Here is a 47,609-nt window from a genome sequence, read left to right on the forward strand (position 1 = left end):
GTAGAGGGCCAGATAGAGCAGGGTGCTGAGCCCGCCGACCACACAGAAGCCGACGAGCTGACGTGCCAGCCCGCCCGGCACTCCGGACAGCTCGCCCGGGACCCGTTTCCGTTCCCGTTACTTGCCGACGTTGTTGTTGCAGCCCATGGACGAGCCCATCGTGGTGGTCTGCGCGCCCGGGTCGCCCTCGCCGCCGCCCAGGTTGCCGGCCAGGCCGTTCGCGACCCCGACCTCGCCGAGGACATCGACATTCGTGTCGTGCGACCGGCAGGAGCTGCCCTGCTTGATGTCGATCCTGCCGCCGCTGTCCTTGCCGCCGTCGGCGTAGGCGGTTCCGGCACCGAGGATGCCGACGGTGCCGAGGGCGGCGGCCACGACAGCAGCCTTGCGAAGCATGCGCATTTCTTCTCCGGTGGATTGAACGAATACGATCTGTTATGTACCAACTTCGTACAGTTATGGAGGCTAATAGCAAATAACCCGAAGTTGCGCAGCGACGCGCCGGGTCGCGTGCGGGCCGAACGGGGCCCCGGCGGGCCCGTGTCCGGCGCCTGCCTTCCGCCCTCGTGCGATCAGGTGAGCGCTTGGCGTGGATGTCGGAGCCCGCCCCGCGCGGGTGGAATGGTGCGCTGTGCACACAGCACGCCAACGACACGAAACGAAGCAGGAGCCGCTATGCGCCGTGCACTCGCCACCCTTGTGGGAGCCCTCGCTCTCGCCGGGGCCCTCTCCGTCCCCGCCCATGCCGACGGCCCCGTCGTGGGTGTCCCCGGCATCCTCGGCGAACCCGTGCGGGCCGCCTCCAACATCGGCGGGCTGCAGTTCGGCGGTCTGCCGCTGGGGCTGCTGGGGCCGCGCTGACCGGGGTCGGCCCGGTGGCCGTGCGGGGCGCGAAGCTCTTCGTCGCGCCCCGCACGGCCTTACCGGCCGCGAGCTGACCTGATGTGACACGGCGGTCATCGTCCGCGGGCGCGTACGACCGGAACTGTCATACTGGCGGCGGGAGTTGGGTGCCGACCGCCGCCGCCCCGGCGGCCGCCGCCGAGAAAAACATCTCCATAAAATCGAATTGGCGTCACTCGTCAGCCGAGTGAGCGTATGCACCAAGCTGAATGAGTGATCGAAATGCCGGATTCGTAGCCTTCCTCCTCCGGTCTCGTTGAGTGTTGTGCGGTCCGCGGCTGTGACCGCACTGTCAAGGAGGAGTCACGTGATCAAGAAGGTCATCGCCGCTTCGGCTGCTACCGGCGGCCTGCTGCTCGCCGGCGCGGGCACGACCGTCGCCGACTCGGGCGCCCACGGAACCGCCAAGGGTTCTCCCGGAATCCTGTCCGGCAACCTGCTTCAACTGCCCATCCACATCCCGGCCAACATCTGCGGCAACACGCTGGACATCGCCGGTCTGCTCAACCCCGCCTTCGGGAACCGCTGCGCCAACATCGACGGGCCGCTGAAGCACCACCACCACTCGTCGAAGAAGCAGCACATGCAGCAGGAGGGCAACCTCGACAAGCCGGCGCACCGCCACCACCGCTCGACGGTGTCCCAGGTCGCCGCGCCCACGACCGGGCGGCACCACGAGCACCAGCACCAGCAGCAGCACCAGCAGGCGACGTCCGTGCGCCCGCAGCTGGCGAAGACCGGTTCGGAGCGGGTCAGCCTGGCGGTTCCGGCCAGCGCCAGTGCCGGGCTGCTCCTCGGCGGCATCCTGCTCTACCGCCGGGGCCGTCGCGCCGCCGCCCGCGGCTGAACGTAGGCGGTGACAGCCGTCCGAGGCCGTCACTCCGTCATGCGTGAGTCTGGGGTCCGGTAGCCACCGGACCCCATATTCACGCGCTGAATTCCCCGCCCGGCAGCCCGATATCCCGACCGTGGCAAATGGGTGACCCCGCAGCAGTTCCCGTGACCGGGTCCGGGAAATTCCCGTTGCCCTTGGGAGAGCGGTCCAGCAGGGGGTGCGCAGGGTGTGAAGGCCCGGGGTTACCACTGTTAGTGCACGCAGAAAAGTAATAAGTAGTCAGATTTCCATGTACAGGCAATGAAGGGCCGAGGGTTCCATGCGCAAGCTCAAGAAGGCCGCGCTCGTCGTCGCGGCGGCCGGCGGTCTGACCTCGATCGGTGCCGGCATCAGCCTCGCCGACGCTCCGCTGGCATACAACGGTGCCGCGCCGCCCCCGGTCCCGCAGTCCGACACCCCCCAGGCCGCCACGTGGTCCGCCTCGCAGGCCACTTCGCACGCCTCCGGCTCGCACGGCGGGCAGCAGCAGGCCCCCCAGGCCGCCGAGCCGCAGCGTCCTGCGGAGGTCTCCCCGCAGGTCAACCCGCAGCTCAACCCGCAGCTCTCCCCGGTGGTCTCGCAGGTTCTGCCGCAGTCCGGCCCGCGGGAGCAGAACAACCTCTTCCGTCCGTACCAGGAGTGCAGCCCGCAGACGCTGCTCGACGCCGACCTGCCGATCGGTGTGCTCGCCGCGCCCCAGACGTCCGGCATCACCTGCACCCAGGCCAACACCCAGGCCAACGCCTTCGCCAGCGCACACTAAGGCCGTTGGGGCCGCCGCGCGCGATGCCGACCGCGGGTCCTTCGGGGGCGATCCCCCCGAAGGACCCGCTTTCGTTTGCGGTGCGGCCGAACAGGTGGTTCGCCACCGGTGCCGACGCCCGTTCCGGCAGGTCGCGAGGCCGAACTGCCCAGGAGGCGGGGGTACTTCCGAACTTTCAGTCGTACAATCCGGCGCGTCGATGCTCATATGCGGATATTTCCTATTAGCCTTCCGTAACTGTAAGAAGTCAATCTCTTACGGATCGCATCCGCTCAATCACCGGAGAAGAAATGCGCAAGCTTCAGAAGGCTGCCGTCGTGGTCGCCGCCCTCGGTAGCATCGGCCTCCTCAGCGCCGGCACCGCCTACGCCGACGGCGGCAAGGGCGGCAACAAGTTCGACATCAAGCAGGGCAGCTCCTGCCGCTCGCACGACCTGAACGTCGATGTCCTCGGCGAGGTCGGCATCCTCAACGGCCTGCTGGGCAACGCGCTCAACGGCGAGGGCCCCGCGGGTGCGCAGGAGACCAAGCTCGGCTCGTCCATGGGTTGCAACAACAGCGCTTTCTGATCACCGGGGAGTCGCGTCACGTAAGCAAGCGACGTGGGTCCCGGCGTCCGAGTCATCTACTCGGACGCCGGGACCCATTCGGCGTTTCGGGGCCCTTCTCGAAACGTGTACATGGAGCCCTCCATGAACTCCTTCTGACTATTCGCGCGCTGGCAAACGGGTGACGGCGCAGCCGTTCCCGTGACCGCGTCCGGGCAAATGCCGTTGCCCCTGGGAGAGAACAGCAAAGGGGCCTGCGGGCCGCCGCCGGAAATCGCTCCTGCCTGCGTACCGGGGTGGTCGGCGGTGACCACGTCGGAAGTGTTGTTTGACGCGCATCGGAGGAGAGCGATGGGAGCCGCCGTCGGTTTCGAGGAGCGTGGAAGGGCAGCGCACCGAGTGCCGTCGCGGGCCTGCGGGAGTTTCCCACCGCGGTCCGACAGGGGGTGCGCAGCGCGTGAAACCCCAGGATTGCCGCTGTTAGCGCACAAGCAATAAGTAGTCAGATTTCCATGTACAGGTAATGAAGGGCCGAGGGTTCCATGCGCAAGCTTCAGCAGGTCATGCTCGTCGTCGCAGCGGCCGGCGGTCTGTCTGCCATCGGCGCCGGCGTCAGCTACGCCGACGGTTCCTCCGGGTACGCGGGCGCCGCCCCGCCCCCTTACCCGCAGGCTGCTCCGGCTCCCGCTCCCGCTCCACAGCCGGCCGCCGCTCCGGCGTACGCCCCTCCGGCTCCCGCCCCCGCCCCGCAGCCGGCCTACGCTCCGCCGGCTCCCGCCCCCGCTCCGCAGCCGGCGTACGCTCCGCCGGCGCCCGCTCCGGCCCCGCAGCCGGCGTACGCGCCTCCGGCACCTGCCCCGGCCCCCGCCCCGCAGCCGGCCGCGCCCCCCGCTCCGGCCCCCGCCCCGCCGGCTCCCGCTCCCCAGCAGGCCGCCCCGGCCCCCGCCCCGCAGCCGGCCGCGCCCGCTGCGCCGCCGGCTCCCGCCCCCGCTCCGGAGCCGCCCGCCCCCCAGGCCGCCCCGCAGCACGAAGGCCACCACGCCACCGCATGGGCCTCGTCGCATGGTTCGTCGCAGGCTTCCGTCACGCACGCCGCGCCGCAGCAGCACGCCGCTCCGCAGGCGTCCGCCCCGGCTCCGGCCGCGCAGTCGACCCCGCAGATCGTCCCGCAGGTGGTCCCCCAGGCCGCTCCGCAGGTCACCCCGCAGGTCGCCCCGAAGGTCGACGTTCCGCAGGTCGTTCACCCGCAGTCCGTCCCGCACGCCGCCCCGCAGGTCAACCCCCAGGTCAACCCGCAGGTGAACCCGCTGATCAACCCGCTGATCTCCCCGGACGTCCCGCAGGTCTCCCCCTTCGGGCTCGGGCGGCTCGCGGCGTCTCCGCTGGGACAGGTCGACCTGCCCCGTATGTCCTGACCGCCTGACGGAGCCGGCGCGAGCCGCTCCGAAGCAGGCGTCCCGATCGGACTGTTCGCCGTCCCCGCGGCCCAGGGTGCCACCCGCGCCCCGCCGCGGGGCGCTCCGCCCGTTCCGGCCGGTCCATGCCGTCCGCGCGGTGCGGGGCATTCATGTGGGGCTCCCGTACCCGTAAGAACCGATCTGACGCAGACTCAGATCGCATCCGCTCAATCTCCGGAGAAGAAATGCGCAAGCTTCAGAAGGTTGCCGTCCTGAGCGCCGTCCTCGGCAGCGTCGGCGCCCTCAGCGCCGGTACCGCCTACGCCCACGGCGAGGCGGGTGCCCACGACGTCGACGTCAAGCAGGGTGCCTCGTGCAGGTCGCACGACATGAACATCGACGTCCTCGGCTCGGTCGGAGCGCTCAACGGCACGCTGGGCAACGCGCTCAACGGCGAGGGCAGCCCGGGTGCGCAGCCCACCAGCCTGGGCGCGAAGATGCGCTGCGTCAACGGCTCCTGAGCACCCGGTAGTCGCCCAGGGACCGGAAGGGGCCCCGGCGTCCGAGCCGCAAGGCCGGTGCCGGGGCCCCTTTGCGGCCTTCTGCCGCGCCCGTTGCGCACAGAGCGGACGGCCCCACCGGGATCAACCCGGTGGGGCCGTCCACCGTTCGCGAGGGTGTTCCGCGATCCGCCGAAGGACCGCCGCACAGCTTCCGGGGCTCAGGCCTCGATGTGCTCGCCGGGGGCGGGCGCCGTGTTGGAGCAGGTCACATTGGGTCCGACCCGTGAGTTCCCGGTGTTCAGCAGGCCTTGCGCGGGCCACGTCAGGGGCTGGGCCGTCAGGCAGTCCTGCGACTGCTTGAGGCTGTATCTGCCGTCCGCGCTGGTGTAGCCGGTGTTCTTCTGGACGCAGGAGAGGTTGCCCGTGATGTCACGGACGCAGTTGCCCAAGGGCCCTTCGGCGTAAGCCTGGTGGGCTCCGGCGAAGGTGAGGGCGAGGCCGCCCAGGAGCGCCGAGACAGCTGCGATCTTCTTCCTACTGAACATGTGCTGCGTTCCTTTGTGATTGTGCCCGGGCGCCAGACACCGCGAACGGCCCGCGCCCGGGCCGTGAAGGAGAGGGAGAAAGGGCCCCGGCGCCGGGCCGGTGGCTCGGACGCCGGGACCCGATTCCGTTACTTGCCGCCCTGCCCGCCGATGCTGTCGTTGCAGCCCATGGACGAGCCGATCGGGGTGGACTGGGCACCCGCCGGGCCCTCGCCGTTGAGCGCGTTGCCCAGTACGCCGTTGAGGATGCCGACCTCGCCGAGGACGTCGACGTTCAGGTCGTGCGAGCGGCAGGAGTTGCCCTGCTTGATGTTCCAGGCGTCGCCGCCGCCCTTGCCGCCGTGCCCGCCGTCGGCGAAGGCAGGGCCGGCGCCGAGGATGCCGATGCTGCCGAGAGCCGCGGCAACGACCGCAGCCTTGTGAAACTTGCGCATTTCTTCTCCGGAAAATTGAACGGATGCGATCAGTCGTTGATCGACTGCGTACAGTTACGGAAAGTTAATACGAAATGTCCCACAGTTGCGCAGCGACGCGCCGGGTGTTATGTGCGCCCGGGGCAGGGGTGGCTCGGTGGCTGCTCCGCGCCCGGGGTGGGGTGGGGGAGTTCGGTGGACGGGGGCGGTGCGGGCGTCTCGCGCGGAAATCACCCGTTCGGCCGCACCGACACGCGAGCCGTGCGGCCGCGCCGTATGGCCGAGGCGCGAAAACGGGCTCCCCGAGGAGTACCCCCGAAGAGCCCGTGACGGCTTCGCGTAGCGCTGCCCCCGGCGTGCTTAGCCGTGGAAGGCGTGGTTGTGCTGGTCGCAGGTGGTGCCGAAGGTCTGCGGGACGGCGAGGACGCCGATCGGGATGTTGTTGTCGAGCACGGTCTGCGGACTGCACTCCTGGTACGGGCGGAAGATGTCGTTCACCCGCGGCCCGTTGCTGCCGTGTGCGTGGGCGGTGCCGGCGGCGGCACCGAGGGCGGAGAGGCCGCCGGCTGCTGCTGCGGCGACGACCACGACCTGCTGAAGCTTGCGCATGGAACCTACGGCCCTTCGTTACCTGTGCATAGAGGCCTGATTGCCTACTGTGACCGTGCGCACACTAGCAGTAGTCGTCTCGGGCGTTCCACTCCACTCGGGCGTCATGTGTCGAATCATGACAAGCCTGTTGTAATCGCGCGGCGGGCAAGGGGCAGGCCCAGGCGGTGACTTCCGGCGCCGGCCGGTGGGCGGCGCGGCGGTCGTCACGGCCATGGGCCTGTTCCGCAAAGGGCGTTCGGGTCAGCCGGTGGCCAGCGGACGCTTGCCGCGAAGGTCCTCGGAGTCGTACGTACCGGGGGCGTCGGACAGCTTCAGGGCGAAGGCGGTGAAGACCTTCCTGCCGTCCACGGTCTTGGGGTCGAGGAGCGTGACGGTGGCCTTCAACGGCCGCTCGAGGCAGGTGTCCAGGCACCAGGTGCCGGTCACCTTGCCGGTGCCGACGGCCTTCTTGGCGCCCCACTGCTTCCAGGTGACCTTGCCGATCGAGGTGAACTCGGAGAGCACCAGGTTCGCGGGGCTGCGCTCGGCGCGGCCCCGGTCCGCGTTCTCCTCCCCGTAGTGGTTGATGACGTAGGGCGTGCCGACGGTGCGGGCGACGCTCGTGGCGGGCGATCCGCTGTGGGCGGGGGTCGCCGCCTGTGCCGCCTGGGCCCCGGCGAAGATGCCGAGGACGGCAACTCCGGCCAGGGCGGCCCCCATGGCCGTCTTCGTGCGCCGGTTCGACAGCAGGGTGCTGGTCATGGCTCTCATTCCGTTCGAGGTGGATCTGTCGGCGCGTCAGAAACTACGAGCGGTGCTTCTCGGTGATCTGTCGGGCGTGTAACAGCGTTCCATCGACTGCTGTTACGTGATCTACATATGGGGCCGGGAGGACGGCCGGCCGCCCGCGCTGCCGCACGGGTTCCCCGCCGTGTTCCCGGCGGGCGAAGCCGAGTCGTGGCGCCGCCCCGGTCGCCTCACTTGAGGCCGCTGAGCATCACGCCCCGGATGTAGTGCCGCTGCAGCAGCAGGAAGAGCAGCAGCACCGGCAGGATGCTCAGCACCAGCCCGGCCATCATGACGGGCACCATCCGGTCGGGGTCGAGATGGCTCTGCAGCATCTGGATCCCCACCGGCAGCGTCATCAGCCGCGGGTTGGCGGTGGAGATCAGCAGGGCCCAGATGTACTCGTTCCAGGCCCCTACGAACGTGAGCAGCACGAGGGTGACGGCCACCGGCTTGGTCTGCGGCAGGACGATGCGCCACCAGACGGTGAATTCGCCGGCGCCGTCGATGCGGGCCGCCTCCAGCAGTTCGTCCGGGATGGCGACCATGAACTGCCGCATCAGGAAGATGCCGAAGCCCGAGACGAGGAACGGCATGACCAGTGCGGCGAGGCTGACGGTGAGTCCGGCGCCGCCGCGGCCGAGCAGATCGTTGCCGCCGGCGCCCGGCCAGTGCACCAGGATCAGAAAGTGCGGGATGAAGAAGAGGAAGGGCGGAAACATCATCGTCGACAGGACCAGGCGGAAGATCAGATCACGGCCGGGGAAGCGCAGTTTGGCCAGCGCGTAACCGGCGAGCGCGGAGGTCAGAAGGGTGGAACCGGTGATCAGCGCGGTCGCGACGACGCTGTTGCGGAAGAGCAGCGGGAGATCCAACTGCACGATCGCGGAACGGTAGTTGCCGAGGTCGAAGGCCTCGGGGAGGAAACGGTAGGGCAGCTTTCCGTATTCGCCGGGCCCTTTGAACGACGTCAGCAGCATGTCGAGGAACGGCACCACGGTGAGGACCGCCCCGGCGGTCACCACGGCGTACGAGACCCAGGGGCGGCGGCGACGGCGGGGGTGCCGGCCGGCGGAGGTTCCGGATCCGTTCATCAGCCCTCGCCCTTCCGGCGGAACAGCCACAGCTGCAGCACCGCCACCACGGAGATGACCAGAAACAGCACGAAAGCGGCCGCGGCGGCGATTCCCCAGTCGCCGTACTTGAACGCCTGCAGATACATCTCCAGGGCCGCGACATTGGTCGCATCGCCCGGTCCGCCCTCGCCCGTCATCACATTGATCAGCGCGAACGACTGCAGCCCGGTGATGAACTGGGTGAGGCACACGAAGAGCAGGGACGGCCGCAGCAGCGGCAGGGTGATCCGCCGGAAGACGGTGCGCGGGCCGGCGCCGTCCAGCTCCGCGGCCTCGTAATAGACCTCCGGGATCGCTTTCAGACCCGCGGTGAGAATGAGGATCGCGGAGCCGACGGACGCCCAGGCCTGCACCACGACGATGGACGGCAGCGCCGTGCCGGGGTTCTGGAGAAAGCCGACGGAGTCCAGGCCGAGGCCGTTGAGCAGGCCGTTGACCAGCCCGCCCGGTTCGTACATGTACTTCCATACGTTGCCGACGGCGACCACCGTCGTCACGATCGGCAGGAAGTAGAGGGTGCGCCAGAAGCCCTGGAAGCGCAGCTGGTTGATGCAGTGGGCGAGGGTCAGCGCAGCGCAGAGCGCGATCGCCACGGTGCCGAGGGCGTACAGCAGCGTATTGGTGAGGACGGGCGTCAGAAAGGTCGATCCCCGGGCGAAGAGGTCGGTGAAGTTGGCCAGGCCGACCGGGTCGATCCCGTCCAGGTCGAAGCCGGCCCAGCGGGAGTGCGCGAGCAGCACGGCGAACAGCAGCGGCAGCGCGAGGAACACCGCGAAGAACAGCAGGGTCGGCGTCAGGAACAGAAAGGCGAGGACGGTCTGCCGACGGCGGGCCGCCCGGACGGGACCGCCGGCGGGGGAGAGCCGGTCCGAGGCCATGGCGCATCACCTCTCGATGGGGCTCAGTAGGGCCGGGAGAGTGCCCGGTCGATCTGCCGGGTGAGGGTGCGCAGCGCGGCATCGACCGAGGCGCGGCCCGTCCAGATCTCCTCGATGTTCTTGCGCAGCAGCGCGGTGGCCTGCTGGGCGCGCGGGACGTTCGGCTGCGGGACGGCGTGGCGCAGCGCGTCCAGGAAGGGGACGAGGTTCGGGTCGCCGCGATGACGGCCGCCGGGGCCGCCGCCGGAGCCGGCACCCAGCAGCGCCCGCATGTCGTCCGCGCGGCCGGTCATCGAACCGACCGCGACCTGGAGCGCGCTCATCCTGGACACCGCGACCGCCGGACCGGAGCGCCCGGCCGGCCGCGCGCCGGGCACCGGTACGGCGTTGAGCCAGTGCAGAAACTCCCAGGCCTCCCGCGGATGCCTGCTCTTCGTGTTCACGCCCAGCAGGAAGCCGGTCGCCAGGGTGCCGCGATCGCCCGGGGCGCGACCCGGCACCGGGGCCACCCCGACGTCGCGGTAGTCCGCGCCCATCGCCGTCCGCAGACTCGACGTCCACCAGCCCGCGTTGACCGTCATCGCCACCTGCCCGGACGGAAAGGCCCTGAAGACCGGGATGCCGGAGTCGGCGGCGCCGCGGTCGATCAGCCGGCGCTCCAGGCCGAGTACCTCCCGCCCGGCCGCCGAGCCGAGCGCGGTCCGCCGGCCGTCGGGCGTCAGGAACGCACCGCCGCCCGCGGCCAGCAGGGCGAGCGTCTGTCCCACGACGGTCGAATCGTCGGCCCGCGACAGCCCGAAGCCCTGCACCAGGGTGTTGCCGTGCCGGTCCCGCCGGGCGGTGCGGTACGCGGTGTCCTCCAGTTCCCGCCAGGTGCGCGGCGGCCCGGCGACACCGGCCGCCCGCAGCAGCCGCCGGTTGTAGTAGAGGGCGTAGGTCTGCACCTCCGTGGGATAGCCGTAGACCGTGCCGTCCACGGACGACGCGGCCACGGCCGCCGGGGAGAACTCCCGGCGGATCAGCCGCGCGGCCCGGGGCGGCGCCGGCCGCAGCACACCGGCCCGCACCAGCTGGCCGGTCCACAGGCCGGACGGGTGGAGGATGTCGGCGCCCTGGCCCGCGGCCTGCCGCACCATGTACGTCGTCAGCAGATCGGCGAACCTGACCGCGATGGCGCGTACCCGCACCTGCCGGTGGGTGGCGTTCCAGGCGTCGACCGCCGATTGCAGCGCCGATCTGAGGGGTTCGCTCCCGTAGTGCGTCAGGACGGTCAGCGTGACGGGGGCGCCCGAGCGGCCGGCCCCGTCGTCGTCCCCGTACGCCTCGCCGGCGGGTTCCGTGCACCCCGCGGCGGCCAGCAGGGCGGCCCCGGCGCCCGCGGCGCCCGCCGTGAACGTACGCCGCCTCACTGCGCCTCCCACCCCAGCACCTCGAACGTCCGGGTCGTGGCGAAACCGCTCGCCCGGTACAGCCGCCCCGCCGGGCTCGTTTCGCCCGTCCACAGGAACCACGCCCCGTGGACGCCGAGCGCCCGCATCCGCTCCAGCGTCCGGTGCAGCAGGACCTTGCCCAGCCCGGCGCCGCGCAGCTCCTCGCGTACGCCGAAGGGGCCGAACCGCTCGGGCGTGCCGTCGTACCCGCCGTGCATCGCCCAGCCCGCCAGCCGCCCGTCCGGTGCACGGGCGATGACGATGCGCTCCAGAGGGGCGCCGCCGGTCAGACACCGCCGGATCGCCCGTGCCCAGTCGGGGCTGAACTCCTCGGCGGCCAGGTGGACCAGGTCCACCAGATCGTCGTCGGACGGTGTGCCGAAGCGAAACCCCCGCGCGGCCAGGTCCTGCTCATGCCGCCGGACCGCATCCGGCATGCGGTAGCCGACCAGGCTGCGGTCCATCGCGGCGGCCTCGTAGCGGAGCCGGAAGCCGAGCCGGTCCAGCAGCCGGCCGGCCTCCGGGTACGCGGCCCGGTCCAGGCCGGGCAGCACATAGTTGGGCGTGTACGGGGCGAAGCCGACCCGGGTGCGGCCGTGGCCGCGCAGCCAGTCGAGGGCGTCGGTGAGCAGCCGGCGGCCGAGGCCCGCGCGGCGGTGCGGCGGCTCGACGAAGAAGAACAGCAGCCAGCCGTCCGCCGGCTCCAGATCGGTCCCGCTCAGCGGGGTGCGGCGGCGCACCGCGTAGGCGGCGCCCACGATCCGGCCGCCGGACTCGGCCACCCGCAGACCCTCGGGGTCGAAATTGGGGTCGAGCAGGATCAGCGTGCGGAAACGGTCGGCGCTGATCGGATCGTCCGGGGCGCTGCGGGACCAGGCCGCCAGCAGCGAGGGACCGTCCCCGGGGCGGAAGGCGCGGAGGACGGGGCGCGGACTGGGGGTGGCGGGCATCGGGACACTACTTACCGCACATCGGGCACCTTGGCGACGGTGCACGCCCGGATGGACCCCTCACGTGGCGGGCGCGCCGGGCGGCAGGCATGTTGATCAGACAGCCCGGCCGGCCCGTGGACGGGTGAGCGGGAGGCTGCCGGATGCTTCGGAGACCGTTGCGGATCCCCGCCGTCGGCATCGCCTATCTGGTGACGGCGGCGGTGTCCTCGTCCGCGATGGCGTCCGGGCCGGAGGAGTACGCGGACGTCGCGGTGACGCGGGCCGCGCGGGCCGGGCCCGGTACCGCTGCGGCGCAGGTGATCGCCCACCGCGGCGCCTCCCGTTACGCACCGGAGAACACGCTGGCCGCCGTGGACGCCGCGCACCGCCGCGGGTTCATATGGGTCGAGAACGATGTGCAGCGCACCAAGGACGGCCGGCTCATCGTCCTGCACGACACCACGCTGCGGCGGACGACCGACGCCGCGAAGGTGTTTCCGGGGCGGGCGCCGTGGCGGGTGGGGGACTTCACCGCCGCCGAGATCGCGCGGCTGGACGCCGGGAGCTGGTTCGGCAAGCGGTTCGCGGGGGAGCGGGTGCCGACGCTGGGCGACTTCCTACGCCGTCTGGACCACAACGGGCAGCACCTTTTGCTGGAGATCAAGGCCCCGCAGAAGTACCCCGGAATCGAGGCGCAGATCGTCCGGGAACTACGGGCGCGGGGCTGGCTGGATCGTGGCCATGTGCGCAGTCGGCTGGTGGTGCAGAGTTTCTCCGTGGCGAGCGTGAAGAGGGTGCATGAACTTGTGCCACAGGTGCGTACGGGAATTCTGGGGGCACCAGATGTGGACAAACTGGAGCGCTATGCGCGCTTTGCCGACCAGATCAACCCCCGTATGTCCGCGCTCAGTTCGCGCTGGCTCGCGGCGGTCCACCGGCTGCGCGGCCCGCACGGACGCCCGTTGGAGGTCTATGCGTGGGACGTGGCGAAGAACACGAACGCGCGATCGGTCCGGGCGCGGGGAATCGAAGGCATCATTGAATAGAGTTCGGGTGTTGGGAAACAGGGGGATTGCCCGGATGGGGCGGGGCCGGACGGTAACGGAGCGTGTGTTGCGACCCCGTGCTGCGTGAAGGAACTGTGGAGGGGCAACGCGCGGCCTGTGCCCGCGGCAGGCGGGGATTTACGGGATTCCCGCCGCGCAGCTAAGGTGCCTGAGATGTTCGACGCCGCCAACCTCCCCGTAAATGAACTAAGACGCAGGATTTGGCTTTTGGGTTCCGAAGTGCGCCCCGGTGCGGGCCAGCGTCCAGCCCCTCCCGTGGATTTCTGCCGGGAGGCTCCTTGAACAACGAATATCCGGGGTACGGCGAACGGCGGGTGCCGCTTCCCCCGCCGCGGCAGACGCCGTACGACGCGCCGGTCCGGGCGGCAGCCCCGGCGCCGGCGGGGACCGGCGGCGCGACGGCGACGACGCTGGCACCGACGACGCCCGCCCCCTCGCACGCCAGGCCCAGAAGCCACGCCAAGGGCCGGGGCAGGGGCCGGGCCAAGAAGCACACCACGGCCGGCGCCAAACCGCGCGACGCGTTCTTCGACAACGCCAAGTACCTGGCCATCGTGCTGGTGGCGATGGGGCACTCCTGGGAGCCGTTGCGCGACGGCAGCCGTACCGCGGCGGCGCTCTACATCACCGTCTATGCCTTCCATATGCCGGCGTTCATCATCATCTCCGGCTATTTCTCGCGCAGTTTCGATATGCGCAAGGACCGGCTGCAGCGGCTGATCACCGGAGTCGCGGTTCCGTACATCCTCTTCGAAGTCGCTTACACGCTCTTCAAGAGGTGGGCGGACGACGATCCGCATTACCCGATCAGCCTGACGGACCCCTGGTATCTGACGTGGTTCCTGGCCGCGCTCTTCATCTGGCGGCTGACCACCCCGCTGTGGAAGATCGTGCGCTGGCCGGTTCCGCTCGCGCTGGCCATCGCCGTACTCGCGTCCGTCTCACCGGACATCGGTGACGATCTGGACCTTCAGCGGACGCTGCAGTTCCTCCCCTTCTTCGTGATCGGGCTGGCGCTGCGGCCGGAGCACTTCAAGCTCGTACGCCGCAAGAAGGCGCGGATCGCGGCCGTACCGGTCTTCGCCGGCGCCCTGGTCTTCGCGTACTGGGCGGCGCCGCGGATGAACGCCGCGTGGTTCTACCACCGTGACGCCGCGCAGGAACTCGCCGCCCCCTGGTGGAGCGGCGCGGTGATGACGCTGGCGATGTTCGGCTGTTCGCTGGTGCTGGTGGCCTGCTTCTTCGCCTGGATCCCGGGCCGCACGATGTGGTGCACGGCGCTGGGCGCGGGCACCCTCTACGGCTACCTGCTGCACGGGTTCCTCGCCAAGGGCTCGCGCTTTTGGAACTGGTACGACCACCCGTGGGTGCACACGCCGTGGGGTGCGGTGCTGCTCACGCTGTTCGCGGGCGCAGTCGTCACGCTGCTGTGCACCCCGCCCGTGCAGCGGGTCTTCCGCTTCGCGATGGAGCCCAAGATGACCTGGGCGTTCAAGAAGGATCCGGTGGGGATGGCGCGCGGCCGGAACTGAGCGGCGACAGCGCGGATACGGGCACCGGGGCGCCGGTCCCGCCGGGAGACCGGCGGGACCGGCGCCCTTGGTCTGTCCGGGCTTCCGGCGCCGGGGCCCGTGGCCGCAACGGACGCGGCGACGACGGGACCACGGCTCGCCGCCGGGGCTCGCCACCGCGGCTCAGCTCCGCCATCGCGGCTCAGCTCCGCCGCCGCGGCCCAACTCCCGCTACCGGCGCCTCCGCTCCGGCTAGCGCACCACCGTTCCCGCTAGCGCACGACCGCGATGCCCTCGATCTCGACCAGCGCGGTCTCGTCCCACAGGCGGGTGGCGCCGATCACGGCCATCGCCGGGAAGTCGCTGCCAACCAGACGCTTCCACACCCGGCCGAGCTCCCTGGCGTGCTGCCGGTAGTCGGCGACATCGACCGCGAAGACAGTGAGCTTGGCGAGGTCGGACGGGCCGGCCCCGGCGGCCGCCGCGACGTCCAGCAGATTCGCCAGCGCGCGCTCGAACTGCTCGACGATGCCGTCCCCGACGATCCGGCCCGATCCGTCGAGGGCGGTCTGCCCGGCGAGGAAGACCAGCGTGCCCGGGGCGGCGCGCACGGCATGGCTGAACCCGGTCGGCGGCGCGAGGTGGGAGGGGTTGATGCGCTCCAGCTCGCCGTTTCTCGCCATGTCAGCGCTCATCCGCGTCTGCTCCCCTCGGTTGCCGGCTCATCGCGCGCACCTCCGCTGCCCACTCGTAGCGCACACCTGGGGAGGGAAGCGCGTCCGGCTCCTCCTGGGGAAGCCGCTCAACGCTGTTTCCTTCCCGCCTCGCTGTTTCTTTCCCGCCTCGCATCGCCTCTCCGCGGCCCTCGGCCCCTGCCCCCGGCAGCTCCCCCGGCCATCGGGCCCTGCCCGGGGAGTTTAGGCCCGCCCGGCCCCGCCCGGCCCCGTCCGGCCCCGCCCGGCCCCGTCCGGTGGATCACGAGGGAGTCATCGCGCTCCGGGCCGCGGCGGCGGGACCGGAGTGTTCGCCGCCAGCGGGTCCCGGCCGTCGAGCGTGCCTTGGGCTCCGTACGGGCGGCAGCGCAGGAAGGCCGCTTCGTGGTGGAACGGCTTGGCCTGATGCTCCCTGACCGCCTCTTTGTGCTCGGGCCGGGCGGAGCCGTAGGCGTAGCGGCGCATGGCCGACAGGCTCTGCCATACCGAGAACGTGCCGACGAAGCGAGGGGGCCGGGCCAGGGCGACGGAGGCCATCAGCGAGGGATCGGCCGCGGCCCGCCCGGCGGCCCGGGAGTTGGCGCGCAGGAACGGCAGCGCGCGGCGCAGCCTCAGCTGCCCGAGGGTGAGCACGGCGACCGGCCCGTCCTCCTCGTCCATCGCGGCGCCGGGCTCGGCCTCGACCGGCATCGGACGCCATGAGCCGGATATCCGCACCGGCTGCAGCCGCACATGCCAGCCGCCCGCCAGCCGCCGCGCGAGCGGGCTCTCGGCGAGGAAGCGGTCGAGCGCGGTGTCGTCCTCCCACGACGCGAGCAGCGCGGCCCGGCCGGGGCGCAGCTTGGGCGGACCGGCGGCGATGTCGCCGGTGAGCAGGGTCCGGGCATGGCGGAGGCCGGGGATCTCCCCCGACCGTGGGCGCTCGCGCAGGACGCCGCGTGCGGAGCGGACGCCCAGGTCGGCGAAGTGGACGGAAACGATCACGACGGCCCCCGTATCCCAGCCCATGGGCATGGGGCTGCTGGGTTACTGATGCGTATACCAAGCGGTACACGACCTAGTATCCTTCATCACACCGACAATTGCGAGCCGAATTCACCAGCCGGAACACGCCAGTTCGCGAGGGACCGCATGAGCGAGATCGACCGGAGCCGCGCCGCGCGCGCCGAGACCAGAACACGTATCGAGGACACCGCTGCCCGGCTGTTCGCCGAGCGCGGCTTCGCGGGCACGACCATCGGGGAGATCGCCGCCGGAGCCGGTCTGAGCAAGCCGATGCTCTACCGCCACTTCGACTCCAAGCAGGAGCTGCACCTCGCCCTCCTGGAGCGGCACCGCGACGAGCTGGCCGCCGCCCCGGTCCATGAACTCCTCCACGGCGAGGGCGATGTGGAGACCCGGATGACGGCGATGTACGACGCCTGGTTCGGGTATGTGCAGAGCCACCCGTACACCTGGCGCATGATGTTCCGCGACACCACCGGGGACGCCGAGGTGCAGGCCTTCCACCAGGAGCTCCAGCGCCGGCAGCGCGAGACGGACATCGCGCTGCTCCGCGAGTTCGCCCCGGGCATCCCGGAGGCCGAACTGGAGCCGCTCGGCGAGGCGATCCGCAGCTCGCTCTACGGCCTCGCCCTGTGGTGGCTGGAGCGTCCCGACCGCCCCCGGGAACCGCTGGTCGCGGCGATGGTACGGATCACCCGTGGCCTGATCGCCACGTCCCAGAGCCCGGGCGGCTCGCACCCCGGCCGGTGAACCACCGGGTCATGGCTCACTTCGCCGCCGCGTAGCACTCCACCACCGCGGTGGTGAACGGAAAGCGGACCGGCGTGCGGCCGAAGGCGATCCGCCCCGCCGTCGCGGCCGCCGCGGTGATCGCCTCGGACACCGCCGCCGCCTCCCGCTCGGGACAGTGCACGATCACCTCGTCGTGCTGGAAGAAGACCAGCTCGGCGCGGAGCCCGCCCTCCCACAGCGAGCGGCGCAGCGCGGCCAGCATCAGCAGCGCCCAGTCCGCGGCGCTGCCCTGGACGACGAAGTTGCGGGTGAACCGCCCGCGGGCGCGAGCCGCCGCGGAGCCGCCGCCGTACCCCGCCGGCTGCTCGTCCTCCTGGGGCAGGCCTGCCTCGTCGGGCGGCGCCATGGACGCCGGCGGGCAGGTGCGGCCCATCCACGTGCGCACCAGGCGGCCCTCCTCACCCGCACGGGCCGCGTCGTCCACATACGCCACCGCTGCCGGATAGCGGCGGCGCAGATCGGCCATGTGCTTGAGGGCGTCGCCCGACGTCTGGCCGTAAATGGCTCCCAGCAGGCCCAGCTTGGCCTGTTCGCGGTCGCCGCCGAACGCGCGGGCCGCCAGATCCGCGTAGAGGTCCCGGCCGCTGCCGGCCACCTCCATCAGGCCGCGGTCGCGGGAGACAGCGGCCAGCACCCGAGGCTCCATCTGGTCGGCGTCGGCGACCACCAGGCGCCAGCCCGGGTCGGCGAGCACCGCCCGCCGGATCACCCTGGGGATCTGCAGCGCGCCACCGCCGTTGGCGGTCCAGCGCCCGGAGACCGTGCCCCCGGGCAGGTACTCGGGGTGGAAGCGGCCATCGTGGACCCACTGCTGGAGCCACGACCACCCGTGAGCGGTGTACAGGCGGTAGAGCTTCTTGTACTCCAGCAGCGGCGCCACCGCCGGATGGTCGATCTGCTGGAGCTCCCACTTGCGGGTCGAGGTCAGGGAGATCCCGGCGCCGGCGAAGGCCTTGACGATCTCCTGCGGCAGATCGGGGCGCACCCGTGTGCTCTTCCCGAAGGCCCGGGAGACCTCGTCCGCCAGCTCCGCCATCCGCCGGGTCTCCAGCCCGCCCGGATAGCGCTCGCCCAGCAGCTCGTCGAGCAGCTCGCGGTGCACATCCGCCCGCCAGGGCAGCCCGGCCCGGCCCATCTCCGCGGCGACCAGCATGCCCGCGGACTCGGAGGCCAGCAGCAGCCGCATCCGCTCCGGATGCCCGGTCTTCTCCGTACGCGCCACCTGGCCGGCGTAGACCTCCAGCAGCGCCGCCAGCTCGTCCGTGCCGGGCGGCAGCGGCACCGGGCCCGGCTCGAAGAGCGAGGGCTGGGTCTCGGCCGTGCGCACGGGAGCGTCCTGCGGGACGGGCAGGCCGCGCAGCCGCGCCCAGGCGGCGGCCAGCGAACGCGGCTGGCCCGACTGGCCCTCCTCATGGCCGATCAGCAGCGCCTCGGCGGCCTCCACGTCATAGCACCGCTCGACCCGCACCCCCGAGGCCAGCAGCCGCCGGTAGATCTCCGCGGTGGACCGCCACACCCACCGCTCGACCTCGGGCCGCGAGCGCACGGCCTCGGCGAGCGAGCTCTCCCGCACCACCGGCCCGGCGGCCCGGCCGTCTGGGGCGAGCGGGCAGAGACGAGCACCCCCGTCGCCCGTCTCCGCCACCGCCCATCTCATGCCAGCGAGTCTTGCACCCCCCTCTGACAATCGCCCTGACCAGCGGATACGGCACGATCCCCGGCCCTCGCGCGCTATTCGCCCCGCACCACGAGCCCGCGTTCGCGCCCCGTGCAGCGGGCGAGGTGGGCGGCCTCCGCCTCCAGACCGGCCCGCGGTACCTCGCCGTGCTCCGCGAACAGCGTGACCGCCACGGCGTCCTCGGTGAGCTCCCACACCCCGGCCACCCGGCCCTCGTGGACCACCACCGGGGAGATCCAGCCGCCGGTCCGGCTCACCGCCTTGCGCCGGCCGGGCGCGATCAGACGGGTGTCGGCGGTTCCGGGGCCGAGGACGTACTGATCGAAGCCGGGCAGCAGCCGGACCTCGCGCGACGGCTTCGTCCGGGCCAGCGCCCCGGCGTCCTCGCTCAGCACGAAGGCCCCGCCCGCGCCGTCGACCGTCACCTCCGTCAGCCGGTCGCCCAGCGCCTCGAACCAGCCGCGGAGCACGGCCTTGGGGGTCGCGCCGCGCAGCAGCCAGGCGTCGAAGGCCGCGGGCGTGGCGGGGCCGTGCGCCCGCAGATACGCGGAGATCACCGTGGGCGCGGCCGCCTCCGGGTCCGGCAGTCCGCCCCACCCGGGCACCCATGACCGCGGCGAGGTGAAGGTCACGTTCTGCCCCCGGGGCGGCCCCTGGCACAGCCGCCCCGTCCAGGCCAGCGGCTTGAGGACCGTGCTCCACCCGGAGGCCAGCTGTTCGCCCAGCCAGTCCAGGCCGGCCCGTATGAGCACCTCCCCGGTCAGCTCCTGCCGGGTGAGCAGCCGCCCGTCGAGGATCTCGTCGACCGCCTCGCCCAGCGCCGCCATCTGCCGCGCGCTCACGCCGAACGCCCGTGTCCAGGAAGGCTTTTCCCAGGTCCGCGCGGCACCCAGCAGCGCCAGATACGCCGCCGCCGACCCTGCGGGCAGCAGATGCAGGGTGCCGCGCATCGCCCAGGTCCGCAGCAGAGAACGGGCGGCGAGCGCCTGCGGCATGGCATCGGCGCGCGGGCTCTTCTGCCGTACGGCGAGCGCCAGTTCGGCGGCGGAGGGGACCTGTGCCTGCACGCCGGCCAGCCGCGCGACCAGCTCCTCGACCGGGGCGGCCGTCCGCGGCGTCAGGCTCTGCTGCCGCATCCGCCAGGCAAGCACCTGCTCATGTGTCACCTTCATGCAGCCATTGCACACCACACCACTGACAACCGGCCGTGCGCGGCGGCCGGTTGGGCAGCTGCGGATCCCGTCCGGCCGCCCGAAAGGCAAACCGGGAAGATGCCCCGCGCGTATGCAGTGATATGTGTTTATGGTTTCGCGGCATCCGGGTGAATCGGCGAAACCGCACCCTCAGAAGCGAGTTGATCCAGTGCGCTCCCATTCGGGCACCCCGCTTCGAGAAGGGTAAAAAGTGATCAAGAAGGTCCTGGCCACGACTGCCGTCGCCGCGTCCGTCGTCGGAATTTCGGCGACGGCGGCTCCCCAGGCAATGGCGGTCGGCAAGCACGGCGGTGGTACCGCGACGGTCAACGGCAACGGCGCCAAGTCCGCTTTCGGCAACTCCACCACCCGGGGCAGGATGAGCCCGCAGCTGGAGCTCGTGCAGGGGTCGCTGAACAGCCTCTGTGCGGCGCTGGTCGGCGAGAAGGTCAATGTCGGTTCGGTGTTCGGGGCTTTCCCGACCACGGTCCAGGACATCAATGTCCTGTCCAACCCGCAGACGCAGCAGTGCGTGCGGAACTCGACGCAGGCCAAGGGTGACGAGGCGGTGTCGCACATCCTGAACGACATCCCGATCCTGTCCGGCAACGGAGCGCGCCGCCACAAGCACTGAGGCCGAAGACCGCCGGGCCCGGACCGCCTGCTCTCCCTTCTGAGCGGTCCGGGAACGGCGGTGAGCGGGTGGCGAACCGGTGGGAACGGAATTTCCCGGTCCTCCTCCCGGTGGGAATTGCTATTCGGCGGCTACCTCGTCTGTTCGAAATCCGGTGTTTTTTCCGCGTCGTATGCGCGGCGGCAATCTCCCGAAACGATATTGCATCCTTCGGGCGATTCCTCCGAAACTCCCCGGTGAGAGTTTCGTCCACGAGGAGAAATTGTTACCAATGTCAGCAGCGGCGTTACGGGCGAGCAGAGCAGCGCCCGTGCGACACGATGGTCGTGTTCGATACGGAACCGCTGCAGAAAGGGCTGAAAGTGAAGTACGGAAAGGTTGCGGCAGCCACTGCCGGCATGCTCATGGCAGTGGGTGCGGCTGCGCCGGCGTTCGCTGACGCGGGTGCGGTGGGCAAGGCCAAGCACTCTCCCGGCGTCATCTCCGGAAACGTCGTACAGATTCCGATCAACATCCCGATCAACCTGTGCGGTAACACCGCTCAATTCATCGGGGCGCTGAACCCGGCGTTCGGCAACAAGTGCGCCAACCTCAGCCACCACAAGTAATAGGTGCGCTGACCTCAGCCGCTGGCCCGAAGGAATTCGAGCCGCGTCCGTGATCCGGTCCCGGTGTGCGATTCACTGCACACCGGGACCGGATCATTTTCCGGCCCATCCGGACAAACGCCTGGGCCTCACCTTTCGGGTGGAGTTGCCGTGAAGCCAGAACTTCGGAGTTTCTCCGCGCGGCAGTACTCGTTAGTGAAGCGGAAAGCGGTGATCCGAGCGGCGAAATGTTGCTCACGCGGCGCTGGTGCCGTGGTCCCGTCAAGCACCGCCCGAGAAGGGACAGTTGAAAGTGAAGTACGCGAAGTCTGCGGTGGTTGTCGCCGGTTCCGTCGTTGCGCTGGGCGCCGCCGCGCCCGCCATTGCCGCCCAGCACGGAGCTCCGGCCGGCATTCAGCCCGGACCGAAGATGAGCCTCAACGGCGGGCTGAACGACGCGCTGCGGAGCAAGGAGCTCAGCGGCCACCAGGCGCGGCCGCTGATCAAGAAGATCAAGGCCACCGGTGAGAAGGTCAAGTCGGCCAACGCGAACAAGCTGCTCGGCGGTGTTGCGGCGGCGGCGAAGGGTGCCCCGCTGCTCGGCGGCCTTCCGATCAGGTAACCCGCCGTTTCTGTGGGCCGCTCCAGGCGCATTCGGCACGGAAGCCGAATGCGCGCCGGGCGGCCCCGACCGCGTGTATTTCCGTCCGGCGGCCCGCCGCATCCGGGTACTGCCCGCTCGGTGCATCCGGTCCACCGCCGGACCGATCGGAAAAGCGGATCACGGCGCCAGGGCGTTCGAGTGAATGAGCACAACCAAATTCGCTCTTGTGAGTTGGGCAGATTGTCTGGCTCAAGGGCATCTCGAAACACAAAGGATCAACAATGATCAAGAAGGCTCTGGCGACCGCGGCCGCGGCTGCGTCCATTGTCGGTGTTGCCGCAGCTTCCGCCTCCCCGGCGATGGCCACGGGCAAGCACCACCACGGTGGTAAGCACCATGGCGGTAAGCACCACGGGACCACTTCCGTCAACGGAAACGGGACGACGCAGTTCTACGGGAACTCGACCACCAAGGGCTACATGAGCCCGCAGATCGGTCTGATCCAGGGCTCGCTGAACAAGCCCTGCGTCGCTCTGCCGTACAAGGCGAACTTCGGCTCGCTGTTCGGGGCCTTCCCGGTCACGGTCCAGGACATCAACGTGCTGGCCAACCCGCAGTCCCAGCAGTGCGCCGAGAACTCCACCCAGGCCAAGGGCGACGAGGCGCTGTCGCACATCCTCAACGACATCCCGCTCTTCTCCGGCAACGGTGGCGGCAAGAAGCACCACTGACCGGCCGATGAATACCGGGCCGCCCGGCCCTCCTTCCTCCGGGCGGCCCGGATTTTTCTGCTCCGCGACGCCGGGGCATTGTCATGCCGGCCGGAGATCGAGTGCGATCTGTTCGGGTGATGTAGGAGAACCCCGGGCTGCAGGCCGGGTTGTTCCGATAGGGCTCCTGTGCCGGGAGTTCCGTCTCCTGAAGGGGTTGCGTGATGAAGAAGATTCTTGCCGGCGTGGCTGTTGCGGCATCACTGATCGGTATTTCCGCTGCGGCCGCTCCGCAAGCAATGGCGAGCGATGGGCACAAGGGCACCAGGACGGTCAACGGGAACGGGGGGAAGTCGGTCTACGGCAACTCCACCACTCGCGGAAAGCTCAGCACCCAGCTCGGGCTCGTGCAGGGTTCCCTGAACGACCTCTGCTTCGCCCTGATCGGCGAGAAGGTCAATGTCGGTTCGGTGTTCGGGGCTTTCCCGGTCACGGTCCAGGACATCAATGTCCTGTCCAACCCGCAGACGCAGCAGTGCGTGCGGAACTCGACGCAGGCCAAGGGCGATGAGGCGGTGTCGCACATCCTGAACGACATCCCGATCGCGTCCGGCAACGGAGCCCACAAGCGCAGGCACTGAAGCCCGGCGGCCCCGGCCGTACCACCGCTTGCGTCTCCGGGCGGCCGGCGCCGCGTATGCGCTGCCGGCCGCCCGGCCGTGTGAGCACCACGGTGGCCCGCGGCGGCGGCCCGTACGCAATGACTGCAGACGAGGAATGAGAGATGCGACAGAGCCTGAAGGTGTGCGTGCTCGTTGCGGCGGCGTCGGGTGCGCTCGGCGCGAGCGGCGCCGCCGCGTACGTCGACGCCGGCGCCACGGGACTGACCGCGCACTCCGCCGGGGTGCTGTCCGGGAACAGCATCTATGCGAGTGTGCACAACCCGGCCCATGCGTGTGGCGACACGCTGGACGGGGCGGGGGCGCTCCGCCCGGCCAGGGGCGCCTGGTGCGGCAAGGACGACGCCCCCGCGCCGGCCGCCCAGCGGCCTCCGATGGCACCACGGCACCCGGTGGCCCACCGAAGGGTCGCGGAGCCCGCCCGGCACCGGGCCCCGGAACCCGCCCGGCACCGTGCCCCGGCGCCGGCCAGGCCCGCCCCCGAGCGCGCCCCGCAGGATCACCGGGTGGGTGCGGTGGCCAGGGCCGGGGCGTCCGCGGGCTCCGCGCTGCTGGCGTCCGCCGGCGCGGAAGAGCTGGTCACTATGGCCGGTCTCGGTGGAGGGCTGCTGCTGGGCGGGGCGCTGCTGCTGCGCAGGGGCCGTTCACGGCGCAGGTGAACGGGGTAGGGGTATCGCGCGCGCCAGGCCGTCCGCCCCCGTGCTCGCGGCGGCTCGGCGGCCGGCCGAGCGGATCCGGCGGGCCGCTCGGCCTGGGCCACCCGGTCGAGCCGGCCGTCGGCATCGCCGGACGGTTCGACCGCGGGCCGTCGTACCGCTGGCGACGGGCGGCGCTGCGGCTGGATGCCGCCCTGCGGGCCGTACGACGGATCGTGCGGATCAACGCGTGAAGGCCTGGTCCGGCACGGGAAGGATCGTTCTTTCGCTCATTGGGTGGGAACCGCCTCCCGGAGGGTTTGAAGCGTGCGGAAGCGGGAGCGCGGCGGGGTCGTGCCGGTCGTCGCGGCCTCTGGCAAAATTACGATGAAAGCCGCAAAAGTGATGAGTCGATGAGGTGGGGTCATGCTCATTGCGCTGGCGCAGACGGATTGTGTGCTGGGTGAGGTGGCGGAGAACCTCGTGATCGCCCGCGAGCAGGTCGAGCAGGCCGCGGCCCAGGGCGCCGACCTCGTCGTCTTTCCCGAACTGAGCCTGCACGGCTACCACTTGGGCGCGCTCAGGCGCGACGAGTCCATCGAGGCGAGCGATCCGCGACTGCTGGAGCTGAGCACGCTGGGCCCCGATGTGCTGGTCGGGTTCCATGAGCACACCAGCCTGCGCGCGTACAACACTGCCGCGCACTACACGGCCGGGGAGCTGCTGCACGCCCACCGCAAGCTGTACCTCCCCAACTACCTGGCCTGGGAGGAGCGCAAGCACGTCAGCCCGGGGCAGTCGCTGCGCTCGTACGAGCTGAAGCGGTCCAGGACCGGGGGCCGGGGCGCGACGCTGGTGTGCAACGACGCCTGGCAGCCGGTGCTGCCCTGGCTGGCGGTGCAGGACGGCGCGGAGGTGCTGTTCGTGCCGACCAACAGCGCGGCGAGCCTGGATCCGGAGGCGATGGACACCGGCCTGTACTGGGACACCCTGCTGTCGTATACGGCGCGGATGCTGCAGTGCTGGGTGGTCTTCGTCAACCGGGTCGGCAATGAGCACGGCGCGACGTTCTGGGGCGGTTCGCGGGTGGTGGATCCGCGGGGAGCGGTGGTGGCGCAGGCGCCGAAGTGGGAGGCCTCGCTGGTCACCGTCGAGATCGATCTCGCCGAGGCACGGCGGCAGCGGCGTGCGGTGCCGCTGGTCGCCGAGGCCCGGCTGGGGCTGATCGACCGCGAGGTGCGGCGGTTGATCGACGAGGGCGGCGACAGCTGACCGGCGGGCGGCCCCGGCGTCAGCGGCCGGCCGACTCCGGGCGGGGCGCCTCGGCGGGCCGGTCGTCCTTGAGGGCCTTGGCCTCGGACTTGAGGATGCGCATCGAGCGGCCGAGGCCGCGCGCCATGTCGGGCAGCTTCTTCGAGCCGAAGAGCAGGACGAGGACGGCGATGATCAGTATCAGGTGCCAGGGCTCGAAGGCGTTGCGGAGCATGGGCGCGCTCGCTCTCGTAGGGGGCCGGCGGACGTTCTGTCCAGTATTACCCCAACGGTCCGGCCGCCCGGCCCAGGGGTCGCCGCCGGCCACGGACCGCCGTCCAGGGATAGGTAGGAGTTTCCCTACGTTTGATGCATAGGGAAACTCCTACCTATGTTGGAGGGGTGAACGTCACTCCCGTACGCCACGACGGCCCGGCAGCCCCGTCCGCCCCCGGAGCGGGCCCGGACCGGGTCTTCGCCGCGCTCGCCAACGGCACCCGGCGCGAGGTGCTGCGGCTGCTGCGCGAGGACGGGCCGCAGCCCGTCCGGGCGCTGGCCGGGCACTTCGCGATGCGCCGTGCCAGTCTGTCCGAGCATCTGCGGGTGCTGCGGGAGGCCGGGCTGGTGAGCGAGGAGCGGGCCGGCCGGCAGCGGATCTACCGGCTGGAGGCCGCGGCGCTCGGCGAGGTGCGGGAGTGGCTGGACCCCTATGAGCGGTTCCGGTGCGCCCAGCCCGCGGGCCAGGGGGAACGCCCCGACCGGACCTCCGCCTGACCCCTGGAACCCGAAGGGTGCGGCGCACGTCTCTTCCTCGTCCTTGAGGGCTTCGGCTCCGGCGGCCCGTACCAGAGGGCGCGGCGCATCATGGGCGGCGGGCGACGGGCGATTGTCCGGCGGCGATGGGGGAAGGCGCTCGACGAGCTGTGACCGCCTCGGCACCGGGTGTCGTGCACGTGCATCTGCGCATGCATTCGCATGTGAACGCAGCTATGATCCCGGGCAGTTGACACCGTTTATCACCGGGAGATCCCTGTGCCCCACGCATACAACGGCATGGCCGCAACGGATCTTTGCGATGTGTCATGGCAGAAGAGCCAGCACAGCAACTCCCAGGGCTCCTGCGTGGAGTTCGCCAAGCTGCCCGGGGGTGAGATCGCGGTGCGCAACTCCCGGTTCCCGGACGGACCCGCGCTCATCTACACCCCGGCCGAGGTCCGGGCGATGCTGCTCGGTGTCAAGGACGGCGAGTTCGACCACCTCGTACGGGACTGAGCCGGCGCCGGGGCGCGGGCCGCCGCATACGGCGACCGGGCGCCCCGTCGGTGACGGTGCGCCCGGTGTGCGGATCGGCCGTGGAGTGCCGGCGTCCCCTACGGAAGCCGGAAGAGCGCCCATACGATCTTGCCGTGGCTCAGACCGGTCAGCGGGTGCCAGCCCCAGCCGTCGCTGAAGGACTCGACGAGGTAGAGCCCGCGCCCCGATTCGGCGGCGGAGTCGGCCTCACCGGCGACCGGTGAACCCTCGCTCGGGTCCCGTACCGCGCATATCAGCCGCTGCGACCAGCGCATCAGATGGAGCCGGGCGGCGGGCGTGGCGTCCCCGTGCTCCGGGGCGGCGAGGACCGCATGGCGCAGCGCGTTGGTGACGAGTTCGGAGACGACCAGGCCGACCGAGTCGAAGAGTCCGTCGAGCTCCCAGCCCTGCAGGGTGTCGCGGGTGAACTGCCGCGCGTGGCGCACCGATTCGTAGCGCGGCGGGAGCGGGCAGGACGCGGATCCGGAGACGGCCAGGGGGTCGACGGGAGGAAAGCCCTGCCATAACGGCTCGAGCATGGTCAAAACCTTGGTCCCCATGCGAGGCACTCCTGGCGTTCGCGGACGTCATGACCCTGGCCGGTCAGCCGGATCTGGCGGATCTTTCACGAGCGTGCATGCGTGCGACGCCTATGGTTCCCAATGTGCGAGACAGATGCAAGGGCAGATGCACGTGCACGCGCCGCGATTGCGGCAGCGCGCACCGGTTTGCTCGGAATTCTTACCGTCGGTTCTTGTGGAGGGCCTGCGCGGGCTGCACATATCAGTAACCAGATGAGCACTCAACGAAGCCTGGACATGGCAGACTGCGGCCCACTGTTGGACGGGTGGGGGTCACAGGAGGGTCTGAGAGGTGTCCGCAAGTGAGTCGAGCGGGTCGGTGGTGCGGCGGATCCTGCTCGGGTCGCAGCTCCGTCGCCTGCGTGAATCCCGTGGGATAACCCGCGAGGCGGCCGGCTACTCGATCCGTGCGTCCGAATCGAAGATCAGCCGCATGGAGTTGGGCAGGGTGAGCTTCAAGGCACGCGACGTAGAGGACCTGCTCACGCTGTACGGAGTCGGTGACGCGCAGGAGCGCGAGGCGCTGCTGTCCCTTGCGCGCGAGGCCAATGTCGCGGGCTGGTGGCACAGTTACACCGATGTGCTTCCCGGATGGTTCCAGACGTATGTGGGCCTGGAAGGGGCCACTTCCCTGATCCGGGTCTACGAAGTCCAGTTCGTGCACGGGCTGTTGCAGACCGAGAGCTATGCGCAGGCCGTCGTCAGGCGCGGTATGCCCGATGCCGGGCCCGCCGAGATAGAGCGCCGGGTCGCGCTGCGCATGGAGCGCCAGAAGCTGCTCGTCGCCGAGCGGCAGGCGCAGTTCCACTGTGTGCTGGACGAGGCGGCGCTGCGCCGCCCGTACGGCGATCGCGAGGTCATGCGCGAGCAGTTGAAGCATCTGATCGAGGTGTCCGAGCGGCCCAATGTCCGCCTTCAGGTGATGCCCTTCAGCCTGGGCGGGCACTCGGGGGAGAGCGGCGCCTTCACCATGCTGGGGTTCCAGGAGGCGGGGCTGCCGGACATCGTCTATCTGGAGCAGCTGACAAGCGCCCTGTATGTGGACAAGCCCGAGGAAGTGGCGCAGTACGGGCGGGTGATGGACCGCCTGCAGGCCGAGGGGCCCGGTCCGGAGGAGACCAGAGATCTCTTGCGTGGTCTACTCCAACTCATGTGACACGTCAGTAGGATGGCGCACCATCAGGAGTCAGCACCCCCCAACTAGGCGCCTCGTGTGCCCTGTTCTCCAGATCGGGATGGCATGTCCTACTTCGACGAGTTGGCGTATCAGTTCATCGGCGGTGAGTGGCGCTCCGGGAGCGGCTCGTGGGACATCGTCGATTTCAATCCCTATAACGGCGAGAAGCTGGCCTCCATACCGGTCGCCACGATCGAGGAGATCGACCAGGCCTACCGCGCCGCCGAGCGCGCGCAGCGGGAGTGGGGGGCGGTCAATCCGTACACCCGCCGGCTGGTCTTCGAGCGCGTGCTGCGGATCATCGACGACCGTGAGGCGGAGCTGGCCGAGGCGATCACCGCCGAGGTCGGCGGCACGGTCGCGAAGGCGGGCTTCGAGCTGCATCTGGCCAGGGAGTTCCTGCGCGAGGCGATCCAGCTGGCGCTGCGTGCCGAGGGCCGGATCCTGCCCTCGCCCATCGACGGCAAGGAGAACCGCCTCTACCGGCTGCCGGTCGGTGTCGTCGGTGTCATCAGCCCGTTCAACTTCCCGTTCCTGCTGTCGATCAAGTCGGTCGCGCCGGCCATCGCGCTGGGCAACGCCGTCGTCCTCAAACCGCATCAGAACACCCCGGTCTGCGGCGGCGGGCTGGTCGCCCGGATCTTCGAGGAGGCCGGGCTGCCGGCCGGGGTGCTCAATGTCGTCGTCACCGACATCGCCGAGATCGGTGACGCGCTGATCGACCACCCGGTGCCCAAGAGCATCTCCTTCACCGGCTCGGAGAAGGTCGGCCGGCATGTCGCCACGGTCGCCGCCGCGCACTTCAAGCACTCGGTGCTGGAACTGGGCGGCAACAGCGCGCTGGTCGTCCTCGACGACGCCGATGTCGACTACGCGGTCGACGCCGCCGTCTACAGCCGCTTCGTGCACCAGGGGCAGGTCTGCATGGCCGCCAACCGTGTGCTGGTGGACCGCGCCGTGGAGCGGGAGTTCACCGAGAAGTTCGTCGCCAAGGTCGCTTCGCTCAAGGTGGGCGACCCCACCGATCCGCGGACCCACATCGGCCCGCTGATCAACGAGGGCCAGGCCGAGGCGGTCGCCGCGCTGGTGGACCGCGCCGTCGCCGAGGGCGCCTCACCGCTCCTGCGGGGCGAGACCCGCGGCACCCTCGTCGCACCGACCGTGCTGGCCGGGCTGCCGGAGGACTCCCCGCTGCTCACGCAGGAGATCTTCGGTCCGGTCGCGCTGCTGGTCCCCTTCGACGGCGACGAGGAGGCCGTACGGATCACCAACGCGACGCCGTACGGGCTCAGCGGGGCCGTGCACACCGGCGACATCGAGCGCGGCGTGCGCTTCGCCAAGCGCATCGACACCGGGATGTTCCACGTCAACGACGCCACCGTGCACGACGAGCCGATCGTGCCCTTCGGCGGCGAGAAGAGCTCCGGGGTGGGGCGGCTGAACGGCGATGCGATGGTCGAGGCCTTCACCACCACCAAGTGGATCTCCATCCAGCACGGGCGCTCGCAGTTCCCGTTCTGACCCGGTGCCTGTTCTGGGCGCGGATGCGACCCGCCGCCCATCGAGGACAGAAGCTGACCTAGATGGGCCGTAGCTTGAGGGACGTCGAAAGGGCGGCGGCGAAGCGCCGGACGCCCGGGGATGTCACGAAAGGCGGACCCCATGCCCACTCACGTTCCTGCCGAGGCACACGGTGACGAGACCGGCGCGCTGCTGTCCTTCCTGGAGGCCCAGCGCGGCGGGCTGCGACGGGCGGTCCTCGGGCTGACCGACGAGCAGGCGGCGAAGCGGCCGAGCGCCAGTGAGCTGTCGCTGGCGGGACTGGTCAAGCATGTCGCGGAGACCGAGCAGGGCTGGGTCGAGACGGCGCAGGAGCTGCCGCACTCCATCGAGCGGACCGAGGCCACCTGGCACCTGAGCTTCCAGCTGGAGGACGGCGAGACGCTGGCGGGCGTGCTGGAGTTCTGGGACGGCGTCGCGCGGCGGACCGAGGAGTTCATCCGCTCCGTACCGAGCCTGAACGACACCTTCCCGCTGCCCGAGGCGCCGTGGTTCCCGCCGCAGGCCCGGCAGTCGATGCGCTGGCTGCTGCTGCATCTGATCGAGGAGACCGCCCGGCACGCCGGCCACGCCGACGTCATCCGGGAGTCCCTGGACGGGAAGACGGCGTTCGGGCTGGTGGACGAGGAGCGAGCGGCACGGGAGGGGTAGCGCCGGTCCCCTGGCGCGGGGTGGTCGCGGCGCGGCCTAGGCTGACGTCAGGGGGCCGCGAGGGATTGGGGAGACGATGTCGGCGATCCGGCTGTTGGTACTGGGCGCCGTGCGGCAGCACGGGCGGGCGCACGGCTATCAGGTGCGCAACGACCTGGAGTACTGGGGCGCCCATGAGTGGTCCAACGCCAAGCCCGGCTCGATCTACCACGCGCTCAAGCAGATGGCCAAACAAGGGCTGCTCCGCGCCCATGACATCGCGCCCAGCACCGCCGGCGGTCCGCCGCGCACCGAGTACGAGCTGACCGCGGCGGGCGAGACGGAGTACTTCGCGCTGCTGCGCGCGGCGCTCTCCCAGCACGACCAGAAGGCCGACGTGCTCAGCGCGGGCGTCGGCTTCCTGCTCGACCTGCCGCGCGACGAGGCGGTGGCGCTGCTCAAGGAGCGGGTGCGCGGACTGGAGGAATGGCGCAGCACCGTCACCGAGTACTACACGCCCGAGGAGGGGCCCGGACAGCTCGGCCACATCGGCGAGATCATGAATCTGTGGGTGCACTCCGCGGACAGCGGCGCCGAGTGGACGCGCGGGCTGATCACGCGCATCGAGGGCGGGGCGTATGTCTTCGCGGGCGAGGGGGAGCCGTTCGTGGGGGTGCTCGGCCAGGGCCAGGAGAACCCGTACGCGACCGATGACGTCCACCCGGAGGACCAGCGGTAGCCGGACGCGCTCAGTGGTGGAAGGCGGTCGCCACCCGTTCGGGACGGTCCAGCGGGCGCTGCTGCGCGCGGAGCTCGGGCAGGAGCTGTTCCAGGTCCGCCAGGAACAGGTCGGCGAGGTCGTGGGAGAAGCCGTTGCGGCACACGATCCGCAGGACGGAGAGGTCCTCGCGGTGCGGGGGGAAGGTGTAGGCGGGGACCAGCCAGCCGCGTTCCTTCATCCGCCGGGACACGTCGAAGACGTCGAACGCCTTGACGTCGTCGGCGGTGGTGAACGCGAAGACCGGCAGCTCGTCGCCGTGGGTGAGCAGGGCGAAGTCGCCCAGTGAGCCGATCCGTGCGGCCATCGAGCGGGCCACGTCCCGGGTCGCCTGCTGTACGGCGCGGTAGCCGGCCCGGCCGAGCCGCAGAAAGGTGTAGTACTGGGCGGCGACCTGGGCGCCGGGGCGGGAGAAGTTGAGCGCGAAGGTCGGCATGTCGCCGCCCAGGTAGTTGACGCGGAAGACCAGTTCCTCGGGCAGCGCCCGGGCATCGCGCCACAGCGCCCAGCCGACACCGGGGTAGACCAGGCCGTACTTGTGGCCCGAGGTGTTGATGGAGGCGACCCGGGGCAGCCGGAAGTCCCAGCTCAGCTCCGGGTCGAGGAACGGCGCGATCATGGCGCCGGACGCGCCGTCCACATGGACCGGGATGTCCCAGCCGTTCTTCTCCTGGACCTCGTCGAGCGCCGCGCAGATCTCGGCGACCGGCTCGTACGACCCGTCGAAGGTCGAGCCGAGGACCGCGACCACGCCGATGGTGTTCTCGTCGCACAGCTCGGCGGCACAGGCGGCGTCGAGGTGGAAGCGGTCGCCCTCCAGCGGGACCTGGCGCGCCTCGACCTCCCAGAAGTTGCAGAACTTCTCCCAGCAGACCTGGACGTTGGCGCCCATGACGAGGTTGGGCCGGGCCCGGCCCGGATAGCGGTCCGCATTGCGCTGCGTCCAGCGCCGCTTGAGGGCCATCCCGGCGAGCATGCAGGCCTCGCTCGACCCGGTGGTGGAGCAGCCGACGGCACTCGACGGGTCGGGCGCGTGCCACAGGTCGGCGAGCATCGCCACGCACCGCTTCTCCAGTTCGGCGGTGCGCGGGTACTCGTCCTTGTCGATCATGTTCTTGTCCCGGCACTCCGCCATCAGGACGCCGGCCTGCGGCTCCATCCAGGTCGTGACGAACGTCGCCAGGTTGAGGCGGGAGTTGCCGTCCAGCATCAGTTCGTCGTGCACGAACTGATAGGCGGTGTGCGGGGAGACCGGGCCGTCGGGCAGGGTGTGCCGGGGCGGCGAGGTCTCCATCCCGGCGACCGGGTCGGCCTCGCCGTAGAAGGGGTTGACCGGGTGCCCGGTGTGTTCGCGGTCGGCTGCCGATGCGCCTTTGTGCAGAGTCATCTGTCGCCACTACCCGTCAACTCGTCGGCGAGAGGCCGTGTTCGAGGCCGTGTGGGAGGCCGTGCTTGATGGCTTTGGTGAACTTCACCACGCGCTCCGCCTGGATGCGGGCCGCGGTGCGTGCGACGTCGTCGGGCGGGGTGTCCGGGCCGCCGACGTGGGAGGTGCCGTAGGGGTTGCCGTCGGTGTACTTCGCCGGGTCGGTGTAGCCCGGGGCGATGAGGATGCCGCCGAAGTGGTGGACGGTCTGGTAGAGCGCGAGCAGGGTGGACTCCTGGCCGCCGTGCCGGGTGGCGCTCGCGGTGAAGCCGCTGTAGACCTTGTCGGCCAGCCGGCCCTGGTGCCAGAGGCCGCCCAGGGTGTCGAGGTACTGCTTGAGCTGGGAGGACACATTGCCGAAGCGGGTCGGGGTCCCCAGGATCACCGCGTCCGCCCAGAGCACGTCCTCATGGGTGGCCTCCAGGATGTCCGCGGTGGCCGCGGCGTTCGCCGCCCAGGCAGGGTTGGCGTCGATCGCCGCCTGCGGGGCGAGCTCGGCCGTCCGGCGCAGTCGTACGTCGGCCCCGGCGTGCTCGGCGTGGTCCGCGATCCACCGGGCGAGCTCGGCGATGGTGCCGGTGGAGGAGTAGTAGATGACGGCGACGTGGACGTCGTGCACGGGCATGGACGGACGCACCTCCCTCCTGGAGCCCTCAGAACCCGACGATACGGACACCGCGGGCTCATGGCGTGTGGAGTACGCCCGAGGGAGCTAGGTGCGCTGTTCGGGCAGCCGGCCGGTGGCCGGGAATTCTCGGGGAGTGCGCCGAGCGGACAACAACGCAATTAACTTACGCCGGTCACGGACGGCCCATTCCGCCGAAGGGTGTGCGGCCGGCGGGTCAACTAACTCATAACTTTATGACGTGTGGCGTGTTAGCTTCGAACAACCTGTCGACGGGGCCCGCAAGGCAGGGCTGCACTTCTGGTGCGCACATTCGCCGTGACCGTCGGCAAAGCGGGGGGAGCGCTCATGGCGAGTCACGTGAAAAACGCGAGCCCGAGAGGCGGGGCCACAAACGGCAGCGAGTCGGTCGCGAGTGTCGCCAGAGCGCACACCGGGCTGCTGCTCACCGGTGTGCTGCTCGGTCTGCTGGGGGTGGGCGCCTCGCTCACCCAGCCCTGGGCCATCGGCAAACTGATCGAGGCGGCGGGCGGCGGCGCCCCGATGACCGGCCCCATCGCGACGCTCGTCGGCCTCTTCTGCGCGGGTGCGCTCTTCTCCTCGCTCCAGGCCTATGTCATCGGGCGGGCCGGGGAGAATATCGTCTACGACGTCCGCCATATCCTGACCGGACGCCTTCTGCGCGCCGACCTCACCGCGTTCGGGAAACAGTCCCAGGGCGATATCTTCACCCGCACGGTCACCGATACCTCACTGGTGAAGATTGCCCTCTCGCAGAGCCTCGCCCAGCTGATCATCAGTGGCGCCACGGTAATTGGCGGCGTCGTGCTGATGTTCATCATCGATCTGTGGCTGATGGTCATCACCATGAGCTGCCTGGGCGCCGCCAGCATCATCTCCATTGCGCTCGCCCGCAAGCTGCGCAAGGTCGCTCTGCAGAACCGGGACGACACCGGCGCATTCGCCAGTGACATACAGCGCGTGCTCTCCGCGCTGCCCACGGTGAAGGCCTCCCGCGCCGAGCCGCGTGAGGCCGCCCGCATCGGCAAGCTGGCCGACACGGCGCGGCGTTCCGGCATACGGGTCAACGCCTACAACGCACTGCTGATGCCCTCCATGAACGTCGGCACGCAGGGCGCCCTGGCCGTCGTCGTGGGCGTCGGCATGTCCTGGGTGGCCCGCGGCGAGATGGACATGGCCAGCCTGACCACGTTCATCATGTATCTGTTCCAGCTGGTGTCGCCGCTGGTGATGTTCTTCATGGGGGTGGGCCAGTTCGTCCAGGGCCGGGCCGCCATCCAGAGGGTGGACGAGCTCGCCCGCCTGCCCCAGGAGGGCAACGAACCGGCCGGCGCGGCGGGCCCCGCGCACGTCGGCCCGCTGGCCCTGCACCGGCCGGCGGTCGAATTCCACGACGTGCGCTTCTCCTACCGGCGGGGGAAGCAGGAGGAGAAGACGCAGGTTCTCAACGGCGTCTCGTTCAGTGTGCCGGCGCGCGGGCTGACGGCGGTGGTCGGGCCTTCGGGCGCGGGCAAGACCACCATGTTCCAGCTGATCGAACGCTTCTACGCGGTCGACGGCGGCCGCGTACAGCTCAGCGGGCAGAACATCGAGGCGCTGCCCCTCGACACGGTCCGCGGGCTGGTCGGCTATGTCCAGCAGGACAGCGCGGCCATGCGCGGCACCATCCGGGAGAACCTGACCTACGCCAACCCCCACGCCGGTGACGAAGCCATCCGGGAGGCGGTGGAGATGGCCGGCCTCACTTCGGTGATCGCCAATCTCCCGCGCGGCCTCGACACCGAACTCGGCGACCAGGGCAGCGGATTGTCCGGCGGCCAGCGCCAGCGCCTGTGCATCGCCCGTACGCTGCTGCAGCAGCCCGCGGTCATGCTGCTGGACGAAGCCACCTCCAACCTGGACTCCGACTCGGAGCGGGACTTCCGCGACGTGGTGCGCCGGGTCTCCCGGCAGTGCGCGGTCATCGCCATCGCCCACCGGATCTCCACGGTGATCGACGCCGACAAGATCGTGGTGATGGAGGGGGGCAGAGTCCGGGCCACCGGCGTGCACCGCGACCTGATGGAGCACGACGAGCTCTACCGGCGGCTGGCCGGCTCGCAGCTGCACGCCGAACCCGGCTTCGCCGCCCCGGCGGCCGGCCCGGAACGGGTGGAGCCGTGGGCGCCGCCGCCCTCCTTCGCCTTCGGCTGGCCGCCGTACGTCGGACTCGCCGAGCAGACCCTGCAGCTGCGGCCCATCAGGAGTGAGGAGCGGTGGTGAGCACCTGTGACGTCGCCATCGTGGGCACCGGCCCCAACGGCCTCGCGGCCGGTGTGGTCCTGGCCCGGGCCGGTCTGCGGGTGGAGCTGTACGAGGCGGCCGACACCATAGGGGGCGGGCTGCGCACCGCTCCTCTCTTCGACAGCGGCGTCGTGCACGACATCTGCTCCGCCGTCCACCCCATGGCCGCCGCCTCTCCGTTCTTCCGCGCGTTCGGCCTGGCGGACCGCGGGGTCGAGCTCCTGCATCCCGAGATCAGCTACGCCCATCCGCTGGACGGGGGCCGGGCCGCCCTGGCCTACCGCTCACTGGCGAAGACCTGTGCGCACCTGGGACCCGACGGTCCGCGCTGGCGGCGGCTGATGGGCCCGTTGCTCGAACACAGCGAAGCGGTCGTCGACCTGGTCCTCTCCGGGCAGCGCAGTCTGCCGCGGGATCCCGCGGCCGCCCTGCTGCTGGCAAGCCGGGTGGCGCTCCACGGCAGCGGGCTCGGTGCGGCACGCTTCCGCGGCGAGGAGGCTCCCGCGCTGCTCACCGGCGTCGCCGCGCACGCGGTCGGCAAGCTGCCGAGCCTGGCGGGCGGCGCGGTGGCCATGTTGCTCGGCCACCTGGCGCACGGGACGGGATGGCCGCTGCCACGCGGCGGCAGCGGCCGCATCGCCGAGGCGATGGCCGAGGACATCACCGCGCACGGCGGCGTCTTCCACACCGGGTGCCCGGTGGCGGACCTGGCCGAACTGCGCGGTGCACGCGCCGTGTTGCTCGACACCAGCCCGAAGGGCTTCCTGGCCCTCGCCGGCGACCGGCTGCCCCGCACCTACGCCCGCGGCCTGGAGCGCTTCCGCTACGGTCCGGGCGCCGCCAAGGTGGACTTCCTGGTCTCCGAGCCGATTCCCTGGTCCGATCCGGCTGTGGGCCGTGCCGGCACGGTGCATCTGGGCGGTACCCACGCCGAGATGGTCCGGCAGGAGACGGTGAACGCACGCGGAGTACGCACCGGGGAGCCCTTCGTCCTCGTCGTGGACCCGGCGGTGACGGACCCGGGGCGGGGGCTGCCGGGGAAGCGGCCCGTGTGGGCCTACGCACACGTACCGAACGGGGATCCCACCGACCCCTTCGAACTGGTCCGTGCCCGCATCGAGCGGTACGCCCCGGGCTTCGGGGACACGATTCTCGCCCACCGGTCCATGGCCGCCGCCTCGTACGAGGCCTACAACCCCAACTACGTCGGCGGGGACATCGGTTCCGGTGCCATGACGCTGTATCAGAGCATCGCGCGGCCCGTCCCGCGCTTCGACCCCTACCGCACACCGCTTCCCGGAGTATTCCTGTGCTCCTCGGCCACGCCGCCGGGGCCCAGCGTGCACGGAATGTCCGGCTATTTGGCCGCGCTCTCCGCGCTCCGGCACCGTTTCGGTATACGCAGCGTGCCCGGCCTGGCACTCAAGTGAGTAACCGGCGGATTAGCCTCTTCCCGCCCGTGGTCAGTTCTTTACCTGTTGATTAACCAAATCCCTCAACTGCCCCTCCGTGGCCCGTATTACGTCGCCTATCGATTGCCGGCCAACAGTTGGCCTGATAGTGTGTTGATCAAGTTACCCCCCACATTTTGTTGATGTGTCAGCACGGGGCCAGGGGGACTGCGGGTCTGACCAACCATGCAGTCGGGCCGGGTTCATCTGTCCACCCCGCTTTTGTTGCTGCGTCACATTCAGCCTTGCTCCGGCTCTTCGTCTTCGTGGCGTTCCACAGCATCGAATGTGGGGGTGAAGAAAGGGGGATCGCGTGGTACACGGGATTGAAGACATCGGCTACGGCAGACAGTTCGAGGGCTGGTACGACAGGCTGCTCCCGGACGACAGGATGACCGCTGAGGCGGTGGCGGGGCTGTCGGCCCGCCACCCCGATCCCGAGGCGGGGACCATTGAATTCGGTGTCGGTACGGGACGGATTGCCCTCCCGCTCTCCGCGCATATAGGCCATGTGACGGGCGTGGACTCCTCCCCCGAGATGCTGGACGCCCTGCGCGTCAAGCTGAAGGACGGCGGGGACGTCACCCCGGTGCACGGGGACATACGCAGCTACACCTCGGAATCCCGCTACGGGCTGGTGTATTCCGTCTGCGCGACGCTGTCGTGCCTGACCACTCCCGAGGACCAGCAGCGGGCCGTTCAGCGAGCGGCCGACCTCCTTGTCCCCGGCGGCCGGCTGGTGATCGAGACGCACAACAAGCCGGCGGTCCTGGAACTCCACGAGGGGCGCGCCCGCACCACCTACTTCGTCCCCTACCCGGAGCCGGGAACGGGCGTGCAGACCCATTCCACCCTGCTCGACGGCGGTCTGTGGCACTGTTCGCACATCCTGTACCAGGCCGACGGCACCACCAGGGTGGGCAACGAACTCACCCGGCTGACCACGCCGGAGGACGTCGACGGCTACGCCCGCGCGGCCGGGCTGGAGCCCGAGGCCCATATGTCGCGGTGGGACGGCACCCCGTACAGCGAACAGGCACCCCTCTTCATGTGTTGCTACGTCAAACCCTGAAGGCAGGACACAGCGCAGCGCGGATGACAGAAATGGGGGCAGCACGTGGGACGTCCGCCGATATTGCCGACGGATCAGAAGTTCGCTCTTGTACTCAGAGTGGTGACCGGTGAACTGACCGCGGCGGAGGCCGCGCGGGAAGCCGGAGTCTCCGAGCAGTCTGTATCGAACTGGCGTCGCCAGTTTATTGAGGGAGGCCGTGACGGCCTCGCCGGCGGGGGTGGCAGGGATGCCGAAGTCGCATCCCTGATAGCCGATCTGACCCAAGAAAACGCCAACCTCAAGGCCACCATAGGCGAGCTTTACATAGAACTCCGGAAGTACAGCAGGAGCTTGGCCGGCCGTTCTCCGGCGTCCCGGGGGAGGGTCCGTCCGGGTCCAAGAGTCAATTAACTCATTACTTTATACCGGCACCTGGTGCTAGGTTTATCAATAACAGCCACTTCGAATCACGGGGGAGGGAATGTGGCGTCTTTGGAGCGTCAGTTTGCCGTAGGCATTGCTGGACTGGCCGGTGCAAGCCTGCTGACCGGCGCAGTAACGCGATACACGGGCAAACGCGAACGTACACGTCGCTACATGCTGCACGAGAGGCCCGATGGAAGCCTCGTAGAGGTCGACGTCCATATTCCTCCTCAGGCGCGGCGCGCCGTTCTGCTCGACAACGGTATGGGCGCGCCCCAGGAATACTGGGACTGGGTCTGCGACGCCCTTCCCGCGGACATGGGATATGTGCGGTTCAACCGCCCCGGCTACGGGCTCAGCACGCCGGACACCACCTATGGCCTGGAGCCGCACTTCGAGCTGCTGCAGGAGCTGCGCGACACCTACATCGGCGACCTTCCGGTGGTACTGGCGGGCCACTCCCTGGGCGGATACTTCGTCGCGGCCTATGCGTCGCTGCACCCGGACGCGGTGCAGGGCGTGACCCACGTGGTCATGATCGACGCCACTGAAGTGGTCAGCCTGCGCCACGCCCGCCGCACCGATGTCGACCGGTGGTCCCACCAGCGGATGGTCATGGAGCAGGTGTTCGCGGCAACGGGTCTCTCGGTCTTCCGCCCCGCCATGAACGTGAACCAGCAGTACCGCCCGGAAATCAACCGGAGCTACCGGGCGTTCCTGGCGACCCCCCGTACGTGGGCCACGGCCCACCGGGAGTACCGGGACGCGATGACCTATCCCGAACTGACCGCTCTGGACTGCCCGTTGACCGTCATCACGGCGGAGAACAACATCGGTGACAACACCCTGCACGCCGGGATCCAGGCCAGGCTGGCCGTCATCTCGGAAAGGGCCCGGCACCACTTCGTCGACGGCTCCGACCACGAGTCCCTTCTCGCCGTGCAGCAGCACGCCAAAGAGGTGACGGAGCTGATCGCCGGTGAACCGCCCTCCGAGCCGCTCGGAACGTCGTGGCGGCCGTCCACCAAGGGACGCCTGGCCGCTGTGGGCGCCGCGGAGCGGGAGGAGGAGCTGACGTGATCATGAAGGTGAACACCGAACGCGTAAAGACCGTCGCCGTGACGACGTCACTCGCCGCCTGGCTGGTGGCGACGGCGGCGGCACAGATCCCCGAGCAGCGCTTCGACGGCCTCCTGCGCCGCGGAATGCTGCGGATACCGACTCCGAACTGGCGCTTCTTCGGCCCGAACCCCGGAGTCAAGGACAACCACCTTCTCTACCGGGACATCACGGACGGCAAGCCCGGTGAGTGGACGGAGGTGCCGATCGTCCACGACCGGCCGTGGTACGCACTGGCGTGGAACGCCCGCAACCGGAGCCCGAAGGCCCTGTTCGACGCGACCCAGCACACCCTCGCCCAGGCGGTCGCCTTCGGATCGGAAGTGCTCCCCGTGACGACGGCGTCCGGGTACCGGCTGCTGGCCCGCTACATCCAGCTCCACCTGCCCCATGCCGAAGGCGCCTCGCACAGCCAGTTCATGCTGCTGCATTCGTACCCCACCAGCCCCGAAGACCGGCACATCGACCCCGTCTTCGTCTCCCTGGAATTCCCGCTGGAGGGAGAAGTCACCCCCGCCAACGCCCCATCTCCGCTAGCCGCATAGCGAGTCGACCGCCCTCTCGACTGGAAGCTGCGAGCTCACTCGGCACCCCCGCGCCGCGTGAGTCCGCGCCCTCCCGCCGAACGGCTGGAGAACTCGCTGAGTGAATCCTGAGAGAAAGAGGAAAGAAATGTCTGTTGTGGCTGACTTCGCCAACACCGAGCTGGCCGACGTGACGCCGGGCCGTATCGGCAACGACGCGACCCCGACCATGCTCACCCCGCTGGCCACCCTCGCGACCCCCGAGGGCGTCGCCGTGACCTCCGCCACCGCTTACGCGCTGCACGAGGTCACCAAGGACATCCAGCGCTGAACCAGCCGGCCGGCAGGCGATGCTGACCGGCATCGTTAGCCCCGTCTGAGGAAAGACGCGGCGGCACGGTACGCCCGATACGCATACCGTGCCGCCGTTTTCCATATCCACCGTACTCGCATCACATCACCGGGAGCACCCATCCATGTTCCTCAGCGCTCCGCCCGAGGTCACGGCACGCCGAGTGGCTTCGCTGGGTACGCTGGTCTCCGCACTGGAAATGCTGAGCCAGACGCGTAAGTTCGAAGAAGGCGAAATGCTGAGCGGCCAGGTGGCGAACATGCGCCCCAAGTTCGCCAAGCGTTTCCCCCGGCTGACACGCGCCCTTGAGTCCAAGAAGGCAGCGACCGCCCTGTACGGGATACAGGCGGGTGCTTCTGCCGCCACCCTGATCTGGGGCCACAAGCGCGCGGTACGCACCGCGGGCAGCGCCGTTCTGGCGGTGACCGGCGCGGCCGGACGGCTGCGCTCCCCCTTCGGCGGGGACGGCGCCGACCAGCTCCAGCAGGTCATCAACATCGTCCTCGCCTCGACCGGCACCTTCAAGGACGGCGAGAAGGCCCGCGACGTGGCCATGCGCGCGCTGGCTCTGGAGACGACCATCTCCTATGTCGCGTCCGGCGTGGTCAAGCTCGTGTCCCCGGTGTGGCTCAGCGGAGAGGCGTTCAGCGGAGTCATCCGTACGCACAACTACGGGGACCAGCGCATCTACCGGCTCGTGCACAAGTACCCGGTGGTGGGGAAGCTCGTGACCTGGGGGACGATCGGCGCGGAGGTCGCCTTCCCGCTCGTCTTCGTGCTGCCCAAGCCCGCGGCGAAGGCCTTCCTCGGCTCGATGACGCTGTTCCACCTGGGAATCGGGCAGTTCATGGGCCTCAACCGCTTTGTGCTGGCCTTCGGCGCGACCCATCCGGCCCTCCTGTATGTCTTCGCCCAGAGCGAGAAGCGCGCGGCGCTGACCGGGAAGACGTCCGCGGCGCCCGCCATCGCCGCTGCCTAGTGCCGCGGCGCCCTTCCCCGGGTGAGGGACATCCGCTGTGGCGTCGGTATGTCCCCCACGGGAAGATGGTGCAGGCCGCCGACGTCCGGGTGCTCCACCCGTTCCGGTACGCCAAGAAGTGACCAGGAGACCTCCTCGCCCCGGACTTGCACCTCACGCGACGTGAGGTCGCATCGTGGAACGCGTACCGAGAGGGGAGCGGAAGTGAGCTATTCGGTCGGGCAGGTCGCGGCCTTCGCCGGGGTGACGGTGCGCACCTTGCACCACTACGACGAGATCGGGCTGCTGCTGCCCAGCGAACGCAACCACGCAGGTCACCGCCGCTACGGCGACGACGACCTGGACCGGCTGCAGCAGATCCTGTTCTACCGGGAGCTCGGCTTTCCGCTCGAAGAGGTCGCGGCCCTCCTGGACGACCCGGACGCGGACCCGCAGGACCACCTGCGGCGCCAGCACGACCTGCTGACCGCCCGGATCGGCAAGCTCCAGGCCATGGCCGCCGCCGTCGAACACGCGATGGAGGCACGCAGGATGAACGTCAGGCTCACACCGGAGGAGAAGTTCGAGGTCTTCGGGGACTTCGACCCCGACAAGTACGCCGCGGAGGCCGAGGAGCGCTGGGGCCACACCGACGCCTACAAGGAGTCGCAGCGCCGGACGGCCACGTACACCAAGGAGGACTGGAAGCGGCTGACGGCCGGGTTCGACGCCATCCACCAGAAGATGGCGGACCTGCTCGCGCAGGGGGTGCCGGCCGACTCCGAGGCCGCGATGGACGTCGCCGAGGAGCACCGCCTGTTCATGGACGGCGCGTACTACGAGTGCACCCGCGAGTTCCACACCTGCCTGGGCGAGATGTACGTCGCCGACGAGCGCTTCACCGCCACGTTCGAGGCGATCAGGCCCGGCCTCGCGGTCTACCTGCGCGACGCGATCGTCGCCAACGGCGCCCGCCACCAGTGATCCCTACGGGCCGGAGCGCGCGCCTCCGGCCCGTACGGGTGTGCCGCCGACCGGCTCAGCTCAGCGGGGCGAGCACCACGGCCGTCCCGTAGGCGCACACCTCGGTGCCCACGTCCGCGGCCTCCGTGACATCGAAGCGGAACATCAGCACCGCATTCGCGCCGCGCGAGCGGGCCTGCTCCACCAGCCGCTCCATCGCCTGGTTGCGGGTCTCGACCAGGGTCTTGGTCAGCCCCCGCAGCTCGCCGCCGACCAGCGACTTCAGGCCCGCGCCGATCTGGCTGCCGAGATGGCGGGAGCGGACGGTCAGGCCGAAGACCTCGCCGATCACCCGTTCCACGTGAAACCCCGGCACGTCGTTGGTCGTCACGACCAGGACGTCCGACTGGGCGTGCTGTCCACCGCCGTACTCCTCGATGCCCATAGGTGCGCACCTCCTTGCCGCCAGCATCACCCGGGCCCGCGGGCGCGGCCAGCGGTCGGGGAGCGGTCGGGTGGAGGCCGCCGGAGCCGCCTGGAACCAAGGGGGGCCGCACGGCGTTGATAGTTTTGGGCCGCACACGCGCCTGCATCCCCGTCGCTCGTACGATCCGGCGCCCTCGACCCAGGAGCCTTCACCCCGTGAATACTCTCGCGCTCGGCCCCCAGTGGCTGGACCCGGACTATCTGATCGCGACGTTCGGCCTGGTCGGTGTCCTGGTCATCGTCTTCGCGGAGTCCGGCCTGCTGATCGGCTTCTTCCTGCCGGGCGACTCGCTGCTGTTCACCACGGGACTGCTGGTGACCGCGGGCAAGCTGGACAAGCCGCTGTGGCTGGTGTGCTCCCTGATCGTGCTGGCCGCCGTCCTCGGCGACCAGGCCGGCTACCTCTTCGGCCGCAAGGTCGGCCCCGCGCTCTTCAAGCGCCCCGACTCCCGCCTCTTCAAGCAGGAGAACGTCGAGAAGGCGCATGAATTCTTCGAGAAGTACGGCCCCAAGTCGCTGATCCTGGCCCGCTTCGTGCCGATCGTCCGGACCTTCACGCCGATCATCGCCGGTGTGAGCCGGATGAACTACGGCTCCTTCATCACCTTCAACATCATCGGCGGCGCGCTGTGGGGCGCCGGTGTCACGCTGCTCGGCGCGCTGCTCGGGAACGTCGAGTTCGTCCACAGGAACATCGAGATGATGCTCATCGCGATCGTGCTGATCTCCGTGATCCCGATCGTGATCGAGTTCCTGCGCGCCCGCAGCAAGGCGAAGAAGCAGCAGCCGACGGCCGAATCCGGCCGGCCGGCCCCCCAGGGCGCCCCCGCGGAGACCGCCCGCCGCGGCCGCCACGCCAAGCGCTGACCCCGCGCGTTCAAGCCAACCTCACACCGCCGCCCCGGGCGAATACGGCGGCCGCACCGCCCAACCCAGCCCCGGGCAAGCGCGGCGACCTCGCATCAGGCATCGTGTCCTTGAACCACCCCCCAGGAGGCCAACAAGGAGAGAAGACCTGTGGCGTCGGACCCACACGTATCGGAGCAGGCAGGCGGAACCGAGGACCGCAAGCCCGCATCGGACGAGGCGCACTCCGCCTTCACCCCACCGCTGGGCGTCCCCTTCCCTCCGCCGCCCGAGGACGAGCACCCCACCTCCGAGTTCGCCCTGCCCGCCGGCCTGCGCCCGGAGGCGCCCGCCGAGCAGGAGGGCTCCGCTTTCGCACCGCCCGGCAGCACCACCGGGCAGACCCCGCTGCCCACCCCCGTCGGCGCCACCGCCATCGGCCTGGCCTTCACCCCGCCGCACGGCATCCCCGCCGTCAGCCTCACCAAGGAAGCCCCTTGGCAGGACCGGATGCGGACCATGCTGCGCATGCCGATCCACGAGCGCCCGGTCCCCGAGCGCCTCGAGCGCGGTGACGAGGAGACCGGCCCGGCCGTCCCCCGCGTGCTCGACCTGACGCTGCGCATCGGCGAGATCCTGCTGGCCGGCGGCGAGGGCGCGGAGGACGTCGAGGCCGCCATGTTCGGCGTCGCGCACGCCTACGGGCTGGAGCGGGTCGAGCCGACCGTCACCTTCACCCTGCTGTCGATCTCGTACCAGCCCTCACTGGTCGACGACCCGGTCACCGCCAGCCGTACGGTGCGGCGCCGCGGCGTCGACTACACCCGGCTGTCCGCGGTCTTCCGGCTCGTCGACGACATCACCTCCGAGGGCATCACCCTCGAAGAGGCCTACCGCGGCCTGGCCGAGATCCGCCGTAACCGCCACCCCTACCCGAGCTGGGCGCTGACGGTGGCCTCCGGTCTGCTGTCCGGCGCCGCGTCCATGCTGGTCGGCGGCACGGCGCTGGTGTTCGTCGCGGCCGCGGTGGGCTCGATGCTCGGCGACCGGCTGGCCTGGCTCGCGTCCGGGCGCGGGCTGCCGGAGTTCTACCAGTTCGTGGTCGCGGCGATGCCGCCCGCCGCGGTGGGCGTCGCCTTCGGCCTGGCGCACGCCAATGTGCAGGCGTCCGCGGTGATCACCGGTGGGCTGTTCGCGCTGATCCCGGGACGGGCCCTGGTCGCCGGCGTCCACGACGGGCTGACCGGCTACTACATCACCGCCGCCGCCCGTCTGCTGGAGGTCGGCTACCTCATCGTCGGCATCGTCGTCGGCGTGCTCAGCGTGCTCTACATCGGACTGCAGCTGAATCCGGGCCTCAAGCGGATCGACCCCGAGCAGGCGCTGGGGGTCTACAACGAGCCGCTGGTGCAGATCATCGCGGCGATGCTGCTGGCGCTGGCGTTCTGTGTGCTGCTTCAGCAGGAACGTCACACCGTGGCCTTCGCGACCCTGAACGGCGGTGTCGCCTGGGTGGTCTACGGCGCACTCGTCTATGTCGCCAAGCTCAACCCGGTGCCCGCCACCGCCATCGCGGCCGGGCTGGTCGGCCTCTTCGGCCAGCTGCTCTCCCGCTACCGCTATGCGTCCGCGCTGCCGTACGTCACCGCCGCCATCGGCCCGCTGCTGCCCGGTAGCGCCACGTACTTCGGCCTGCTCAACTTCGCCCAGGGCCACCTGCCGCAGGGCCTGACGTCGCTGGTCCAGGCCGCCTCGCTGGCGCTGGCCATCGCGGTGGGGGTCAACCTCGGCGCCGAGGTCGCCCGGCTGTTCCTGCGCGCACCCTCCGTCCAGGAGGCCGGCCGCCGGGCCGCGAAGCGGACGCGGGGCTTCTAGGGCCTGTCCCATGGGTCATGGCCGGGCCGCCGGCAGGGCCCGGCATACACGACGGGCGGCAACCCGACTGGGTGCCGCCCGTTCGCGTAGGAAAATCAGAGCGTCAGTGCGCGCCGCCCTGCGCCTCAAGGCGCTTGAAGGAGGCCTCGATCTCGGCCTCGGCCTCGGCGCGGCCGACCCAGTTGGCACCCTCGACGGACTTGCCGGGCTCCAGGTCCTTGTAGACCTCGAAGAAGTGCTGGATCTCCAGGCGGTCGAACTCCGACACGTGGTGGATGTCCCGCAGGTGCTCCACGCGGGGGTCGGACGCCGGGACGCACAGCAGCTTGTCGTCGCCGCCGGCCTCGTCCGTCATGCGGAACATGCCGATGGCGCGGCACTTGATCAGGCAGCCGGGGAAGGTCGGCTCGTCCAGGATGACGAGGGCGTCCAGCGGGTCGCCGTCCTCGCCCAGGGTGTTCTCGACAAAGCCGTAGTCGGCCGGGTAGCTGGTCGAGGTGAAGAGTCGACGGTCCAGGCGGATCCGACCGGTCTCGTGGTCCACCTCGTACTTGTTCCGCGAACCCTTCGGGATCTCGATGGTGACGTCGAACTCCACGGGTGGCTCCTCCATGATCAACACATACGTCTGGTGATTAAGTGTCCCCCACGCAGGTGTGTGGTGGCGAAAGGGGCTGGTCCGAGGTGCCGGAGACCAGAACATGGCAGGTCAGATGGCAGTCGGTGCAGCATTCCGCGCGGGCTGCCACGCGCGCGGCGGGGCGGCCCGCACGGGCGGCTGCTGTCGCCGCGCGGCAGGCCTGGAGGGCCACACCACGCCACACCCGGCAAACCTGGCGGCTGACGGCGGTCTCCGCAGCCACCGGGCTGGCGGCTGCGATCGTCGCGGTGGCGGCGGCCGGCCCGTGGGACTCCGGTCAGCGTACGGCCGAGCGCGCGGAGGCGGCCGCGATGGACGGTGCCAGTGGCGAGCATCACGTCGCCGAACCCGGGCCCGCGCCCAGCGCACCGGCGGTGCTGGCCGCACTCGGCGGCCCCGCGGGCGGTGCGGCGGGCCGCGGCGCCGCGCCCGTCCCCACCAACGCGGGGCTGGCCGACGCGCTCGACCCGCTGCTCGACGACCCGGCGCTGGGCCCGCTGCGCACCGCCTCCGTCCTCGACGTCGCCGCGGGCCGCGAGGTCTTCGGCGCCGGCCAGACCAAGGCCGCCACCCCGGCGTCCACCGTCAAGATCGCCACCGCGGTCGCCGCCCTGTCCACCCGCGGCCCCGACCACCGCATCGACACCACCGTCGTCATGGGCGGCAAGGACCGCATCGTGCTCGTCGGCGGCGGAGACCCCACCCTCACCGCCCGCGCCCCGCAGCACAGCGCCGCCGATCAGCCCGCGAATCTGCGCACCCTCGCCGACGCCACCGCCCGCGCGCTCCAGCGCCGCCACCTCACCAAGATCAGCCTCGGCTACGACACCTCCGCCTACGCGGGCCCCGTCGAGCACCCCATCGGCCCGAACGAGAACATCGCCCCGGTCACCGCGCTGATGACCGACGAGGCGCGCCTGGACGACAGCGACCACGGCCCCGCGCCCCGTGCCACCGACCCCGCCGGCGACGCCGCACGGGCCTTCGCCGACCTGCTCCGCGAGCGCGGCATCACCGTCGAGGGCGACCCCGCCACCGCCAAGGCGCCCGCCCACCCCGACCGCCTCGCCACCGTCCGCTCCCTCCCGTTCTCCGCCCTCGTGGAGCGGATGCTCACCTACTCCGACAACGACATCGCCGAGGCCCTGGCCCGCCAGACCGCCATCGGCTCCCGCCGGCCGGCGAGCTTCGCCGGCGCCGGCAAGGCCGTACACACCGCCCTGGCGCGCCTGCGACTCCCCCTCTCCGGCGCCGTCTTCGCGGACGGCAGCGGCCTGGACCGCGCCGACAAGGTCTCCGCCGCCCTGCTCTCCCGCCTCCTGCTGCAGGCCTCCGCCCCCGGCCACCCCGCCCTGCGCCCGGTGGTCACCGGCCTCCCGGTGGCCGCCTTCACCGGCACCCTCAGCAACCGCTATACGGGCCAGAGTGCCGGCGCCGGCGCCGTACGCGCCAAGACGGGCACCCTCACCGGCGTGAACACCCTCGCCGGCACCGTCGTGGACGCCGACGGCCGCCTCCTGGTCTTCTCCTTCATGACCTCCGGCACGACGGACCCACAGGGCGCCCAGAAGGCCTTGGACAACTTGGCTTCGGCGGTGGCGAATTGTGGCTGCCGTTGACGCTTGCGCTCGGCTTTCGGCGTTTTCGGCTTTCCCGCCGTGGGGGTTTGTCGCCGTTGCGCCTGCGGCGGGCTGGGTGCCGCTGCGCGGGGCTTTTCGGGTGCCGGTGGCGGTCCTCCGGGGCAGGGTGTCCGGACTGCTTCGCTTTACGTCCGGACACCCTGCC

Annotated in this window: 53 protein-coding genes and 1 pseudogene; 35 read left to right on the top strand and 19 right to left on the bottom strand. The window is 70.4% G+C overall.

The features are described from left to right. Positions 1 to 117 precede the first annotated feature (117 nt). Positions 118 to 402, bottom strand: a complete 285-nt coding sequence (locus ACWD6P_RS28540; RefSeq protein ID WP_451447041.1) for a hypothetical protein — start codon at positions 400 to 402, stop codon at positions 118 to 120. Positions 403 to 675: 273 nt separating this feature from the next. On the opposite strand from ACWD6P_RS28540, the gene ACWD6P_RS28545 reads away from it, so the two are divergent. The 6 genes and pseudogenes from ACWD6P_RS28545 (at position 676) to ACWD6P_RS28570 (ending at position 5,006) form a co-directional block, all read left to right on the top strand. Then, positions 676 to 861: a hypothetical protein gene (locus ACWD6P_RS28545; protein WP_451447042.1), complete on the top strand. Its 186-nt coding sequence runs from the start codon at positions 676 to 678 to the stop codon at positions 859 to 861. A 349-nt stretch (positions 862 to 1,210) separates the two neighbouring features. Beyond that, a pseudogene (locus ACWD6P_RS28550) lies at positions 1,211 to 1,438 on the top strand (chaplin); the annotation flags it as partial. 619 nt (positions 1,439 to 2,057) lie between these two features. Continuing rightward, positions 2,058 to 2,540, top strand: a complete 483-nt coding sequence (locus ACWD6P_RS28555; protein ID WP_451447043.1) for a hypothetical protein — start codon at positions 2,058 to 2,060, stop codon at positions 2,538 to 2,540. A 290-nt stretch (positions 2,541 to 2,830) separates the two neighbouring features. Beyond that, positions 2,831 to 3,109: a hypothetical protein gene (locus tag ACWD6P_RS28560; protein ID WP_451447044.1), complete on the top strand. Its 279-nt coding sequence runs from the start codon at positions 2,831 to 2,833 to the stop codon at positions 3,107 to 3,109. Positions 3,110 to 3,630: 521 nt separating this feature from the next. Then, positions 3,631 to 4,503, top strand: a complete 873-nt coding sequence (locus tag ACWD6P_RS28565; RefSeq protein WP_451447045.1) for a hypothetical protein — start codon at positions 3,631 to 3,633, stop codon at positions 4,501 to 4,503. A 227-nt stretch (positions 4,504 to 4,730) separates the two neighbouring features. Then, positions 4,731 to 5,006 carry a hypothetical protein gene (locus tag ACWD6P_RS28570; RefSeq protein ID WP_451447046.1) on the top strand — a complete coding sequence of 92 codons (276 nt, stop codon included), beginning with the start codon at positions 4,731 to 4,733 and terminating at the stop codon, positions 5,004 to 5,006. A gap of 200 nt (positions 5,007 to 5,206) precedes the next feature. On the opposite strand, the gene ACWD6P_RS28575 is transcribed toward ACWD6P_RS28570, so the two are convergent. From ACWD6P_RS28575 to ACWD6P_RS28610, 8 genes are all read right to left on the bottom strand, one after another. Then, on the bottom strand, positions 5,207 to 5,533 hold the full coding sequence (locus tag ACWD6P_RS28575; RefSeq protein ID WP_451447047.1) for a hypothetical protein: 327 nt from the start codon (positions 5,531 to 5,533) through the stop codon (positions 5,207 to 5,209). A gap of 128 nt (positions 5,534 to 5,661) precedes the next feature. After that, positions 5,662 to 5,967 (bottom strand): hypothetical protein, encoded by a 306-nt coding sequence (locus ACWD6P_RS28580; RefSeq protein WP_451447048.1) that lies wholly within the window; start codon positions 5,965 to 5,967, stop codon positions 5,662 to 5,664. A gap of 339 nt (positions 5,968 to 6,306) precedes the next feature. After that, positions 6,307 to 6,555 carry a hypothetical protein gene (locus ACWD6P_RS28585; RefSeq protein ID WP_451447049.1) on the bottom strand — a complete coding sequence of 83 codons (249 nt, stop codon included), beginning with the start codon at positions 6,553 to 6,555 and terminating at the stop codon, positions 6,307 to 6,309. 243 nt (positions 6,556 to 6,798) lie between these two features. After that, on the bottom strand, positions 6,799 to 7,299 hold the full coding sequence (locus ACWD6P_RS28590; protein ID WP_451447050.1) for a hypothetical protein: 501 nt from the start codon (positions 7,297 to 7,299) through the stop codon (positions 6,799 to 6,801). A gap of 215 nt (positions 7,300 to 7,514) precedes the next feature. Further along, on the bottom strand, positions 7,515 to 8,417 hold the full coding sequence (locus ACWD6P_RS28595; protein ID WP_451447051.1) for a carbohydrate ABC transporter permease: 903 nt from the start codon (positions 8,415 to 8,417) through the stop codon (positions 7,515 to 7,517). Beyond that, a complete protein-coding gene (locus tag ACWD6P_RS28600) occupies positions 8,417 to 9,337 on the bottom strand; it encodes a carbohydrate ABC transporter permease (protein WP_451447052.1) in 921 nt (306 codons plus the stop codon). The genes ACWD6P_RS28595 and ACWD6P_RS28600 overlap by 1 nt, the downstream gene beginning before the upstream one ends. Positions 9,338 to 9,360: 23 nt before the next feature. Continuing rightward, entirely contained in the window at positions 9,361 to 10,746 is a 1,386-nt protein-coding gene (locus ACWD6P_RS28605) for an extracellular solute-binding protein (protein WP_451447053.1), read from the bottom strand. After that, positions 10,743 to 11,717 (bottom strand): GNAT family N-acetyltransferase, encoded by a 975-nt coding sequence (locus ACWD6P_RS28610; protein ID WP_451447054.1) that lies wholly within the window; start codon positions 11,715 to 11,717, stop codon positions 10,743 to 10,745. Before ACWD6P_RS28610 ends, ACWD6P_RS28605 begins: the two co-directional genes overlap by 4 nt. A 143-nt stretch (positions 11,718 to 11,860) precedes the next feature. Between ACWD6P_RS28610 and ACWD6P_RS28615 the strand changes: the two genes are divergently transcribed. Further along, positions 11,861 to 12,745, top strand: a complete 885-nt coding sequence (locus ACWD6P_RS28615) for a glycerophosphodiester phosphodiesterase (protein ID WP_451447055.1) — start codon at positions 11,861 to 11,863, stop codon at positions 12,743 to 12,745. A gap of 299 nt (positions 12,746 to 13,044) precedes the next feature. Further along, entirely contained in the window at positions 13,045 to 14,298 is a 1,254-nt protein-coding gene (locus ACWD6P_RS28620) for an acyltransferase family protein (RefSeq protein ID WP_451447056.1), read from the top strand. A 251-nt stretch (positions 14,299 to 14,549) separates the two neighbouring features. Here the strand turns inward: ACWD6P_RS28620 and ACWD6P_RS28625 are convergent, their stop codons facing one another. Together ACWD6P_RS28625 and ACWD6P_RS28630 are read right to left on the bottom strand one after the other, a co-directional pair. After that, on the bottom strand, positions 14,550 to 14,972 hold the full coding sequence (locus ACWD6P_RS28625; RefSeq protein ID WP_451447057.1) for a RidA family protein: 423 nt from the start codon (positions 14,970 to 14,972) through the stop codon (positions 14,550 to 14,552). A 291-nt stretch (positions 14,973 to 15,263) separates the two neighbouring features. Next, entirely contained in the window at positions 15,264 to 15,974 is a 711-nt protein-coding gene (locus tag ACWD6P_RS28630) for a spheroidene monooxygenase (RefSeq protein WP_451447058.1), read from the bottom strand. Positions 15,975 to 16,121: 147 nt separating this feature from the next. On the opposite strand from ACWD6P_RS28630, the gene ACWD6P_RS28635 reads away from it, so the two are divergent. Next, positions 16,122 to 16,745: a TetR/AcrR family transcriptional regulator gene (locus tag ACWD6P_RS28635; protein ID WP_451447059.1), complete on the top strand. Its 624-nt coding sequence runs from the start codon at positions 16,122 to 16,124 to the stop codon at positions 16,743 to 16,745. Between the two features lie 16 nt (positions 16,746 to 16,761). Here ACWD6P_RS28635 and ACWD6P_RS28640 read toward each other — a convergent pair whose 3' ends face one another. Both ACWD6P_RS28640 and ACWD6P_RS28645 read right to left on the bottom strand, forming a co-directional pair. Further along, positions 16,762 to 18,444, bottom strand: coding sequence for a bifunctional 3'-5' exonuclease/DNA polymerase (locus ACWD6P_RS28640; protein WP_451447060.1), 1,683 nt, complete (start codon positions 18,442 to 18,444; stop codon positions 16,762 to 16,764). Positions 18,445 to 18,518: 74 nt separating this feature from the next. Then, positions 18,519 to 19,637 (bottom strand): winged helix DNA-binding domain-containing protein, encoded by a 1,119-nt coding sequence (locus ACWD6P_RS28645; protein WP_451447061.1) that lies wholly within the window; start codon positions 19,635 to 19,637, stop codon positions 18,519 to 18,521. Positions 19,638 to 19,869: 232 nt separating this feature from the next. On the opposite strand from ACWD6P_RS28645, the gene ACWD6P_RS28650 reads away from it, so the two are divergent. The 8 genes from ACWD6P_RS28650 to ACWD6P_RS28685 all read left to right on the top strand — a co-directional run bounded on the left by ACWD6P_RS28650 (position 19,870) and on the right by ACWD6P_RS28685 (position 24,780). Continuing rightward, positions 19,870 to 20,292, top strand: a complete 423-nt coding sequence (locus ACWD6P_RS28650) for a rodlin (protein WP_451447062.1) — start codon at positions 19,870 to 19,872, stop codon at positions 20,290 to 20,292. Positions 20,293 to 20,654: 362 nt separating this feature from the next. Next, the gene (locus ACWD6P_RS28655; RefSeq protein WP_451447090.1) at positions 20,655 to 20,900 is read left to right on the top strand and encodes a chaplin; all 246 of its coding nucleotides are present in this window, start codon (positions 20,655 to 20,657) and stop codon (positions 20,898 to 20,900) included. A 292-nt stretch (positions 20,901 to 21,192) separates the two neighbouring features. Further along, positions 21,193 to 21,501 (top strand): hypothetical protein, encoded by a 309-nt coding sequence (locus ACWD6P_RS28660; protein WP_451447063.1) that lies wholly within the window; start codon positions 21,193 to 21,195, stop codon positions 21,499 to 21,501. Positions 21,502 to 21,764: 263 nt separating this feature from the next. Further along, on the top strand, positions 21,765 to 22,214 hold the full coding sequence (locus tag ACWD6P_RS28665) for a rodlin (protein WP_451447064.1): 450 nt from the start codon (positions 21,765 to 21,767) through the stop codon (positions 22,212 to 22,214). Positions 22,215 to 22,414: 200 nt separating this feature from the next. Next, positions 22,415 to 22,834 (top strand): rodlin, encoded by a 420-nt coding sequence (locus ACWD6P_RS28670; RefSeq protein ID WP_451447065.1) that lies wholly within the window; start codon positions 22,415 to 22,417, stop codon positions 22,832 to 22,834. A gap of 143 nt (positions 22,835 to 22,977) precedes the next feature. Next, positions 22,978 to 23,532 carry a chaplin gene (locus ACWD6P_RS28675; protein ID WP_451447066.1) on the top strand — a complete coding sequence of 185 codons (555 nt, stop codon included), beginning with the start codon at positions 22,978 to 22,980 and terminating at the stop codon, positions 23,530 to 23,532. Next, a complete protein-coding gene (locus ACWD6P_RS28680) occupies positions 23,529 to 23,762 on the top strand; it encodes a hypothetical protein (RefSeq protein ID WP_451447067.1) in 234 nt (77 codons plus the stop codon). Before ACWD6P_RS28675 ends, ACWD6P_RS28680 begins: the two co-directional genes overlap by 4 nt. 172 nt (positions 23,763 to 23,934) lie before the next feature. Further along, positions 23,935 to 24,780, top strand: a complete 846-nt coding sequence (locus ACWD6P_RS28685; protein ID WP_451447068.1) for a nitrilase-related carbon-nitrogen hydrolase — start codon at positions 23,935 to 23,937, stop codon at positions 24,778 to 24,780. Between the two features lie 19 nt (positions 24,781 to 24,799). Here the strand turns inward: ACWD6P_RS28685 and tatA are convergent, their stop codons facing one another. Then, positions 24,800 to 24,994, bottom strand: a complete 195-nt coding sequence (tatA, locus tag ACWD6P_RS28690; RefSeq protein WP_451447069.1) for a Sec-independent protein translocase subunit TatA — start codon at positions 24,992 to 24,994, stop codon at positions 24,800 to 24,802. A gap of 167 nt (positions 24,995 to 25,161) precedes the next feature. On the opposite strand from tatA, the gene ACWD6P_RS28695 reads away from it, so the two are divergent. Further along, the gene (locus ACWD6P_RS28695; protein WP_451447070.1) at positions 25,162 to 25,533 is read left to right on the top strand and encodes an ArsR/SmtB family transcription factor; all 372 of its coding nucleotides are present in this window, start codon (positions 25,162 to 25,164) and stop codon (positions 25,531 to 25,533) included. Between the two features lie 258 nt (positions 25,534 to 25,791). Further along, positions 25,792 to 26,031 (top strand): DUF397 domain-containing protein, encoded by a 240-nt coding sequence (locus ACWD6P_RS28700; protein ID WP_451447071.1) that lies wholly within the window; start codon positions 25,792 to 25,794, stop codon positions 26,029 to 26,031. Positions 26,032 to 26,129: 98 nt separating this feature from the next. Here ACWD6P_RS28700 and ACWD6P_RS28705 read toward each other — a convergent pair whose 3' ends face one another. Beyond that, positions 26,130 to 26,612 carry an ATP-binding protein gene (locus ACWD6P_RS28705; protein WP_451447072.1) on the bottom strand — a complete coding sequence of 161 codons (483 nt, stop codon included), beginning with the start codon at positions 26,610 to 26,612 and terminating at the stop codon, positions 26,130 to 26,132. A 313-nt stretch (positions 26,613 to 26,925) separates the two neighbouring features. Here ACWD6P_RS28705 and ACWD6P_RS28710 point away from each other — a divergent pair, with 313 nt between their 5' ends. From ACWD6P_RS28710 to ACWD6P_RS28725, 4 genes are all read left to right on the top strand, one after another. Next, positions 26,926 to 27,789 (top strand): helix-turn-helix domain-containing protein, encoded by an 864-nt coding sequence (locus tag ACWD6P_RS28710; RefSeq protein WP_451447073.1) that lies wholly within the window; start codon positions 26,926 to 26,928, stop codon positions 27,787 to 27,789. Between the two features lie 84 nt (positions 27,790 to 27,873). Then, positions 27,874 to 29,331 carry an aldehyde dehydrogenase family protein gene (locus tag ACWD6P_RS28715; protein WP_451447074.1) on the top strand — a complete coding sequence of 486 codons (1,458 nt, stop codon included), beginning with the start codon at positions 27,874 to 27,876 and terminating at the stop codon, positions 29,329 to 29,331. A 141-nt stretch (positions 29,332 to 29,472) separates the two neighbouring features. After that, positions 29,473 to 30,021: a DinB family protein gene (locus tag ACWD6P_RS28720; protein WP_451447075.1), complete on the top strand. Its 549-nt coding sequence runs from the start codon at positions 29,473 to 29,475 to the stop codon at positions 30,019 to 30,021. A 76-nt stretch (positions 30,022 to 30,097) separates the two neighbouring features. After that, positions 30,098 to 30,739: a PadR family transcriptional regulator gene (locus ACWD6P_RS28725; RefSeq protein WP_451447076.1), complete on the top strand. Its 642-nt coding sequence runs from the start codon at positions 30,098 to 30,100 to the stop codon at positions 30,737 to 30,739. Positions 30,740 to 30,749: 10 nt separating this feature from the next. Here ACWD6P_RS28725 and ACWD6P_RS28730 read toward each other — a convergent pair whose 3' ends face one another. Together ACWD6P_RS28730 and wrbA are read right to left on the bottom strand one after the other, a co-directional pair. Continuing rightward, positions 30,750 to 32,165 (bottom strand): glutamate decarboxylase, encoded by a 1,416-nt coding sequence (locus ACWD6P_RS28730; protein WP_451447077.1) that lies wholly within the window; start codon positions 32,163 to 32,165, stop codon positions 30,750 to 30,752. 16 nt (positions 32,166 to 32,181) lie between these two features. Then, complete coding sequence (gene wrbA, locus ACWD6P_RS28735; protein ID WP_451447078.1) at positions 32,182 to 32,829, bottom strand: NAD(P)H:quinone oxidoreductase; 648 nt, start codon at positions 32,827 to 32,829, stop codon at positions 32,182 to 32,184. Positions 32,830 to 33,177: 348 nt separating this feature from the next. On the opposite strand from wrbA, the gene ACWD6P_RS28740 reads away from it, so the two are divergent. The 9 genes from ACWD6P_RS28740 (at position 33,178) to ACWD6P_RS28780 (ending at position 41,998) form a co-directional block, all read left to right on the top strand. Next, positions 33,178 to 35,112, top strand: a complete 1,935-nt coding sequence (locus tag ACWD6P_RS28740; protein WP_451447079.1) for an ABC transporter ATP-binding protein — start codon at positions 33,178 to 33,180, stop codon at positions 35,110 to 35,112. Then, positions 35,109 to 36,563, top strand: coding sequence for a phytoene desaturase family protein (locus ACWD6P_RS28745; protein WP_451447080.1), 1,455 nt, complete (start codon positions 35,109 to 35,111; stop codon positions 36,561 to 36,563). Before ACWD6P_RS28740 ends, ACWD6P_RS28745 begins: the two co-directional genes overlap by 4 nt. Before the next feature lie 334 nt (positions 36,564 to 36,897). Beyond that, positions 36,898 to 37,656 (top strand): class I SAM-dependent methyltransferase, encoded by a 759-nt coding sequence (locus ACWD6P_RS28750; protein WP_451447081.1) that lies wholly within the window; start codon positions 36,898 to 36,900, stop codon positions 37,654 to 37,656. Between the two features lie 45 nt (positions 37,657 to 37,701). Next, positions 37,702 to 38,049: a transposase gene (locus tag ACWD6P_RS28755; protein WP_451447082.1), complete on the top strand. Its 348-nt coding sequence runs from the start codon at positions 37,702 to 37,704 to the stop codon at positions 38,047 to 38,049. Positions 38,050 to 38,235: 186 nt separating this feature from the next. Then, a complete protein-coding gene (locus ACWD6P_RS28760) occupies positions 38,236 to 39,141 on the top strand; it encodes an alpha/beta fold hydrolase (RefSeq protein WP_451447083.1) in 906 nt (301 codons plus the stop codon). Positions 39,142 to 39,143: 2 nt separating this feature from the next. Then, positions 39,144 to 39,725 carry a hypothetical protein gene (locus ACWD6P_RS28765; RefSeq protein ID WP_451447091.1) on the top strand — a complete coding sequence of 194 codons (582 nt, stop codon included), beginning with the start codon at positions 39,144 to 39,146 and terminating at the stop codon, positions 39,723 to 39,725. A 127-nt stretch (positions 39,726 to 39,852) separates the two neighbouring features. Beyond that, positions 39,853 to 40,035, top strand: a complete 183-nt coding sequence (locus ACWD6P_RS28770) for a linaridin family RiPP (RefSeq protein ID WP_129250142.1) — start codon at positions 39,853 to 39,855, stop codon at positions 40,033 to 40,035. Between the two features lie 145 nt (positions 40,036 to 40,180). Then, entirely contained in the window at positions 40,181 to 41,035 is an 855-nt protein-coding gene (locus ACWD6P_RS28775) for a hypothetical protein (protein ID WP_451447084.1), read from the top strand. Between the two features lie 204 nt (positions 41,036 to 41,239). Then, entirely contained in the window at positions 41,240 to 41,998 is a 759-nt protein-coding gene (locus ACWD6P_RS28780; protein ID WP_451447085.1) for a MerR family transcriptional regulator, read from the top strand. Positions 41,999 to 42,053: 55 nt separating this feature from the next. Here ACWD6P_RS28780 and ACWD6P_RS28785 read toward each other — a convergent pair whose 3' ends face one another. Continuing rightward, on the bottom strand, positions 42,054 to 42,422 hold the full coding sequence (locus ACWD6P_RS28785) for a YbjQ family protein (protein ID WP_451447086.1): 369 nt from the start codon (positions 42,420 to 42,422) through the stop codon (positions 42,054 to 42,056). A 197-nt stretch (positions 42,423 to 42,619) separates the two neighbouring features. On the opposite strand from ACWD6P_RS28785, the gene ACWD6P_RS28790 reads away from it, so the two are divergent. Continuing rightward, positions 42,620 to 43,330, top strand: coding sequence for a DedA family protein (locus ACWD6P_RS28790; protein ID WP_451447087.1), 711 nt, complete (start codon positions 42,620 to 42,622; stop codon positions 43,328 to 43,330). Positions 43,331 to 43,480: 150 nt separating this feature from the next. Further along, positions 43,481 to 45,184 carry a threonine/serine ThrE exporter family protein gene (locus ACWD6P_RS28795; RefSeq protein ID WP_451447088.1) on the top strand — a complete coding sequence of 568 codons (1,704 nt, stop codon included), beginning with the start codon at positions 43,481 to 43,483 and terminating at the stop codon, positions 45,182 to 45,184. Between the two features lie 103 nt (positions 45,185 to 45,287). Here the strand turns inward: ACWD6P_RS28795 and ACWD6P_RS28800 are convergent, their stop codons facing one another. Next, entirely contained in the window at positions 45,288 to 45,782 is a 495-nt protein-coding gene (locus ACWD6P_RS28800; RefSeq protein ID WP_017949744.1) for an inorganic diphosphatase, read from the bottom strand. 86 nt (positions 45,783 to 45,868) lie between these two features. Between ACWD6P_RS28800 and dacB the strand changes: the two genes are divergently transcribed. After that, complete coding sequence (gene dacB / locus ACWD6P_RS28805) at positions 45,869 to 47,443, top strand: D-alanyl-D-alanine carboxypeptidase/D-alanyl-D-alanine endopeptidase (protein WP_451447089.1); 1,575 nt, start codon at positions 45,869 to 45,871, stop codon at positions 47,441 to 47,443. Positions 47,444 to 47,609 lie beyond the last annotated feature (166 nt).

The sequence above is a fragment of the Streptomyces sp. NPDC002446 genome, assembly GCF_053595675.1.

Bases quoted from the DNA above. Each gene is read 5' to 3' on its own strand.
- ACWD6P_RS28775 (WP_451447084.1), top strand. From the start codon at position 40,181: ATGTTCCTCAGCGCTCCGCCCGAGGTCACGGCACGCCGAGTGGCTTCG.
- wrbA (WP_451447078.1), bottom strand. From the start codon at position 32,829: ATGCCCGTGCACGACGTCCACGTCGCCGTCATCTACTACTCCTCCACC.
- ACWD6P_RS28685 (WP_451447068.1), top strand. From the start codon at position 23,935: ATGCTCATTGCGCTGGCGCAGACGGATTGTGTGCTGGGTGAGGTGGCG.
- ACWD6P_RS28625 (WP_451447057.1), bottom strand. From the start codon at position 14,972: ATGAGCGCTGACATGGCGAGAAACGGCGAGCTGGAGCGCATCAACCCC.
- ACWD6P_RS28705 (WP_451447072.1), bottom strand. From the start codon at position 26,612: ATGGGGACCAAGGTTTTGACCATGCTCGAGCCGTTATGGCAGGGCTTT.
- ACWD6P_RS28640 (WP_451447060.1), bottom strand. From the start codon at position 18,444: ATGAGATGGGCGGTGGCGGAGACGGGCGACGGGGGTGCTCGTCTCTGC.
- ACWD6P_RS28565 (WP_451447045.1), top strand. From the start codon at position 3,631: ATGCGCAAGCTTCAGCAGGTCATGCTCGTCGTCGCAGCGGCCGGCGGT.
- ACWD6P_RS28570 (WP_451447046.1), top strand. From the start codon at position 4,731: ATGCGCAAGCTTCAGAAGGTTGCCGTCCTGAGCGCCGTCCTCGGCAGC.
- ACWD6P_RS28665 (WP_451447064.1), top strand. From the start codon at position 21,765: ATGATCAAGAAGGCTCTGGCGACCGCGGCCGCGGCTGCGTCCATTGTC.
- ACWD6P_RS28725 (WP_451447076.1), top strand. From the start codon at position 30,098: ATGTCGGCGATCCGGCTGTTGGTACTGGGCGCCGTGCGGCAGCACGGG.
- ACWD6P_RS28740 (WP_451447079.1), top strand. From the start codon at position 33,178: ATGGCGAGTCACGTGAAAAACGCGAGCCCGAGAGGCGGGGCCACAAAC.
- ACWD6P_RS28545 (WP_451447042.1), top strand. From the start codon at position 676: ATGCGCCGTGCACTCGCCACCCTTGTGGGAGCCCTCGCTCTCGCCGGG.
- ACWD6P_RS28560 (WP_451447044.1), top strand. From the start codon at position 2,831: ATGCGCAAGCTTCAGAAGGCTGCCGTCGTGGTCGCCGCCCTCGGTAGC.
- ACWD6P_RS28590 (WP_451447050.1), bottom strand. From the start codon at position 7,299: ATGACCAGCACCCTGCTGTCGAACCGGCGCACGAAGACGGCCATGGGG.
- ACWD6P_RS28635 (WP_451447059.1), top strand. From the start codon at position 16,122: ATGAGCGAGATCGACCGGAGCCGCGCCGCGCGCGCCGAGACCAGAACA.
- ACWD6P_RS28760 (WP_451447083.1), top strand. From the start codon at position 38,236: ATGCTGCACGAGAGGCCCGATGGAAGCCTCGTAGAGGTCGACGTCCAT.
- ACWD6P_RS28730 (WP_451447077.1), bottom strand. From the start codon at position 32,165: ATGACTCTGCACAAAGGCGCATCGGCAGCCGACCGCGAACACACCGGG.
- ACWD6P_RS28555 (WP_451447043.1), top strand. From the start codon at position 2,058: ATGCGCAAGCTCAAGAAGGCCGCGCTCGTCGTCGCGGCGGCCGGCGGT.
- ACWD6P_RS28615 (WP_451447055.1), top strand. From the start codon at position 11,861: ATGCTTCGGAGACCGTTGCGGATCCCCGCCGTCGGCATCGCCTATCTG.
- ACWD6P_RS28645 (WP_451447061.1), bottom strand. From the start codon at position 19,637: ATGAAGGTGACACATGAGCAGGTGCTTGCCTGGCGGATGCGGCAGCAG.
- ACWD6P_RS28580 (WP_451447048.1), bottom strand. From the start codon at position 5,967: ATGCGCAAGTTTCACAAGGCTGCGGTCGTTGCCGCGGCTCTCGGCAGC.
- ACWD6P_RS28715 (WP_451447074.1), top strand. From the start codon at position 27,874: ATGTCCTACTTCGACGAGTTGGCGTATCAGTTCATCGGCGGTGAGTGG.
- ACWD6P_RS28765 (WP_451447091.1), top strand. From the start codon at position 39,144: ATGAAGGTGAACACCGAACGCGTAAAGACCGTCGCCGTGACGACGTCA.
- ACWD6P_RS28595 (WP_451447051.1), bottom strand. From the start codon at position 8,417: ATGAACGGATCCGGAACCTCCGCCGGCCGGCACCCCCGCCGTCGCCGC.
- ACWD6P_RS28600 (WP_451447052.1), bottom strand. From the start codon at position 9,337: ATGGCCTCGGACCGGCTCTCCCCCGCCGGCGGTCCCGTCCGGGCGGCC.
- ACWD6P_RS28770 (WP_129250142.1), top strand. From the start codon at position 39,853: ATGTCTGTTGTGGCTGACTTCGCCAACACCGAGCTGGCCGACGTGACG.
- ACWD6P_RS28720 (WP_451447075.1), top strand. From the start codon at position 29,473: ATGCCCACTCACGTTCCTGCCGAGGCACACGGTGACGAGACCGGCGCG.
- ACWD6P_RS28540 (WP_451447041.1), bottom strand. From the start codon at position 402: ATGCGCATGCTTCGCAAGGCTGCTGTCGTGGCCGCCGCCCTCGGCACC.
- ACWD6P_RS28675 (WP_451447066.1), top strand. From the start codon at position 22,978: ATGCGACAGAGCCTGAAGGTGTGCGTGCTCGTTGCGGCGGCGTCGGGT.
- ACWD6P_RS28610 (WP_451447054.1), bottom strand. From the start codon at position 11,717: ATGCCCGCCACCCCCAGTCCGCGCCCCGTCCTCCGCGCCTTCCGCCCC.
- ACWD6P_RS28575 (WP_451447047.1), bottom strand. From the start codon at position 5,533: ATGTTCAGTAGGAAGAAGATCGCAGCTGTCTCGGCGCTCCTGGGCGGC.
- ACWD6P_RS28785 (WP_451447086.1), bottom strand. From the start codon at position 42,422: ATGGGCATCGAGGAGTACGGCGGTGGACAGCACGCCCAGTCGGACGTC.
- tatA (WP_451447069.1), bottom strand. From the start codon at position 24,994: ATGCTCCGCAACGCCTTCGAGCCCTGGCACCTGATACTGATCATCGCC.
- ACWD6P_RS28585 (WP_451447049.1), bottom strand. From the start codon at position 6,555: ATGCGCAAGCTTCAGCAGGTCGTGGTCGTCGCCGCAGCAGCAGCCGGC.